This is a genomic window from Ramlibacter ginsenosidimutans (assembly GCF_016654015.1).
Classification (GTDB): domain Bacteria; phylum Pseudomonadota; class Gammaproteobacteria; order Burkholderiales; family Burkholderiaceae_C; genus Ramlibacter; species Ramlibacter ginsenosidimutans.
In genome coordinates, this window is record NZ_JAEPWM010000003.1 from 335,252 (window position 1) to 392,922 (window position 57,671).

General features: G+C 68.8%; 25 protein-coding genes and 1 tRNA gene (2 of these 26 running past the window's edge). 11 read left to right on the top strand and 15 right to left on the bottom strand.

Going from position 1 to position 57,671, the window contains the following annotated elements; all coding sequences use genetic code 11:
- The 12 genes from JJB11_RS11060 to JJB11_RS11115 form a co-directional block, all read right to left on the bottom strand.
- On the bottom strand, nt 1–1,334 hold the 5' end (the start) of the coding sequence (locus tag JJB11_RS11060; protein ID WP_201170450.1) for a malto-oligosyltrehalose synthase. 3,739 nt of this gene lie to the left of the window's left edge; only the first 1,334 of its 5,073 coding nucleotides appear in the window; the start codon lies at nt 1,332–1,334; its stop codon lies beyond the left edge, outside the window.
- Between the two features lie 40 nt (nt 1,335–1,374).
- Complete coding sequence (gene treZ / locus JJB11_RS11065; RefSeq protein ID WP_201170452.1) at nt 1,375–3,198, bottom strand: malto-oligosyltrehalose trehalohydrolase; 1,824 nt, start codon at nt 3,196–3,198, stop codon at nt 1,375–1,377.
- 5 nt (nt 3,199–3,203) lie between these two features.
- Complete coding sequence (gene glgX / locus JJB11_RS11070) at nt 3,204–5,387, bottom strand: glycogen debranching protein GlgX (protein ID WP_201170456.1); 2,184 nt, start codon at nt 5,385–5,387, stop codon at nt 3,204–3,206.
- Complete coding sequence (gene glgC, locus JJB11_RS11075) at nt 5,384–6,685, bottom strand: glucose-1-phosphate adenylyltransferase (protein WP_201170457.1); 1,302 nt, start codon at nt 6,683–6,685, stop codon at nt 5,384–5,386. The genes glgX and glgC overlap by 4 nt, the downstream gene beginning before the upstream one ends.
- Nucleotides 6,672–8,609 carry a 1,4-alpha-glucan branching protein GlgB gene (gene glgB / locus JJB11_RS11080; protein WP_201170460.1) on the bottom strand — a complete coding sequence of 646 codons (1,938 nt, stop codon included), beginning with the start codon at nt 8,607–8,609 and terminating at the stop codon, nt 6,672–6,674. The genes glgC and glgB overlap by 14 nt, the downstream gene beginning before the upstream one ends.
- Nucleotides 8,610–8,919: 310 nt before the next feature.
- Nucleotides 8,920–9,633 (bottom strand): ABC transporter ATP-binding protein, encoded by a 714-nt coding sequence (locus JJB11_RS11085; RefSeq protein ID WP_201170463.1) that lies wholly within the window; start codon nt 9,631–9,633, stop codon nt 8,920–8,922.
- The gene (locus JJB11_RS11090) at nt 9,626–10,381 is read right to left on the bottom strand and encodes an ATP-binding cassette domain-containing protein (RefSeq protein ID WP_201170467.1); all 756 of its coding nucleotides are present in this window, start codon (nt 10,379–10,381) and stop codon (nt 9,626–9,628) included. The genes JJB11_RS11085 and JJB11_RS11090 overlap by 8 nt, the downstream gene beginning before the upstream one ends.
- A complete protein-coding gene (locus JJB11_RS11095) occupies nt 10,374–11,372 on the bottom strand; it encodes a branched-chain amino acid ABC transporter permease (RefSeq protein ID WP_201170469.1) in 999 nt (332 codons plus the stop codon). Before JJB11_RS11095 ends, JJB11_RS11090 begins: the two co-directional genes overlap by 8 nt.
- Nucleotides 11,369–12,232, bottom strand: coding sequence for a branched-chain amino acid ABC transporter permease (locus JJB11_RS11100; RefSeq protein WP_201170471.1), 864 nt, complete (start codon nt 12,230–12,232; stop codon nt 11,369–11,371). The genes JJB11_RS11095 and JJB11_RS11100 overlap by 4 nt, the downstream gene beginning before the upstream one ends.
- A gap of 132 nt (nt 12,233–12,364) precedes the next feature.
- The gene (locus JJB11_RS11105; protein WP_201170472.1) at nt 12,365–13,552 is read right to left on the bottom strand and encodes an ABC transporter substrate-binding protein; all 1,188 of its coding nucleotides are present in this window, start codon (nt 13,550–13,552) and stop codon (nt 12,365–12,367) included.
- A gap of 77 nt (nt 13,553–13,629) precedes the next feature.
- Entirely contained in the window at nt 13,630–15,201 is a 1,572-nt protein-coding gene (locus tag JJB11_RS11110) for a benzoate-CoA ligase family protein (protein WP_201170482.1), read from the bottom strand.
- A gap of 124 nt (nt 15,202–15,325) precedes the next feature.
- Complete coding sequence (locus JJB11_RS11115) at nt 15,326–15,811, bottom strand: flavodoxin domain-containing protein (RefSeq protein WP_201170484.1); 486 nt, start codon at nt 15,809–15,811, stop codon at nt 15,326–15,328.
- A 110-nt stretch (nt 15,812–15,921) separates the two neighbouring features.
- Here JJB11_RS11115 and JJB11_RS11120 point away from each other — a divergent pair, with 110 nt between their 5' ends.
- The 3 genes from JJB11_RS11120 (at nt 15,922) to boxB (ending at nt 20,089) form a co-directional block, all read left to right on the top strand.
- Nucleotides 15,922–16,845, top strand: coding sequence for a helix-turn-helix transcriptional regulator (locus tag JJB11_RS11120; RefSeq protein WP_201170486.1), 924 nt, complete (start codon nt 15,922–15,924; stop codon nt 16,843–16,845).
- 5 nt (nt 16,846–16,850) lie between these two features.
- Nucleotides 16,851–18,545, top strand: coding sequence for a 2,3-epoxybenzoyl-CoA dihydrolase (gene boxC, locus JJB11_RS11125; protein ID WP_201964763.1), 1,695 nt, complete (start codon nt 16,851–16,853; stop codon nt 18,543–18,545).
- A 119-nt stretch (nt 18,546–18,664) separates the two neighbouring features.
- Nucleotides 18,665–20,089, top strand: a complete 1,425-nt coding sequence (gene boxB / locus JJB11_RS11130) for a benzoyl-CoA 2,3-epoxidase subunit BoxB (RefSeq protein ID WP_201170491.1) — start codon at nt 18,665–18,667, stop codon at nt 20,087–20,089.
- On the opposite strand, the gene JJB11_RS11135 is transcribed toward boxB, so the two are convergent.
- Together JJB11_RS11135 and JJB11_RS11140 are read right to left on the bottom strand one after the other, a co-directional pair.
- Nucleotides 20,090–21,565, bottom strand: a complete 1,476-nt coding sequence (locus JJB11_RS11135) for a TRAP transporter large permease subunit (protein ID WP_201170494.1) — start codon at nt 21,563–21,565, stop codon at nt 20,090–20,092.
- A complete protein-coding gene (locus tag JJB11_RS11140; RefSeq protein WP_201170496.1) occupies nt 21,558–21,998 on the bottom strand; it encodes a C4-dicarboxylate ABC transporter substrate-binding protein in 441 nt (146 codons plus the stop codon). Before JJB11_RS11140 ends, JJB11_RS11135 begins: the two co-directional genes overlap by 8 nt.
- Before the next feature lie 105 nt (nt 21,999–22,103).
- Here JJB11_RS11140 and JJB11_RS11145 point away from each other — a divergent pair.
- Nucleotides 22,104–22,180: transfer RNA gene (locus JJB11_RS11145), tRNA-Pro, on the top strand.
- 16 nt (nt 22,181–22,196) lie between these two features.
- Here the strand turns inward: JJB11_RS11145 and JJB11_RS11150 are convergent.
- The gene (locus JJB11_RS11150; RefSeq protein WP_201170498.1) at nt 22,197–22,946 is read right to left on the bottom strand and encodes a hypothetical protein; all 750 of its coding nucleotides are present in this window, start codon (nt 22,944–22,946) and stop codon (nt 22,197–22,199) included.
- 286 nt (nt 22,947–23,232) lie between these two features.
- On the opposite strand from JJB11_RS11150, the gene JJB11_RS11155 reads away from it, so the two are divergent.
- From JJB11_RS11155 to JJB11_RS11185, 7 genes are all read left to right on the top strand, one after another.
- Complete coding sequence (locus JJB11_RS11155; protein ID WP_201170509.1) at nt 23,233–49,554, top strand: LEPR-XLL domain-containing protein; 26,322 nt, start codon at nt 23,233–23,235, stop codon at nt 49,552–49,554.
- Nucleotides 49,555–49,580: 26 nt separating this feature from the next.
- Entirely contained in the window at nt 49,581–50,348 is a 768-nt protein-coding gene (locus JJB11_RS11160; RefSeq protein ID WP_201170511.1) for a SapC family protein, read from the top strand.
- Between the two features lie 69 nt (nt 50,349–50,417).
- Complete coding sequence (locus JJB11_RS11165; protein WP_201170513.1) at nt 50,418–52,277, top strand: GAF domain-containing protein; 1,860 nt, start codon at nt 50,418–50,420, stop codon at nt 52,275–52,277.
- Nucleotides 52,278–52,281: 4 nt separating this feature from the next.
- Nucleotides 52,282–54,432, top strand: a complete 2,151-nt coding sequence (locus JJB11_RS11170) for a hypothetical protein (RefSeq protein WP_201170514.1) — start codon at nt 52,282–52,284, stop codon at nt 54,430–54,432.
- Nucleotides 54,425–56,437, top strand: coding sequence for a preprotein translocase subunit SecA (locus tag JJB11_RS11175; RefSeq protein ID WP_201170516.1), 2,013 nt, complete (start codon nt 54,425–54,427; stop codon nt 56,435–56,437). The genes JJB11_RS11170 and JJB11_RS11175 overlap by 8 nt, the downstream gene beginning before the upstream one ends.
- Complete coding sequence (locus JJB11_RS11180; RefSeq protein ID WP_201170518.1) at nt 56,434–57,303, top strand: efflux RND transporter periplasmic adaptor subunit; 870 nt, start codon at nt 56,434–56,436, stop codon at nt 57,301–57,303. Before JJB11_RS11175 ends, JJB11_RS11180 begins: the two co-directional genes overlap by 4 nt.
- Nucleotides 57,300–57,671: the beginning of a methyltransferase domain-containing protein gene (locus tag JJB11_RS11185; protein WP_201170530.1), read on the top strand. The gene runs 525 nt beyond the window's last position; 372 of the gene's 897 nt are visible here — the first part of the coding sequence; the start codon lies at nt 57,300–57,302; its stop codon lies beyond the right edge, outside the window. Before JJB11_RS11180 ends, JJB11_RS11185 begins: the two co-directional genes overlap by 4 nt.

Here is a 57,671-nt window from a genome sequence, read left to right on the forward strand (position 1 = left end):
CGCGCCTGCTTCAGGCGGTGCGGACTCCAGGGCGGCAGGCCCCAGTCCTGGCCGGCGGGTGCCAGCGGGTCGGGCGGCGCGCCGGCGTGCATCCCCAGCGCGTACAGCTCGTGCTCGACCCAGGTCTCCGCGCCGCCACCGTTCACGCCGACCGCGAGGTCGCAGTACAGGCCGATGCCCATGCCGCGCGTGCGCGCATAGCGATGGCACGACTCCAGCTGCACTTCGCAGAGCCACTGCAGCCAGAACCGGTAGCGCACGTCCGATGCGTGCTCCTGGCGGAACCTGCGCACGGCCGCACTGTCGGGGTCGCGATAGGCCTCCGGCCAGGCAGGCCAGCCCCACACCCCAGGGTCCTGCGCGAACAGGTATTCCTGCAAGGCCTCGAACAGCGCGTGCTGGCCGATCGTGTGCTCGCGCTCGCGCATGTACGCGAGGAAGTGCGCGCCGCGCGAGCGGTCCTTGTCGAGTTCGTGGCGTTCGAAATGGCGCCAGAGGATGCGCAGCACTTCGTCCTTCGCCGCAGCGACGCCCGGATACTCCACCAGCTCCGTTTCGCGCAGCGCCAACAGGCGCTCCTGGAAGCGTTCGGACTGCACCTTCTGCTGCGCTTCCTCGCAGCCGCTCAGGTCCACCAGCGTCTGCACGTCGAGGTAGATGGGGTTGAGCGCCTTGCGGCTCGACGGGCTGTAGGGACTCGCCGCCGCGGGGTTGTGCGGGAAGAGGGCGTGCAGCGGGCTCAGGCCGATGAAGGACGCGCCCTGGTGGGCGGCCGCGTCGCACAGCCGGCGCAGGTCGCCGAAGTCGCCGATGCCCCAGTTGCGCGACGAGCGCAGGGCGTACAGCTGGATCGTGCAGCCCCACCAGCGTTCGCCCTGCTGCAGGCCCGGGGCCACGTGGCAGTGGTGCGGCGCGATGATCACGCGGCAATAGTCGTGCGGGGGCGCCCCCTCCAGCGTCAGCCGGTAGTAGCCGGGCCGCAGCCTGGAAGACAGGGTGATGGAGGCCTGCTGGAAGCTGCGCTGCAGGTCCCCGGTTGCCACCGGCAGGCCGTCCTGTTCCTGCGCGAGCTGCCAGCGCGCCGCCGCGCTGTCGTGGCTGGTCCAGCGCAGTTCCAGGCGTTCGTCCTCGCGCGCGACGTGCACGCGAGGCAAGCCCAGGTGCTGCGCCGGCGGATCGCCGCCCTGGCCCGTGAGCGCCGCAATAGCGCGTTCGAGGACGGCCTCGGGGACGGCTTCTTCCTTGCCCCAGAAGCCGTGGTAGCGGTCCGCGATGCCAAGCCGCCGCGCCTGCTCCGCCAGCGACACCGGCGCGTGGTCTGCCGGCGCGTTCATCGCAATCGCCCCACGATGCGGGTCCGCCGGAGTGCGGCGCTCATAAGGTGATCTCCTCGCCCAGGGTCCACCGCGCACTGTAGGCCGGCCAGGTGCCGCGCGGTGTGTGCTCGGGCCGGCGGTGGCTGAACACGACCTGCGCCTCCACCGGGCCCAGGTGCTGCGGCTCGACCTGCAACGGGGACTCGCCCAGGTTCAACTCGAGGCACAACATCATGCCGTCCTCGTACCGCCACTGCACCGCCAGCCCGCGCTCGCCGATGCGTTGTGCGGAATGCTTGCCCGTGAGCAGGAGAGCCGCGCGCGGCGTGATCCACCGGCGCCGCGCTGCGAGTGCAGCGCGCGCCTCGTTCAGCCAGGCCTGCCCGGCGGGTGCCTGCGCGCGTGCGGGGTCGGGACGGCTCGCGGCCAGGGTGCGCTCGCTGCAAGGGTCGGGCAGGTCGTGCGCATCCACGTGGCCGAACTCGCGCTTGCGCCCGGCGCGCACCGCTTCGCGCAGCTCGCCCTCCCAGTCGGCGAAGTAGAGGAAGGGTTCGGTCGCGCCCCACTCCTCGCCGAAGAACAGCATGGGGATCGCCGGTGTGAGGAGCGCCAGCAGGGTGGGCAGTTGCCGCGCTTCGGGCGCAACGAGCTCACTCAGGCGTTCGCCGCGCGCGCGATTGCCGACCTGGTCGTGGTTGTGCGCGAAGTTCACGAGCGCGGTGAGCGGCTGCGCCGGCGCGGCCTGCACCACCTCGCGCGCGCCGCCTTCCCGGCGCTTTGCGCCCTCGAAGACCATCCCGTGCGTGAAGCAGCGCTCCAGCAGGTCCATGGTGCGCTCGCCGTAGTCGTGGTAGTAGCGCCGCGTCTCGCCCGTGAGCGCGACGTGCAGGACGTGGTGGAAGTCGTCGTTCCACTGCGCGTCGTAGCAGCCCGGCACCGGCGTGGGCGCCAGATAACGGTAGTCGTTGTCCTCGTTCTCCAGCACCAGGTGCACGTGCCGGCCGTGCGTTGCGGCGCGAACGCGTTCGGACAGGTCCTGCAGCACGTGCCGGTCGCTGTCGTCGCGGATCGCGTGCACGGCGTCCAGGCGCAGCCCGTCGAAGCGGTACTCCTGCACCCAGAAGAGCGCGTTGTGGATGAAGAACTCGCGCACCACCTCCCTGCCGGGCGCGTCGAAGTTGATCGCGGGCCCCCACGGGCTGCCCTTGCTGGGCGAGAAGAAGGCGGGGGCGTAGGAGTGCAGGTAGTTGCCCTGCGGGCCGAAGTGGTTGTAGACCACGTCCAGGAACACCATCAGGCCCAGGCTGTGCGCCTGCTGCACGAAGCGCTTGAGGTCTTCCGGCGTGCCGTAGGCAGGGTGCGGCGCGTAGGGCAGCACGCCGTCGTAGCCCCAACCGAAGCGTCCCGCGAAGTCGGCGACCGGCATCAGCTCCACGGCCGTGATGCCGAGCTCTGCAAGCTGCGGCAAGCGCGCAGCGGCGGCAGCGAAGGTGCCCTCGCGCGTGAACGTCCCCACATGCAGTTCGTACAGGACCGTTTCGTGCCAGGGTCGGCCCGTCCAGCCGCCCTCCCACTCGAACGCCTTGGGGTCGACGATGCGACTGGGACCGTGCGGGCCTTCGGGGTTCTGCCGCGAGGCCGGGTCGGGCACGAGCTGCCGGCCGTCGATGCGCCAGCGATAGAGCGTTCCCGCCGTCGCGTGCGCAACGGTGCACTCCCACCAGCCGTTCTCGCCGGCTTCGGCCGGGTGCAGTTCGGGGCTGGGGCCGCCGGTCTCGATGGCGACCTCGGCGCGCTGCGCCGCGGGGGCCCAGAGCCGGAAGGTGGCGCCGCCGCCCTCGTCCAGGCGGGCGCCGAATGGCATGTCGTGCTGCGAGCGCACTTGTCTTACTCCTCGGGTGCTTGCGTCAACAACGCCATGGAATGCGACAGTAGTTGCAGCTTCGCCGGCGCCGCGTAGGTGCGCGCCTCGCCTTCCTCGAAAAATCCTTCGGGCGTGTAGATGCGCAGCGCCCATTCGCCGGGATGCCCGGCGACCACCGGCAAGGTGAAGGTGGCGTCCTCGCGCGTGGCATTGAACACGAGCAGCACGGAACGGTTCACCCCCGGGCCGTCGTCGGCCGGCGCAAAGCGCGCGTCGAGCACGGCGGCGACGCAGCGCACGGCGGGGTTGGTCCATTCCTCGGAGGTCATCTCCAGGCCCCACACGCTGTACCACACGATGTCGCGCCGGCTGTCCTCGTCGGGCATGCCGGTGAGCCACGCATTGTGGCGCAGCACCGGCAATTCGCGGCGCAGGCGGATCAAGGCGCTGGTGAAGGCGATCAGCGGGTCGTTGCGGCGCGCGTCGGACCAGTCGAACCAGCTGACCGGGTTGTCCTGGCAGTAGGCGTTGTTGTTGCCGCCCTGCGTGCGGCTCATCTCGTCGCCGCCCAGCAGCAGCGGCACGCCACGCGACGAGAGCAGCGTGGTGAGCAGGTTGCGCTTCTGGCGTTCGCGGAAGGCCAGGATCTTCGGGTCGTCGGTGGGGCCCTCGACACCGCAGTTCCAGCTGCGGTTGTGGCTCTCGCCGTCGCGGTTGTCCTCGGCGTTGGCTTCGTTGTGCTTGTCGTTGTAGCTGACCAGGTCCTGCAGCGTGAAGCCGTCGTGCACCGTCACCAGGTTCACGCTCGCGCGCGGGCCCCGGCGCGAGTGGCCGTAGATGTCCGCGGAGCCGCACAGGGCCGCGGCGAAATCGCCGAGGCTGCCCTCCACGCCGCGCCAGTAGTCGCGCACGCGGTCGCGGTACTGGCCGTTCCACTCGCTCCAGCCCTGCGGAAAGCCGCCGACCTGGTAGCCGTGGTCGCCGAGGTCCCAGGGCTCCGCGACCAGCTTGACCCGCTTGAGCACCGGGTCCTGCGCCACCGCGGAAAGAAAGGGACCGCGGTGGTCGAAGGCGCCGTGCGCATTGCGTGCGATCGCGGGCGCCAGGTCGAAGCGGAAGCCGTCGACGTGCATCTCCTCCACCCAGTAGCGCAGGCTGTCCATCACCAGCCGCAGCATGGCCGGATGGCTCGCGTTGAGTGTGTTGCCCGTCCCGGTGAAGTCCAGGTAGTGCCGATGGTCGTCGGTCAGCCGGTAGTAGCTGCGGTTGTCGATGCCCTTGAAGCACAGCGTCGGGCCCAGGTGGTTGCCTTCGCAGCTGTGGTTGTAGACCACGTCGAGGATCACCTCCAGGCCATTCGCGTGCAGCGTCTTCACCATCTGCCGGAACTCGTTGATGTCACCGCCGGACATGTAGCGCGGGTCCGGCGCGAAGAACGCGATCGTGTTGTAGCCCCAGTAGTTGGCCAGGCCGAGGTCGATCAGGCGGCGCTCGTCGTTGAAGGCCTGCACCGGCAGCAGTTCGACCGCGGTGACCCCCAGCTTCTTGAGGTGGGCGATCGCGGGTTCGCTGGCCAGGCCGGCGAAGGTCCCGCGCAGCGCCTCGGGCACGTCCGCCATCTGTTCGGTGAAGCCGCGCACGTGCACCTCGTAGAACACCGTCTCTTCCATCGGCGTGCCCGGATGCGTGTCGTCGCCCCAGTCGAACTGCGGATCGACGACGATGCACTTGGCCGCGAGCTCGCCGTTGTCCTGCGTGTCCATCTGCAGGTCGCGCCGCTCCTGCCCGAGCGGGTAGGCGTACTGCCAGGCCGCTCCGCGCAGGGGGCGGTCGAGCGCGCGCGCGTAGGGATCCAGCAGCAGCTTGTGCGGGTTGCAGCGCCACCCGTGCTGCGGGTCGTAAGGGCCATGCACACGCAGGCCGTAGCGCTGCCCCGCCCGCAGGCCGGGCACGAAGCCGTGCCACACGTCGTCCGTGCGCGCGGGCAGGGCGATGCGGCGCTGCTCCTGCTCGCCGGTCGCAGCGTAGAGGCAGACTTCCACGCGTTCCGCGTTGCTGGCGTAGACGGCGAAGTTCACGCCGTCGGGGCAGAGGGTGGCGCCCAGGGGCCACGGGCTGCCGGGAGGGCAGGCCGGCTCGGTCCCGGCGGGCGCCGGATGCGGACTGACGCGGAAAGCGCGGGACTGCGAGACGGCTCCCGCCGTCATGCAAGCGCCTCCATGGGTGGCGCCGTCTCGGCCCTGTGGGTGTCGACGTCGACACCGTAGCGGTCGGTGGCCGCGGCGCTGTTGCGGGCCGGGAAGGCACCGGCCGGAACGACCACGATTCCCGAAGGCGTGACGTGGAAGCGCTTGCTGTCCTGCTCGAGGTCCCAGCCGATGCGCACGTCCGGCGGGATGTCGTTGTCCTGGTCGATGATGCAGCGGCGCACCTGGGCGCCCCGGCCGATGCGCGAACGCTCCATCACGATGCAGTGCTCCAGGCGCGCGCCGCGCTCCACCGTCACGGAACGCCGCAACATCGCATGGTCCAGGATCGCGCCGTCCACGATGCTGCCGGAGCCGACGACCGAGCGGTTGATCACGCCGTTCTCGATCTGGGCGGACTCCGCCTGGTCCGGGCTGGCGTAGATGGGCCAGTGCTTGTTGGTCATGCGAAAGCGCGGCTGCGCCCCGAGCGTGTCGAAGTGGGCCTGGTAGTACGCGTCGATGGTGCCGACGTCGCGCCAGTATGCGTGCTCCTCGTAGGGCGCGGTACCCTGGATCACATTGGTGGCGAAATCATAGGCCAGCAGCTTGTGGCTCTTCACCATCGAAGGCAGGATGTGCTTGCCGAAGTCGGTCTCGCCGCTTTCGTGCATGCGCTTCAACTGCTTGAGCAGCACGTCTGCGTTGAAGATGTAATTGCCCATGGATGCCAGCGCATGCGTGCGGCTGCCGGGCATGGGACGCACCGAGCGCGGCTTCTCGCGGAACTCGATGATGCGGTGGTCGTCGTCGACTTCCACCATGCCGAACTGGTCGCACTCGCCCAGTGCCACCGGCAGGGTGGCGACGGTCGCCTGCGCGTTGCCCCGGATGTGGGCGTCGATCATCTGGCGCACGTCCATGCGGTAGATGTGGTCCGCGCCGAACACGGCCACGATGTCCGGCTGCATGCTCTCGATGAGGTGGATGTTCTGGTACACCGCGTCCGCGGTCCCCTGGAACCACGCCGGGCCGTGGCGCATCTGCGGCGGCACCACCGTGATGAAGTGCTGGGGAATGAAGCGGGCCATGGTCCAGGACTGTCGCACGTGTTCGATCAGCGATTGCGATTTGTACTGCACCAGCAGGTAGATCGAATAGATCTCCGAGTTCACCAGGTTCGACAGGACGAAGTCCACGATCCGGTGCTTGCCGTTGAAGGGAACCGCGGGCTTGCAGCGGTTGGCGGTCAGCGGATGCAGGCGCGAGCCTTCTCCTCCGGCCATGACAAAGGCCAGTACGTTCTTATTGGCGGGCATGCGGGTCTCCCTGGGTCGGTGCGTTCGTTGGAATGGGGCGGTTCGAAAGGATGACGGTGCCCAGGGGCGGCACGGTCACCAGGGCGCTGGCTGGCCAGCCACCCACGCCGTGGGTGCTGGCCTCGACGGCGCCGAGGTTGCCGACGCCGCTTCCGCCGTAATAGGCAGCGTCGCTGTTGAGGAGTTCATGCCAGGTCCCCGCCTCGGGCAGCGCGACGCGCAGCGCCTTGCGGGGTTCGGGCGTCAGGTTGACGATCGCGACCACGTAGGCGTCGCCGGGCGCTCCGCGACGCAGCGACGCCAGGATCGTGGCCTCGTGGCGCTCGCACGGCAGCGCCGCGTAGCCCTCGCTGTCGAAGTCGTGGACGTGCAGCGCCGGCACCCGGCGATACAGCGCGTTGAGGTCCGCGACCCAGCGGGCGAGGCCGGCGTGGTACGGGCGTGCCCAGAGGTGCCAGTCGAGCGTGCGCTCGTGGTGCCATTCCTCGGCCTGCCCGAACTCGCCGCCCATGAAGAGCAGCTTCTTGCCCGGGTGCGTCCACATGTAGCCGTAGAGGTTGCGCAGGCCGGCGAACCGCTGCCAGTCGTCGCCGGGCTGGCGCGCGAGCAGGCTGCCCTTGCCGTACACCACCTCGTCGTGCGAAAGCGGCAGGATGAAGTTCTCGTCGAAGGCATAGACCATCGAGAAGCGGACGTCGTCGCCGTGCCAGTGCCGGAAGAAGTGCGGGCGCGAGAAGTAGCGCAGCGTGTCGTTCATCCAGCCCATGTTCCACTTCATGCCGAAGCCGAGGCCGCCCCATTCCACCGGGCGCGACACCGCGGGCCACGCGGTCGACTCCTCCGCGATCATGTGCACGTCGGGGAAGGCGGCGTAGACGGAGGTGTTCAGGTCGCGCAGGAAGCCCACCGCCTCGTGGTTCTCGTTGCCGCCATGCGCGTTCGGAATCCACTCGCCGTGCCGGCGTGCGTAGTCGAGGTACAGCAGCGACGCGACCGCGTCGACGCGCAGGCCGTCGAAGTGGTACTTCTCCAGCCAGAAGATCGCGTTGCTGATCAGGAAGTCGCGGACTTCGTAGCGGCCGTAGTTGAAGATCAGGCTGTTCCACTCCGGGTGGAAGCCGCGCCTCGGATCGTCGTGCTCGTACAGCGCGGTGCCGTCGAAGCGCGCCAGCGCGTGCGGGTCGGCTGGAAAGTGCGAAGGCACCCAGTCGAGGAACACGCCGATGCCTTGCTGGTGCAGCGTGTCGACGAAGACCATCAGGTCCTGCGGCGTGCCGTAGCGCGAGGTCGGCGCGTAGTAGCCGGTGATCTGGTAGCCCCAGGACCCGTAGAACGGGTGCTCGGCGATCGGCATCAGCTCCACGTGCGTGAAGCCCATGTTGTGGCAGTGCGTCGCCAGGCGCAGCGCGAGGTCGCGGTAATTGAGGAAGCGCCCGTCCTCCTCGCGTTGCCACGAGCCCAGGTGCACTTCATAGATGGAGATCGGCTGCTTGTGCGCCTGGCGCTGCCAGCGCGTGCGCATCCAGTCGGCGTCGCCCCATTCGTGCGAGAGGTCCCAGATCTGCGAAGCCGTCCCCGGGGGATGCTCCATGCGGAACGCATAGGGATCGGCCTTGTCCATCCAGTGCCCGGCGACGTCCTGGATGCGGTACTTGTAGCACTGGCCGGCGCGCGCGCCCTCGACGAAGCCGGCCCAGCGGCCGCTGCCGTCGTCGAGACGGTAGAGCGGCTCGCAGTGCCATTGGTTGAACGAGCCGATGACGCCCACGGCGCGCGCGTTCGGCGCCCACACCGTGAACCAGGTGCCGCGTTCGGTAGGATGCGCACCCATCACCTCGAACTGGCGATGGTGGTGGCTGGGTCGGCGCTCTGTCCGCACCTCCGGCCGAGCTGCAGCCGGAGTGCCTTTCTCCTCTTGGGGCATTTGGGGCTTCATAGGCCTTCGTCTTCTGATCGGGCCATTCTGTTGGCTGCGCCCGGCGAGCGTTGAAGGATGCGCAGATCAAGCGATGTAGGCTTGAACCTACAGGCGCGCAGGGCAGAGGCGGGCAAGCGACCGTCCGGTACTTGCTGACGTTGCGATGGACTTCGCCTGACGATGAGTTTGCCCATGCCGGCCACGCATATGGATGAGCCAGCAAGCGTGGTCCCCTGCGGACCAGCAGACCTTGCGCAGGATCAAATGGCGCGTTGCGAGTGCTGCGCGCGTGGTCGCAGCGACCGCCGGGCGCGTGTCAGACGCCGAGGTACTGAGCCAGCAGTTCCGGCCGGGCTCGCAGCTCGGCCGAGCTGCCTTCGTACACGACCTCGCCCTTGACGAGGATGACGTTGCGGTCCGTCACCTGCGTCATGGCGCGCCACGCCTTGTCGACGATCACGCTGGAGATGCCGCTCTCTCGGATCAGGCCGCAGATGCGCCAGATCTCGCGGGCCACCAGCGGCGCGAGCCCCTCCGTGGCCTCGTCGAGGATGAGGACGTCGGGATTCGTCATGAGCGCACGGCCGATGGTGAGCATCTGCTGCTCGCCGCCCGACAGCTGCTGGCCGCCGTGCCGCAGGCGCTCCTGCAGGCGCGGGAAGGTCTCCAGTACGCGTTCGTAGGTCCACTCGCGCTGGCCGCTGCTGCCGGCCCGCGCGGCCATGAGCAGGTTTTCCTTGACGCTCAGGTTGCCGAAGATGCCGCGGCCTTCCGGCACGTAGGCGATGCCTTGCTGCGCGACCTCGTACGCCGGCCGGCCCAGCATGTCACGCCCTTTCACCTGCACCGTGCCCGCGCGCGGCCGCACGATGCCCATCAGGCTTTTCAGCAGCGTGCTCTTGCCCATGCCGTTGCGGCCCATGAGCCCGATGGTCTCGCCGCGGTCGACGTGGAAGTCCACGCCGCGCAGCACGTGGCTGGCGCCGTAATACGTCTGCACGCCGCGTGCGTCGACCAGGCGTTCAGGCATGGTCCTCGGCGCCGAGATAGGCCGACTGCACGTCGGGGTTCGCGCGTACGTCCGCCGGTGCGCCGCTCGCGATGACCTGGCCGTTCACCATCACCGTGAGGTGGTCCGCCAGCGTGAAGACAGCGTCCATGTCGTGCTCCACCAGCATCATTGCGTGGTCCTTCTTCAGCGACAGCAGCAGGTCGACCATGCGCTGCGCTTCGGCCGTGCCCATGCCTGCGAGCGGTTCGTCCAGCAGCAGCACCTGGGGATCGGTCGCCAGCGTCATCGCGATCTCCAGCTGGCGCTGCTCGCCGTGGCTGGACGCGCCGGCGACGCTGCTTCGCCGCGCCTGCAGGCCGGCGAGTTCCAGCGCGCGCTCGGCGCGCTCGTTCGCCTGTGCCACGCGGGAGGCCGATTGCAGCCAGCGCGCCGCGTGCGGCGTGCGGGATTGCGCGGCGAGCCGGATGTTCTCCCACACGGTGAAGGGCGGGAAGATATTGGTCTTCTGGTAGCTGCGGCCCAGGCCCTCGCGCGAGATGCGCTCCGGGCTCCATCCGGTGATGTCGCGGCCGGCGAGGCTCACGCTGCCTGCCGTCGGGGCGAGATCGCCCGAGAGCAGGTTGGTCAGCGTCGACTTGCCCGCGCCGTTGGGACCGATCACCGCGTGGATGCGACCGCGCCAGAGGTCCAGCGTGACGTCGTTGACCGCCGCCAGCCCGCCGAAGCGCTTCGTGAGGCCGCGCGCGGAAAGGCGTACCTCACTCACCGGTCGCTTTCCTCCGGCGCAGCGCGCGTTCCACCAGCCCGAGCAGGCCGCGTGGCGCGAACGTCACGAGCAGCACGATGAACAGTCCCATCCACAACTGCCAGTGCTTGCCGCCGTCGAAGCCGGCTATGGTGGGGACGTCCTTGAAGACGTGCAGCAGGTACTCGAAGGCAAAGGCGCCGACGATCGCCCCGGCGAAGTTGCCGGTGCCGCCGAGGATCACCATCATGATGGCGTGCGCACTGGCCTGGAAGCCCATGAGCTCCGGGTTCACGAAGCCGGTCTGCGCGCCCCACAGGTACCCGGCGAGCCCGGCCAGCGCGCCGGCGAGGGTGAACGCGGCCAGCTTGTAGCCGAAGGTGCCGAAACCCATGGCACGCATGCGGTGCTCATTGACCCGGATGCCGGCCAGCGCGCGCCCGAACGGGCTGAACAGCAGCCGACGCAGGAACGCGTAGACCAGCAGCAGCACCGCGAGGATGAAGTAGTAGAAGACGCGCTTGTCCTCGAGGTCGAACAGTCCGGCCGCGGGCTTGAAGTTGATGTAGATGCCGTCCGAGCCGCCCAGGACCTTGTTGTCGAAGAACAGGTAGAACACCATCTGCGCGAACGCCATGGTGACCATGATGAAGTAGATGCCGTGCGTGCGGACCACGAAGAAGCCGATCACCAGCGCCGCCAGCGCGGAGGCGGCCACGCCGGCGGGCAGCGACCACCACAGGCTCACCGGCACGTCCTGCGGCGCCACGAAGGCGAGCACGTAACCGGCAAGGCCGAAGTAGGCCGCATGCCCCAGCGACACGAGCCCGGTCACGCCTTGCAGCAGGTCCAGGCTCATGGCGAAGATCGCGAGGATCATCATCCGCGCGACCATCTGCGTGTAGAACTCGGTGCCGACGAAGGGGAAGGCCAGCAGCGCGGCCAGTCCCGCCAGCAGCGCGAACTTCAGCCCGCGCGGCAGCACCTCCAGGTGGACGCCGATCGCGCTCATTGCCGGAACAGCCCTTCGGGTTTCCAGAGCAGCACGGCGGCCATGAGCATGTAGACCAGCATGCCGGCGACCTGCGGCAGCAGGACCTTGCCGAAGGTGTCGACCAGGCCGACGAGCAGGGCGGCGATGAGCGCGCCGCGCACCGAACCGATGCCGCCGATCACCACGACCACGAAGCACATGATCAGCACCTGCGAACCCATGTTCGGGTACACGCTCGAGACGGGCGCGGCGATCATGCCGGCGATGCTTGCGAGACCCACGCCCAGCGCGAACACCACGGCGTGGATCAGTTTCACGTTCACGCCGAGCGCTTCGGTCATCTCGTGGTTGAAGGCGCCCGCGCGGATCTTCATGCCCAGCCGGGTCTTCGAGATCAGCAGGTAGAGGCCCAGCGCCAGCAGCACGCACAGCCCCGACATGAACAGCCGGTACACCGGGTACGACAGGTTGTCGGTGAGCGGGATCGATGCCGAGAGCACCTGCGGGACGGGCACGCCGTGCACGTCGTCGCCCCAGGCGATGGAGCGCAACTCCTCGAAGATGTAGATCAGCCCGAAGGTGAGGAGCACCTGGTCCAGGTGGCCGCGCCGGTAGAACTGCCGGAACAGCACGCGCTCCAGCACGAGGCCGAACAGCACGGACAGCACGGTCCCGAGCACGATCGCGAGCACGAGGCTGCCGGTCTTGGCCGCGAGCGACCAGGCGAGGTAAGCCCCGAGCATGTAGAAGCTGCCATGGGCGAGATTCACCACGCCCATGATCCCGAAGATCAGCGTCAGGCCCGCGGCCAGCATGAACAGCAGCAGCCCGTACTGCACGCTGTTCAGCAGCTGGATCAGGAAATTGGGGAAGTCCATGGGGGGCTAGAGGCTAGGCGCCGGGGACTAGGGAGATGCAGCGCGCTTCGCGCGCACGGATGGGGCCAGGGCTGTTTCCCTAGCCTCTAGCCCCCGAGAACCTGGCCCCTGCGCAGCGCGAGCGCTGCGCGCTCAGGCGAGCTTGCATCCCGCTCCCGAATCCGACAGCGCCTTGGCGGCGATGCCGATCACCTTGTTCTCGCCCTTCTCGACGCGGCGCAGGTACATGTCCTGGATGGGGTTGTGGGCCTTGCTCATCGTCCACTTGCCGCGGGGGCTGTCGATCACGGCCGTTTCGAGCGTCTTGTACAGCGCCTGCTTGTTGCGGACGTCGCCCTTGGCCGCCAGGAGGCCCTGCACCAGCAGCTGGCCGCTGTCGTAACCCTGGACCGCGTAGACGTCTGGCTGCAGCTTGAACGTCTTGGCGTAGTTCAGCCGGAACTCGCGGTTGCGCGGTGTGTCCAGCGAATCGCTGTAGTGCATGGTCGTCATGACGCCCTCTGCGGCGGGACCCGCCGCATCGAGCACACCTTCAGTGAGGAAGCCGGAACCCCACAACGGAATCTTGTCCTTCAGCCCGGCCGCCGCGTAGTCCTTCATGAACTTCACCGCGGGCGCCCCGGCGAAGAAGCAGACCACGGCGTCGGGCCGCAGCGAAGCGATCTCGGTGAGCAAGGCCTGGAATTCAACCTGGGGGAAGGGCAGCCCGAGCTCCTTGATGATCGTCCCCCCCGCCTTCGTGAAGCTGTCTCGAAATCCCTCGAACGCCTGGTCGCCGGCCGCGTACTTGTGCGTGATCCAGACGGCGCGCCTGATGCCCCGATCGAACATCGGCTTGCCCAGGGCGAGCGTCGGCTGCGAATTGGTGAACGAGGTGCGGAAGACGTTGGGCGCGCAGAGCGCGCGGGTGGCCTCGTGGACCCCTGCGTTCGGGATGATGTTCAGGACGCCCGACTCGCGCGCGACCTTGTGGATCCCCATCTGGACGCCGGAGTGCACGGTGCCGATCAGCACGTCGACCTTGTCCCGCTGCACCAGGCGGTTCGCGTTCTCCACGCCCTTGGAGGGTTCGGATTCGTCGTCCACCTTGAACCACTCGATCTCGCGGCCACCGAGCTTGCCGCCTTTCTCGTTGATGGCCATGCGCACGCCGTTCTCGATGGCCACGCCGAGCGCGGCGTAGGCGCCCGTGTAGGGCAGCATGAAGCCGACGCGGATCTTGTTGGACTGCGCGCGCACGATCTCCGGCAGCAGCAGGCCCGTGGAAGCCGCGCCGACGAGGGCGGCGCCGCGGGAGAGGACGAGACGGCGGGTGGACATGGACGCTCCTTCGTTGTGTTCTGACAGCCGCAGCGATTGTGCGTGCGCGTGCGCGCGCCGCACACCATCGCTTTCCCTCAGGACGCAGCGGCGCGCAGCTTGAAGCGCTGGATCTTGCCAGTAGCCGTCTTCGGCAGTTCGGGCACGAAGGCGATCCAGCGCGGGTACTTGTACGGCGCCAGCCGCGACTTGACGTGCGCTTGCAGGTCCTCGGCGCTGGCCTGCTGTCCCGACTTCAACACCACGTAGGCCTTCGGCTTGGTCAGGCCGTCGTGGTCGGCGACGCCGATCACCGCGGCCTCGAGCACCGAGGCGTGCGTCATCAGGCAGGCCTCGACCTCGAAGGGCGAGACGTAGATGCCGCCCACCTTCAGCATGTCGTCGCTGCGGCCGCCGTAGGTGTAGTAGCCGTCGGCGTCGCGCGTGTACTTGTCGCCGCTGCGGGTCCACTCGCCGGCGAAAGTCGCCTTGGTCTTGCTGCGGTTGTTCCAGTACATGAGGGCCGCGCTCGGCCCTGAGATCTGCAGCTCGCCGATCTCGCCGTCGTCGCATTCGTGGCCGTCGTCGCCGACGATGCGCAGTTCGTAGCCGGGCACGGGCTGGCCCGTCGTTCCGTAGCGCACCTGGCCCGGACGGTTGGACAGGAAGATGTGGAGCATCTCGGTCGAGCCGATGCCGTCCAGGATCTCGCAGCCGTACTCGCGGGTCCAGCGCTCACCGATCTCGGCAGGCAGCGCTTCGCCGGCACTCGCGCAGACACGCAGGGCGATTTCGCTTTTCTTCGGCCGGCTCGCATCCGCCAGCAGCGCGGCGTACAGCGTCGGCACGCCGTAGAAGATCGTGGGCCGATGCTCCTTCAGGATCCGGAACACGTCCGCGGGCGTGGGACGCGAGGGCAGCAGGACGGTCGTGGCGCCGACGCTGAGGGGGAAGGTGAGGGCGTTGCCCAGCCCGTAGGCGAAGAACAGTTTGGCGGCCGAATAGACGACGTCGTTCTCGCGGATGCCGAGGATTGCGCGGCCATAGAGCTCCGCAGTCTGGATCAGGTGGCTGTGCAGGTGCACCGTGCCCTTGGGCGTGCCGGTGGAGCCGCTGGAATAAAGCCAGAAACACGCGTCGTCGCTGCACGTTCCGGCCAGTTCGCTCGTGGCGCGTCCCGAGGCGACCAGTTGCGCGACCGAGCGTTCGCCGCTGTCGCCGGCAATGAACACGTGCTTGAGCGTCGAGACCTGGCCCATCAGCGTCTCGAACGTGGGCAGCAGCGGCCTGGACACGAACAAGGCCTGCGCGCGCGAGTCGCGCAGCATGAAGTCGAAGTCCCTGGTGGTGAGGAGCGTGTTCGCCGCGATCGGCACCACGCCGGCGAGGATGCATCCCAGGAACACGACCGGCCACTCGAGCGTGTCGAGCATCGCCAGCATCACGCGCGTTTCGGGCGCGAAGCCGCGTGCGCGCAGTGCGTCGGCGAACCGGTGCGCCTGTTCGTCGAGTTGCGCATACGTGAGCGTCTCGCCACTGGATGCATCGACGTAGGCGACCTTGTCGGACCGCGCGGCATTGCGGCGAAGCAGGTCGTGCGCCGCGTTGTAGTCGCGCGGGATCTCGACGCGCGGCGGGCTGGTGCTGTGGTCGGCGTGGCTCAGGTGCATTCGTTGTCTCCTTTGACCGGGACCTCGCAGGGCCCTCGTAACCCTCGCAGGCTGGGGTAAGCGAAGGCGAACCCCAGCGCTCGCGCACGCTGGGGTTCGCTCTCGCTCACCACCAGCCTACGACTCACGCGGCCGTCTGTTCCTTGTTCTTCAGCGCCGGGATCGCTTCGTTCTGCAGCCACTCGCGGCACCACGCGGTGCCGACTTCCTCGGGCATGGTGCCTGCACTGGCGTCGTGGCACCAGACCTCGCCGATGCGCTGCGCGCCCAGGCCCTGCAGGCGCTCGTCGAACTTCTTGCCGCCGAAGCAGAAGGTCTGCGCGTAGGTGCGGTCGCCCAGGGCGATCACGCCATAGCGCACGTGGCCGAGGAATCTGGGCTGCGTGTCCAGCGAGTCGTACAGGGCGCGCGCGTTGTCGGGGACATCGCCCGAGCCGTAGGTGGACGAGCAGATGAGATATAGCGCATCTTCATCGAAGACGGAGATGTCGCGGCCGTCCATCATCACGACTTCGATGTCATCCACGAGGTCCGCGCAATCCATCTGGATGGCCTGGGCGACGTAGTCGGCCGTGCTGGTCATGGTGCCGACGAGGATCTTGAGCTTCATGTGGTTCCGATCACATGCAGTAAACTGCTTGACAACTGATTTGCAGGAAGTATAGTGCAATCTTGATTTAGCGCAAGGTTTTCGTTTCCCGCGTGCTCCTCCATCCGTCCATGCAACTCCGGTCCGACACCGACAACCAACGCGCCACGCTCGCGGAGCTGGGCGGCCGCGTGCGTGCCTGGCGCGCACGGCGCGGCATGACGCGCAAGCAGCTCGCCGTGGACTCGGGCCTGTCCGAGCGCTTCCTGCACGACGTGGAGAGCGGCAAGGGCAACGTGTCGATCAACTCGCTCGAAGCCGCCGCGCGCGCGCTGAACATCACCATTCTCGACCTGCTGCAGGATGCGCCTCGGCCCGCCCTGGCGCGTGTGCAAGGCCTGGTGGCGCGCCTCGACGATGCGCAGCTGGACCAGGCCTATGCCCTGCTCGGCACGAGCTTCGGCCTGGCGGATGCGCAAGGCCGCGAGCAGCGCATTGCGCTGGTCGGCCTGCGCGGTGCGGGCAAGACCACGCTGGGTGCGCAGCTGGCCGCCCACCGTGGCGTTCCCTTCATCGAACTCGACCGCGAGATCGAGCGCGAGGCGGGCACCAGCATGAACGAGATCCTGCTGCTGCACGGGCAGGCCGGCTTCCGCCGCTATGAAAGGCGTGCACTCCTGCGCATTGCGGAGGAACATGCGCAAGGCGTGGTGATGACCACCGGCGGCAGCATCGTCAGCGAGCGCGAGACCTTCGACCTGCTGCAAAGCCATTTCTACTGCGTCTGGGTGAAGGCCAGCCCGGAAGAGCACATGAGCCGCGTCGTCGCCCAGGGCGACATGCGGCCCTTCAACGCGGGCGACGGCGCGGAGCTGCCGCGCGGCGCGGTGAACGAGGCGCTGGAGGACATCCGCCGCATCCTGTCCAGCCGCGAAGCCCTGTATGCGCGCGCCGATGCCGTGGTGGACACCGCGGCGCGCACTGTCAAGCAGTCCCTGAAAGACCTGGAGCGGGCCGTGCCCGCGCCGCAAGCAACGACCCTGGAGACCCGATGAACGCCATGACCGAACCCCTGCTGTTCAAGCAGGTGCTGGCCGGCGAGGAACGCGAGCTGGTGAGCTTCGCCACGCATCCTTCCCGCTACCGCCACTGGACGCTGAACGTGGAAGGCGACGTCGCGCGCCTGAAGCTGGACATCGACGAGGACGGCGGCATCAAGCCCGGCTACAAGCTGAAGCTCAATTCGTACGACCTGGGCGTCGACATCGAGCTGCACGACGCGCTGAACCGCATCCGCTTCGAACACCCCGGCGTCAAGGTGGTCGTGTTCGAGAGCGCGAAGGAACGCATCTGGTGCTCCGGCGCCAACATCTACATGCTGGGACTGTCCACGCATGCCTGGAAGGTGAACTTCTGCAAGTTCACCAACGAGACGCGCAACGGCCTGGAAGACTCCTCCCGGCACGAAGGGCTGAAGTCCCTCGCCGCCGTGACGGGCGCCTGCGCGGGCGGCGGCTACGAGCTGGCGCTGGCGTGCGACCGCATCGCGATGGTGGACGATCGCTCGTCCACGGTGAGCCTGCCCGAAGTGCCGCTGCTCGGCGTGCTGCCCGGGACCGGCGGCCTCACCCGCGTGACCGACAAGCGCAAGGTGCGCCGCGACCTCGCCGACATCTTCTGCACGACCAGCGAAGGCGTCCGGGCCGACCGCGCCAGGGACTGGAAGCTGATCGACGAACACGCGAAGCCGCAGCAATTCGGCGCGCTGGTGGACAAGGAAGTCGCGGCGCTGCGCGCGCAGTCCACCCGCCAGGGTCCGGAGCAGGGCGTCGAGCTCACGCCCCTGCAGGCGACGATCGACGAGCAGGGCTACCACTATGGGCTGGTGGACGTGCAGGTCGATCGCGCGACCCGCGTCGCCACGATCACGGTGAAGGCGCCCGCTGCCGCGATCGCGTCCACGCCGGAGGCGATCGTCGCGGCCGGCGTGAGCTGGTGGCCGCTGCAGATGGCCCGCGAACTGGACGACGCGATCCTGAACCTGCGCACGAACGAACTCGAGATCGGCACGTGGGTGCTCAAGACGCGCGGCGACGCCAACCTGGTGATGCTCGCCGACGCCACCCTGGAAAAGCACAAGGACCACTGGCTCGTGCGCGAGACCGTGGGGCTGCTGCGCCGCACGCTGGCGCGGCTGGACGTCACCAGCCGCTCGCTGATTGCGCTGGTCGACGAGGGTTCCGCCTTCGCCGGCACGCTGTACGAACTGGCGCTGGCCTGCGACCGCATCTACATGCTGGACCTGCCCGATGCGCCCGACGCTGCGCCGGCGCTGCGCCTGAACGTGGCGAACTTCGGCCGCTACCCCGAAGTGAACGGTCTCACCCGGCTGCAGACGCGCTTCAACGAGGACGCGCAGACGATCGCGCAGCTGCAAGGCCTGCAGGACAGCCCGCTGCGCGCCGACCAGGCGCTGGGACTGGGTTTGGTCACGCTGACGCCCGACGACATCGACTGGGACGACGAGATCCGCCTGATGCTGGAAGAGCGCGCCTCGCTCTCGCCCGATGCGCTGACCGGCATGGAAGCCTCGCTGCGCTTCCCCGGCAAGGAGACGATGGAGACGCGCGTGTTCGGGCGCCTGTCGGCCTGGCAGAACTGGATCTTCATCCGCCCGAACGCCGTCGGCGAGGAGGGCGCGCTGAAGTTGTTCGGCAGCGGGAAGAAGGCGAAGTTTGATTGGAAGCGCGTCTGACGACGCATCGCTGGGGTTCGCTTTCGCTCACCGCCAGCCTACAAGAACCGACATCGAATTGCATACGTAGGCTGGCGGTGAGCGCAGCGAACCCCAGCAAGCACCCCGAGGAACACCCCATGAGCACCATTGACCTGCAAGCCAAGATCCCCAACAACGTGAACCTGGCGGACAACCGCCAGCTGCAGCGCGCGCTCGAACACTGGCAGCCGGCCTTCCTGCGCTGGTGGGACGAGATGGGTCCGAGCGGCTTCCGCGCCAAGGACGTCTACCTGCGCACCGCCGTCGGCGTCGACGCTTCCGGCTGGGCGCAATACGGCTACACGCCCATGCCCGACTACCGCTGGGGCATCTTCCTGGCCGACCAGCAGAAGGACCGCAAGATCGGCTTCGGCGATTTCATGGGCCAGGACGCGTGGCAGGAAGTGCCGGGCGAATTCCGCTCCACCTTCCGCCGCCTGATCGTCACGCAGGGCGACACCGAGCCTGCGTCCGTCGAACAGCAGCGCCTGCTGGGCCACACGGCGCCTTCGCTCTACGACCTGCGCAACCTGTTCCAGGTGAACGTCGAAGAAGGCCGGCACCTGTGGGCGATGGTGTACCTGCTGCACGCCTACTTCGGCCGCGACGGCCGCGAGGAGGCCGAGGAACTGCTGGAGCGCCATTCGGGCGACCCGGACAAGCCGCGCATCCTGGGCACGTTCAACGAGCCCATGGACAACTGGCTGTCCTTCTTCATGTTCACCTACTTCACGGACCGCGACGGGAAGTTCCAGCTGAAGTCCTTTGCCGAGAGCGCGTTCGATCCGCTCGCGCGCACCTGCCAGTTCATGCTGACCGAGGAAGCGCACCACATGTTCGTGGGCGAGACCGGCGTCGGCCGCGTCATCAAGCGCACGCTGGAAGTGATGAAGGAACTGGACACGGACGACTGGAAGAAGGTGCGCGAAGCAGGCGCCATCGACCTGCCGACCATCCAGAAGTTCATGAACTTCTGGTTCACCAGCTCGCTGGACCTGTTCGGCTCCGAAGCTTCGTCCAACGCCGCCAACTACTTCAGCAACGGCCTCAAGGGCCGGCCGGACGAGGCGAAGTTCGCCGACCACGTCGAGGCGGACACCACCATGACCATCCAGGTGCCGGACGGCCAGGGCGGTGTGCGGGACGAGAGCATCTCCGTGCGCAACGGCATCAACGAAATCACGCGCCTGGAGTACGCCAAGGACTGCAACGTGGGCGTGACCCGCTGGAACATGCTGGTAAAGCGTTCGGGCGTGCCCTTCGAGTTCAAGCTGCCGTCCACGCGCTTCCGCCGCAGCGTGGGCGCCTGGGCCGGCCTGCACACCGACCCGCAAGGCCAGCCGATCACGGCGGCCGAGTTCGAGGCGAAGCGCAACGACTGGCTGCCGACGCCGGAAGACACCGCCTTCGTCAAGAGCCTGCAGCAGCGCGTGACCGAGCCGGGCAAGATGGCCGGGTGGATCGCGCCGCCGGATCGCGGCATCAATGCCCAGCCGGTCGAGTACGAATACGTGAAGCTCTGATCAGCGCGCGGGCTGCGCGCCCGCCGGGTCCGCCGCGGGCCCGTCTTCCGGTGAGGGAGACGGGCCCATCTCACGCATGCGCCGCACCAGGTCTTCGTCCGTCTCGGTCCCCGTCGGCTCGATAGCCTGCGCGCCTGCGGTGTCGAGCGTGTGCACGGTCGCCGGGAACAGGTACACGGCGGCCCCGACCAGCAGCTGCGCCGCGACGTAGGGCGCGACCGCGCGCAGCAGCGCGCGCGTGGAGACCGCAGGCAGCCGCGCATGCGAGCGCGTCATGAGGATGGCGTAGCCCAGGGGCGGCAGCAGGAAGCCGGCCTGCAGCACGAGCAGCAGCAGCACGGCCACCTGCTGCGCATCGGCCAGTTGCACCACGAGCAGCGGCGCGACGATGGGCACGATCACGAAGATCAGTTCGAAGGCATCGAGGATCCACGCGCACGCGGCTACTGCGAGCAGCAAGAGCAGCGAGGAACCGGGCACGCCGGCCGTGACCTGCGCGAGCCACCCGCCGGTGCCGAACAGGCCGAAGACCAGGCTGAACGTGGTCGCCCCCACGAGCAGAGCGAACAAGGCGCCGACTAGCGCCAGCGTGTCCAGCAGGACTTCGCTCCAGGCGCGCGCATCGAGCGAGCGCGTGACAACGGCGAGCACGGCGAGCGCACAGCCTCCGGTCGCGGCGCCTTCGACGGCGAGCATGCGCCCGGTGAACACGCCGGCCAGCAGGAGCAGCACGCCTGCGATCGCGCCGGTGCCCAGCAGCATCTCTCGTCGGGAGAGGGGACGCTCGGCGCGGTCGGTGACCGCCGTGCGCGCTTGCCGGCCCTGCCGCCACGCGACCAGGGCCCACAGCAGCAGCACCGCCAGGGCCGGCAGCAGCGCGGCGTGGAGCACGTCCTGCGTGTTGACGATGCGCTGCCCGTCGAAGGTGGCGCCGGCGAGATGGGCGGCCTCGGTGTGGGCGCGCATCATGGCGTCGCCCAGCAGCAGCAGCACCAGCGACGGGGGCACGACCACGCCGATGGTGGCGGCCGCTGCGACGAGGGCCAACGCGCGTGCGGGCGGCAAGCCCGCGAGCCGCGGCGCGACCAGGCGGGAGAGCAGGGCCGAACTCGCGGCGACCGAGCCGTTCATGGGCGCGAGCAGCGCGCCGCTCGCCAACGCCGACAGCGCCGCACCGGCGCCGGTGCCGCGCAGCAGCCGGGAGAAGCAGCGGACCAGCGCATCGGCCACGGGCAGCCGCTGCAGCAGGAAGCCGAGGAACACGTAGAGCGGCATGGCCTGGAGCAGGTCGTGTTCCAGCAGGTTCACCAGCCGTGGGTAGGCCGCGCCCAGCACGCCCGCGTCGAGCACACCCATTGCAATGCCCAGCGCGGCCCCGAGGCTGGCCACCCCCAGCAGCAGCGCCCAGACGGGCAAGCCGGTGCCGGCGACGAGCGCTGCGAGGAGCGCCAGCATGCCGAGGCCGGCGCTAGGCATCCGGAGCTTCCACGCGCCAGGCCGCGGCCAGCGACTGCAGCAGGGCCAGCAGCACCAGGATCCAGGCGGCCGCCTTGATCAGGAAGTAGCCCGGATTCAGCGTGTCCGGAAACTTCTCCAGCGTGCGCAGCGATTCCCACACGGGCGCGGAGAGCGTCCACAACATGAAGAGCGACCAGGGCAGCACGCAGGCAAGCGTCGCGACCGCGGCGACTCGGCGCGAACGCAGCGGCGGACCGGCGACCAGGTGCGTGCCGGTGCGCCCCGCAAAGCCGACGCCGAAGGCCATCGCCAGTGCGAACAGGACTTGCGCCGCGTCGTTCGCCTGGCGCGACCCGGCCTGCACCAGCTCGCGCAGCGGCCACTGCGCGAACAGCAGCACCGCCAGGGGCAGCACGAGCAAGGAGGCAGCGAGGTACACGCGGCGAAGCATGGGCCGAGTGTAGGCAGGCCGGGCTGACTGGACGGAGGCGCCCCGCGGCGGCCGCGCGACGGCGGCTGGGTGCCGCCAGGGGTCACGCGTAGAATGCGAGCCAGTCGGAGCGTAGCGCAGTCTGGTAGCGCATCTGGTTTGGGACCAGAGGGTCGTAGGTTCGAATCCTATCGCTCCGACCAATCTTCCCCGGCGCCCTCAAGGCAGCGGCGCCACCTCCGCATACACGCTGAAGAATTCGCCGCCGCGCCGGTCGCAACCGGCAGCGATGTGTCCCAGCGGCATCTGCTGCATCCCGGCGAGCACGGCCTCGAAGCGTTCCCCCGCGACCGCGAAATGGGCGGCGGCGGCGCGCAGCTGCGATGCGGCGTCCGCCACCGCGAGCCCGCTCTTGTACAGGTTCACGTCGAACGACCGACGCGGGTTGCCCGTTTCGCTCACCTCGAGATAAAGGAAGGGCGCTTGCGGGCGAACGCGTGCGGCGAGCCGCACGATGTCCTGGGCGATGTCCACGGCCGCGGCCGGGGCGGCCTCCGGGACGACGGCGCGCATGCGTTGCAGCACGTCGCGCGTGTTCAGGAGCGGCACGCAGATGTAGTGCGCTTCCTCGAAGTGTCCGGGCCGGGCGCTGTCCCATTTGACGCCCAGGTGCAGCAGCTGCGGCGACGCGTCGCCGGCGCGCACGCGCCTGCGCACGGCATCCCAGAACTCCAGGTACAGCTTGAACACGCGATGAACACCGCTCTCCTCGGTCGCGAAGAAGACTGCGTTGGCCTCGCCGAAACGCTGCGTAACGATTTGTTGTGCAGCTGTGGGCATGCCGAGCGCTGCACCCACCGCGACCGTGGCGTCCAGCGAGAAGGTCGATGTCGGAACGCCGATGAGCATACGGTCGGCCAGCAACGCGCCCGGCACGAGCTTGAAGGATTGCTCGCGTCCATATGGCACGCCCGCACCTTCGATCCGCGCGAGCACTTGGCGCCACGCAGGAGCGGAGTCAAGTGCATGCGTTGGTTCTTTGGTGCCCATGTCCAAGACAGTTCGATCACAGTCTGTTTGTATTTGAAACCGGCGTAGGCGCGCTCCCTAAGCTGACTTATAACCTGCGGGGTCGACGGAAGAAATTGTCGACGAAACGCGAATAACCGGTACCCCAAAAGTACTCGAGACCGGGGGAGATTCGACCCGTTCACTTGTGACGTGGCAGGCCCGTGGGCCGTGCCCGGGGGCTACCATGCAGCCGATTCTCTCCCTGCGCGAGGCGTTCGCGCGTTCCTGGGTCGCCAACCAGATCCGTGGTGTCTTCGGTTCCGTCCAGCCGGACCTGACGTCCCGCTCCCGCCGCTTGCGCCGCCACCGCCCGGAGTTCGGCCTCGAAGCGATCGAGCCGAGGCTGCTGCTCTCTGCGGACCTGCATTACGACCATGCGAGCCCGAACGGGATGACGCTCACGGCGATCTCCTCCACGCAGCTGAAGCTCACGGAGACGGGCAACAGCAGCAACGTGATCAGCACGGCGACGCTGTCCGGCGACACGATCAACATCAGCTTCGACAGTTCCGACCTCCTGGGCGATCCCGGCCTGCGCGCGGACACTGTCACGATCGACATGGCCAGCCTGCAGGCGCTCACGCCTTCCGGCAGCGGCCTCACGATCAACTTCGATGGCGCCGGCCAGGACATCTTCAAGGACAAGGTGGTGCTGTCCGGAACGGGCAGCTATGGCTTCGACCTCACCGTCAATGCCGCGGCCGACATCCAGGTCGCCTCGGGCGCGTCGGTCACGCTGACCGGCGGCCACGACCTCGCCCTGAATTCCACGCAGAGCAGCACCGGCTTCGCGAACAACCTCACCTCCGGCCAGCTGAGCACCATGTTCACCGGCGTGGTCGGTGATACCGGCTACGACTTCGATTTCCTCGCCGACGTCGATGCCGACATCGACGTGTTCGGTGCGCTGAGCGCGCACGACATCCAGCTGAAGTCCTCCTCGAAGATCGCCATCGACAACGGCGGCCTGGGCCTCGGCGGATTGCAACTCGCCTTCCTGTACGCCAACTCCGCGGCGAACGTGAACATCGATACGGGCGCCGACATCACGGCCACGGGCGCCCTGAGCGTCTCCTCGAAGTCGGACGTGTCCGCCATCGCATCGCTCAAGGGTGTGGCGAGCGAAAACACCGGCAGTGCCGATGCGGCGGTCTCCGTGCTGATCCTGTTCAGCGACGCGCACTCCGCGGTCGCCCACAACGCGGATGTCGACGCGACCGGCAACTTCGACCTGCTGTCGGACAACGTGGTCACCGCGTCGTCGCTGGCCGATGGCTCGCTCGCGGGCGCGGGCGCCTCGCTGGCGGTGGGCTGGTTGGACAGCAGCACCAGTTCCACCATCGGCGGCGATGCGACCGTCGATGCGGCCGGCGTCAACCTGAAGGCCACGTCGCAGAACACCATGACCGTGCTGGCGAAGGCGACTTCGGGCGGCGCCACCAATGGGGGCAGCAGCACCGCATCGAAGGACGCCCTCACGAAGAACAATGCCAAGACCTCCGAAGGCAGCGTCGACTTCGCCGGCGCCGTCGCCGTGGGCACGGTGCTCGGGACCACCGAAGCCTCCGTCGACACGACGCAGCACGTCATCGCCACCGGAGCCCTGAACGTCGTCGCCACCAGCGCCAACAGCGCGAACACCACGGCCGACGGCAGCACCACCAGCAGCGGAGCTACCGGTGTCGGGGTGGCGGTCGGCATCGGCGTGGGCGTGTTGGACAACCACGCATTCCTGGACGGCACCGGCATCAGCGCCGGCTCCGTGAACGTGTCCGCGCTCACCGGTACGCGCAGCTTCGACCTCGTGCCCGCCGACGTGAGCGGCGGCGCGATCAACCTCGCCGGCGGCGCGCACGGCCTGCAGACCGGCGACGAGATCGTGTACCAGCACGACGGCTCTGCCAGCGGCGAGCTGGACAACCTCGACAACAACGGGCACTACTTCGTCAACGTGCAGTCGGACGGCAAGATCAAGCTGTACGACAACGCCACGGACGCCAAGGGCGGAACCGCGACGGGTCTCATCAACGTCGGGACCTCGACCGCGAGCGCCACGGGCCACAGCTTCGTCACCGCCGACAAGCTCAATCGCTTCGGCCTGTCCGCCGTCGCCGGAGCGAGCGGCGGCAGCACCGGCGTGGCCGGTGCGCTGGCCATCGGCGTGGTGGTGAGCGACACGTCCGCACTGGTCAAGAACGGCACGGTCGTGACCGTCACCGGCGGCGGCAACGTGACGCTGACGGCCGAGAACTTCATCGCGAGCACGGTCAGCGCCAGCGGCAAGCAGACCGGCGGCAGCAACGTCGGCGTCGGCGGCAGCCTCGCGTTGAACATCTCCGAGACCGACACCACGGCGGCGCTGGAAAACGACGCCAGCATCGCCGGTGCGGGCGACCTCACGCTCGACACTTCGTCGAAGAACGCAGTCGACACGCACGCCGTGGGCGGCGCCAGCAACAGCGGCACCGCCGTCACGCCGGTGATCGCGATCAGCGTTTCCGACAACGACACGAGCGCGACGCTCGGCACCCTCACGACCGGCAACACCACGCTGGGCGATGCCCTGAACGTGCATGCGACGCACGATGGCTCCGTGAAGACCTTGGCGGAAGGCGACACCGGGTCCGGCAAGACCGGCGTCGGCATCTCGCTGGCCCTGAGCATCGGCACCGACGCCGCCGTGGTCACGACCCTGCGCGACCTCAGCGCGGGTGGGTTGATCAACCTGGGTGCGCGCACCACGTCGTCCAACAGCGGCAAGGCCAAGGCCAGTGTCGCCGGAGGCAACGAGGCGGACAAGCCCGCCGGCGGCTCGGCGGACGAGACCGAGGGTGGCGTGAACAAGAAGGCCAAGGACAACCGCCAGCTCGCTGCGGATCAGGGGACCCAGAAGAGCGGCGGCAAGACCAAGTCCACGCCGAGCACCGACGGCGCCTCGGCCGAAACCCAGAGCGGCAAGGTGCAGGTCGCCGGCGCCGTGGCGGTCACCGTCACCAGCGCCACGGCCAGCGCCACCGTTCCCAACGCGTTGACGATCCATGCCGGCACCTCCTCGGGTACCGGCGTGCTGACCATCCAGTCCGAGAACAACACCGACTCCGAGGCCGTGGCCGACGCGAGCACGGTGATGGCGCGCACCGTCCACTTCGACCCGACGGCCAGCGGCATCGTCGACGCCAGTAACGACACCATCGATCTCGGCGCCAGCAACGGCTTCAGCACCGGCGACAAGGTGATCTATCGCGTGCCGTCCGGAGGCACCGCAGTGCAGGGGCTGGCCGACGGTCACACCTACTACGTCCGCATGGACGTCACCAAGGCCAAGTTCTTCGACACCGAGGCGCACGCCAAGGCCTCGGGCAGCGATGGCGTGGTGGACATCGGCAGCACGCCCGCCACCGGCACCGTGCACGGCTTCGAAGCCGGCGGCGGCCCGACCGGCACGGGCGTCGGCATCGCCGTCGCGGTGAACGTCGCGACGCTCACGAACGAGGCGCTCCTGGGCAACGGCAACGTCGAGGCCGACGGTCTCGTGGTGCAGGCGCTGGTGCCCTCGGCCGGCGGCAACCAGGTCGACGCCTTCGACGCGAAGGCGACCTCCGGCTCCAGCGGCGCCGACACCGGAGTGGCCGGGGCGCTGGCGATCAACATCGGCATCAGCCGCACCACCGCCAGCATCGCCGACGGCGCGCACGTCACGCTGCACGACGGCGCCGACGTGACGCTGGGCGCGACCAACAAGGTCTCCAATGCCGCCGCGGCCACCGGCAAGCAGGAAGGCGGCGGCAGCATCGGCGTGGGCGCCTCGATCGCGCTGAACATCGGCGAGACCGACACGGTCGCGCAGATCGGCGATGCGGTGACCTTCACCACGGTCGACAACGTCACCCTCTCCGCGACCTCGCAGAACAAGGCAGCGACCAGCGCGGTCGGCGGATCCGCCGGCAAGACCGCGGTCACCCCGGTGATCGCGATCAGCTACATGAACAACGACACGCGCGCCGAGCTGGTCGACACCGGCACGCACGACAGCGCGATCACGTTCGGCGGCTCGCTTTCGGCGAACGCCAGCCACGACGGCGAGACCCTCACGGATGCCAAGGGCGACACCGAGTCCGGCGACACGGGCGTGGGCATCTCGATCGCGCTCACCATCGCCAACGATTCCGCAGTGGCAACGACCGCGCGTGACATCGTCGCTGGCGGCGGCGTCCAGTTCGTGGCGCGCACGGTGTCCGTCAATCGCGCCACGGCGCACGCCAGCGTCGCCGGCGGCAAGGACGACAGCTCCGACAGCTCCAAGAGCCCCGACAAGCAGGTCGGCAACCAGGAAGGCTTCGCGCAGAACCGCTCCAGCGCCAACGGCGGCAAGAGCTCCAGCACCAAGCAGACCGACGGCGCGAAGTCCGATACCTCCAGCGGCTCGGTGAGCGTCGCCGGTGCCGTGGCCGTGACGGTCGGCAACTCCACTTCGCGCGCTTCGCTGCCCGAAGGCAGCCACGTCACCGCCGGCAATGCCGGCACTGGCGCGCTCGTGCTGAGGGGGCAGAACCTCACCGACTCGGTCGCGACCGCCGACGGCAGCGCCGTCACGAGCAGCGGCGGTACGGGCATCGGGGTCGCCGTGTCGGTGAACGTCGGCACGGTGCACAACCTGGCCACCATCGGCGCAGGCTCCACCGTCAGCGCGGATGGCGTCACGCTGGAAGCCACCCAGGCCGACCGCGAAGTGGACCTGACCACCACGCAGGTGGACCTGGTCGACACGAGCGCCAACACGATCTTCATCGGCCTGGGTCACACCATCAAGACCGGCGACAAGGTCACTTACCACAAGGGCACCGGCAACGTGATCGGCGGCCTGACCGACGGGCACGACTACTACGCGCGCATCCTCGACGGCGGCAAGATCCAGCTGTACGACGGTGCTAGCGCCGACGAGGGCGAGGCGCGGGCCAAGGCCGGCGGCGACACAGGCCTCATGCACCTCACCGACCAGGGCACCGGCACCGGCCACAAGCTCGAATACGGCGGCCTCTTCGGCTTCTTCCAGGACAACGTCACGTTCGACTCGGCGCAGACGCGCGTGATCGATCTCGCCGACGACAACAACCTGCGCACCGGCGACGCGGTCCGCTACGACAACGGCGGCGGCGCCACCATGGGCGGCCTGGCCGACGAGCAGACCTACTACGTCATCATCCTCGACGGCAACCGCGCCGAACTGGCGGCCAGCCGCGAGGATGCGCTGGCGGGCAAGGCGATCAAGCTCACGAGCGCGGGCAGCAGCTCGCAGAAGCTGTTCGACGCCACGGATTCCATGCGGGCGGAGGCGAAGTCGGGCGCGAGCGGCGGCGACATCGGCGTCGCGGGCTCGGTGGCGATCAGCGTCGCCCACGTCGATGCACGGGCCGAAATCGGCTACGACGAGGGCACCGTCAACTCCACGCCGGTGACGCTCACGCTGACCGGCGGCGACGTGGACATCCACGCCCGCAGCGCCGCGGAAGGCTTCGTCAAGGCCGAACCCTCCGGCGTCACCGGCGGCGCGCAAGGCAAGAGCGTCGGCGTCGGCGCGTCCTTCGCGCTGAACATCCTGCTGGCCGACACCATCGCTTCGCTGGACGATGGCGAGCAGATGTCCGGCAACACCGGGCATTTCCTGGTCTCCGCGGACGCGGACAGCGCCGCCTTCACCACGGCGGAGAACGGCGCCAGCGGCGGCGGCACCAGCGTCGGTGCGTCCATCGGTATCGCGGTGGTCGAGAACACGACCCAGGCCCACATCGGCACCGACGCCGGCGCGCCCGACACGATCACCCTCACGGGCGACCTCGGCGCGACGGCCAGCCTGGACAGCACGGTCGTCACCACGGGCAGCGGTACGGCGGCCGGCAAGAGTGCCGCGGTCGGCGTGGGCCTGGCCCTGAACATCGTCTTCAACGACACAGAAGCCAGCGTGGCGCGCAATTTCACAGGCGCGGCCGACGTGAACGTCACGGCCACTTCGACGGCCGTCGCCCGGGCCGAAGGCAGGGCTGGCGCCTCCGGTGCTTCCAGCAAGGAGAAGGACGGCACAACGGATTCGAAGAACTCGCAGCAGGAAACGAACGCGCAGTCGGACAGCGCGACCCAGCGGGCCGGCACCACCAAGAAGCCGGCCAGCGACGCGCAGAGCAGCAGCACGGACTCGGCCAACCAGAAGTCCACCAGCCAGTCCAGCCAGCAGGCGAGCGACGGCCCGTCGGTGGCCGCCTCCATCGGCGTCAACTATCTCGAGGCGGACACCCACGCCAGCATCGCGAAGGACGTGGTGATCCACGCCAGCGGCGACCTGACGGTGCGCTCCAGCGCCGCGGCGGACACGATCGCGCAAGGCCTGTCGACGGCGGTCAACACCAAGGCCGACACCGGCGTGGCCGCCGGCGTCAGCCTCAACATCGCGCTGATCTCGAACACGGCGAGCGTCGGCGAAGACGCCGACATCACGGCCGGCAGCATCGCCGTCGGCGCGGGCATGGTGGGCAGCGAGAAGAACACCTTCCAGAGCCGCGCCCTGGCCGGCGCCGCCTCCAAGCAGACCGCCATCGGCGGCTCGGTGTCCATCAACTACGTCGACGTCGAGACCCACGCCTCGGTCGGCGACCGGACTTCGCTGCATGCGACGGCAGGCGACATCAGCGTCTCCGCGACCAGCCACAACGAGATCCAGAACGTCGCGGGCGGCGCGGCACTCAGCACGGAAAGCGGCGGCACCGGCATCGGCATCGCCGTGGCGCTGAACATCGTCAACAAGTTGGACACGAGCGCCGCCATCGGCGCCGACACCACGGTGCACGCCAGCGGCTCCGTCGACGTGACGGCGAATGCGACGCTGGAACCGAAGAGCGAGAACCTCCCGGTGCTCGGGACCGTGGCCATCAGCAGCTTCGCCGCCGGTGTCGCGGGTGCGGCGGGCGGCACCGCCGTCGGCGGTTCCTCCAGCATCAACATCTACCTGGTCGATACGGAGGCGAGCATCGCCGGCGGTGCCGACGTCACCGCGGACACCGGCAACATCGACGTCTCGGCCACCGATGCGATCACGCTGTTCAGCGCGGCCGGCGGGATCGGCGCGTCCAGCGGCAACGCAGGCGTCGGCATCGGCCTGGACGTGGGCGTGATCGTGCGCAGCACGACCGCCTCGGTCGGCACCGGCGCCACGCTGCAAGCCACCGCCGGCGACATCAGCGTCGAAGCCTCCTCGCACGACGACATCACTTCCATCGCCGCCACCTTCGGCCTGAGCACCAGTGGCACCGGCGTGGCCGCGTCGATCGCGGTCCAGGTCCTGACGACCGACACGGAGGCGACCGTCGCCGACGGCGCCGGCACGACGCTCACCGCAGGCGGCGACGTGAAGGTCGAGGCGAATGCCGACTTCAAGGCCTTGATGATCGGCGGCGCCGTGGGCGTGGGCAGCAGCGCCGGCGTGGGCGTCGCCAACGCCACGCTGGTCCACCTCGACACGGTGACAGCGCGCATCGGCTCGGCGAACCAGGTCACGTCGCACGGCACCGGCGGCGTCGACGTGAAGGCAACCTCCACCGAGGACATCATTTCGCTCACCGTCGCCGGCGGCGTCGCCAGTTCGGCCGGCATCGCCGTGGCGCCGACGATCAACATCCTCACCGAGGACACCACGGCCTCGATCGGCGCGGGCGCGACGGTGAACGCGCAGCACGCGGGCTTCACGGGCGGGGGCGTCACCGTGCTCGCGAGCGACGACACCAGCATCGTCTCGGTCGCCGGCTCGGTCGGCGTGGGCGGCTCCGCCGGTGTCGCGGCAGGCGTGGACGTGCTCTCGTTCATCAAGCACACCAACGCCTACATCGACTCGGGCGTGACTTCGCATGTCGACAAGGACGTCGACGTCAGCGCGAAGAACAGCGAAACCATCACCTCGGTGGCCGCCGGCATCGCGGCCGGCGGCAGCGCGGGCGTCGGCGTCAACGCCAGCGTGCACGTGCTGGACGTCACCACGCGCGCCTTCATCGGCGACGACCCCGATTCCCTGACGCCGAGCCTCGCCGGTCCCGGCGACGTGCACGCTCGGGGGAGCGTGCGCATCGCGGCCGACGACAGCACCACGCTGGACAAGGTGGTCGCCACGGTCGCGGCGGGCGGCGGCGCCGGCGTCGGTGCGGCCGCCACCATCACGGTGGACACCAAGAAGACACAGGCGTTCATCGGCAACGGCGCCTCCGTCACGGGCGACGGCCAGACCACGGGCCTCGGCGTCACCACCGGCTTCGGCGTGAGCTTCGGCGCGCCGCAGAACTACAAGTCGGTCACGTTCAACGCCGCGAGCGCCAGCGTGGTCAGCGCCGCCAACGACGACATCGACCTCGGCCCATCCAGCGGCCTGGCTACCGGCGACTACGTGATCTACCACCGCGGCCAGGATGACGCCAACGCCGAAGTGGGCGGCCTGGTCGACGGCCGCGGCTACTTCGTGCGCAACACCGGCGGCAACCGGTTCTCGCTCTACGACACCAAGGCGCACGCGCTGGCCGGCGGCGCCACCGGCCTGGTCGACATCACCGGCACCGGCACGGTGAACGTCGATTCCGACCACAACCCGCTGCATTCCTTCGAGACCGCCACGCCGGTGATCGACTCCAAGGATTCGTCGCACGTCTCCAGCAGCGACCTGCACAGCGCTGGCAAGGTGCACGCGCCCAACGTGAAGTCGGTGGACGCGAAGCAGGACGGCAGCAACGCGGTCGACCCGGCCTCCACGGGCGACCGCATCCTCACCGCGAACAGCAGCACGGTGAAGGGCGTGGCGATCTCGGCGAGCAACCGCGACGAGGTCAACACCATTTCGGCGGCCGTGGCCGGCGGCGGCGGCGCGGGCGTCGCGGTCGCGGCGGCGGTGAACGTGGTGAACACCGACACGAAGGCCTACATCGGCAGCGGCGCCTCGGTGAACAGCAACCAGGCGGGCGCGGCCAGTGACCAGGCCGTGGTCGTCTCGGCCAACAACGACTTCCACCATCTCGCCGTGGCCGCGGGCCTGGCCATCGGTGGCGGCGCCGGCGTAGCCCCGGGCGTGGATGTCTCCGTGATCCACAACGACACCGAGGCCACGCTCGCCGGCACCGTGAAGGCCAAGGGCAGCATCCTGGTCGGAGCCCATGCGAAGGAAGACTTCCTGATGGTCGGCCTCGGGGTCGGCGGCGGGACGGTGGGCGTGGGCGGCGGCATCAGCGTGCTGAGCCTGAGCAACACCACGTATGCCTCGATCCTCGGCCACGCGACGGCAGGCGGCGACGCCGCGGTGCTGTCCTCCGACGACACCTCGGTCGTCATCGTCAGCGGCGGGCTGGGCGCCGGCTTCGTCGGCGTGGGCGCGTCCGTGGGCGTGCTCGTGATCGGCAAGGACACGCAGGCCTTCGTGGCCGACGGCGCGTCCGTCGATGCGAAGGGCGCCAGCGGCGGTACGGCCGGCGTCTACGACGGCACGCTCACCGGCGGCAACAGCGCCACCGGCTTCACCACCGCCACGCGGCATGGCCTGATCGTGCAGGCGGCGTCGAGCGAGAACATCACCCACGTCGCAGTCGCGGCCGGCGGCGGCTTCGTCGGCGTCTCGGGCGCGGTCGACGTCAGCGTGATCGGCTCGGACACGTCGGCCTACATCGGCAATGCCAACATCAACCAGGCTGGCGGCAACGCGGGCGCCAACCCCAGCCAGGGCGTCTACGTCGGCGCGGCCAACCGGGCCGACATCCTCACGTTCTCGGGCGCGGTGGCCGGCGGCTTCGTCGGCGCGGCCGGCGCGGTCAACGTCGGCGTGCTGAAGAACAACGTCAACGCGAGCATCCATGGCGGCGCGACCGTCACGGCAGTCGGCGACGTGCAGGTCAATGCGCTGGGCATCAAGAAGATCGACTCGTACACGCTCAGCGGAGCCGGCGGCTTCGTCGGCGCGGCCGGCGCGGTCTCCGTGTGGTCCATCGGTGATGCGCTCTCCAGCGGCTACAAGGGCAACGACGGCACCAACGACGACGCCTCGTCGACCAACGCACTGCAGCGCGACAAGCAGGGTGGTGGCAAGGACACGGCGGACCACGACGCGGCCACCCAGGGTGAAACTTCCTCGGACCTTGTGGCGGGCAACCAGGGCGTCGGCCAGTTCGGCAGCAAGGTGAACATGTCGGGGCCCAACCAGAGCAGCGACAAGCGCCTGGCCGGCGTCACGAACACCGGCTCGTCGCAGCTGAGCGCGCACAAGCCGACGGCCGTGCAGGTGACCTCCAAGCTGGCCGCGGCGAACAGCCCGATCCATGGCACTTCAGCCACGATAGGCGCAGGCGCGCACATCACCACGGGCGCGAGCGGCGGCATCCAGGTCGCCGCCAACGAGAATCTGCACTTCAACATGCCGATGGGCGCCGTCGGCGTCGGCGCCGTGGGCATCGGCGCTTCCATCGGCATCGTCACGATCCAGAACAACGTCAATGCCGAGGTCGGCCGGATCGAGTACAACGGCGAGACGGCCGGCGGCTCGCTGAGCGCGGGCGGCGCGGTGAACGTCAAGTCCACCCTGTACGAAAAGGTCGACCTGCTGTCGGTCGCGGGCGGCGGCGGCGCCGTCGGCCTGGGCGCGTCGGTGGTTGTTCTCAACGACCACAGCACCAACCAGGCGAAGATCGACGACTGGGTGCACGTGGACGGCGCCAGCGCGGTCAACGTGCTCGCCACCAGCACGCAGGCATTCACCGGCAAGACCATCGGCGCCGCCCTCGGCGCGGCGGCCATCGGAGCCTCGTTCATCCGGATCAACGACGACGGGTACACGCATGCCCAGATCGGCGATCACGCGCTGATCGGCAATGCGGCGCAGGTCGGCAGCGTGGACGTCGAGGCCTCGTCCCAGGTCGACGTGGACTCGCAGGCCTACGGCATGGCCGGCGGCGGCGTGGGCGTGACGGTCAACTTCAGCTTCGTGGACGTCACCCCCGGAGTGGTGGCGAGCATCGGAAGTTCGTCGACGGTGAAGGCCGCGGGCGACGTGACCGTGGCTGCCGCCAGCGACATGGATGCCAGCTCGAAGGTGCTGGGCGTCGCACTGAGCATCGGCGGCTCGGTGGCGGGCTCGTTCTCGCGCTCCGAAGTGTCGCCCATCGACCACGCCTACGTGGGTGCCAACAGCAACGTCACCACCACCGGCGGCAACGTCACGGTCCGGGCCGGACACAACACCGGCAAGGCGAATCGCGGCGCCAAGTCCTCGGCCTTCGCCGGTTCCGGCGGCGCGCTGCTCGGTGCAGCGGGCGCGATCGCCTGGTCCAACAGCGGCGCCAGCGTCGAGGCGGACACCGGTGCGGGTTCGACCATCAATGCCGACCAGACCGTGGCGGTGTCTGCCGACGCCACCCAGACGGCCACGGCGAAGGGCGCGGGCCTGGGCGGCGGCTTCGTCGGCATCGGCCTGAGCGGCGCCGAAGCGAACATCGGCGGCTCGGCGCAGGCGCATGTCGACGGCTCCGTGGGCGCCGACAACCTGAACATCACGGCCAGCAACCACAACAACGCCGACTCCTCGTCGGCGGCGCTGGCCGGCGGCCTGATCGCGGTGGCGGTCAACTACTCGCACGCCGACATCGCGAGCAACGCATCGGCTCGCATCGGCGGCGGCGCGCACATCACCACCACGTACGACGTGAACGTGCTCGCCAGCGCGCAGAACGTCGCCCACGCCGCGGGCCTGGGCGTCACCGTCGGCGGCATCGCCATCGGCGGCATGGAAACATCCGCGACCGTAGGGCAGGGTGAGGATGTCGACGAAGTCGTGGCCTCGCTGGACGGCGGCGCGCACATCGACAGCGCCCGCTACGTCACGCTCAAGGCCGTGAACAGCAATACGCTGACCGTGGAAGGCCAATCGGCCGGTGGCGGGGCGCTCATCGTGACCGGCTCCGACGCGAGCACGACCAGCGACCAGTCCGCGGCCGTCCACATCGGCACCAACGTGGTTGTCAACGCGAGCTCGTTCACCCTCCAGGCGATCAACACCCAGTCGCAGGATTCGAGCTCCGACTCCGTCTCGGTCGGCCTCGCGTCCGGCGGCGGCGCGCTCGCGCACAACACCGCCACCGGCGACGCCCGCGTGAGCATCGGCGACGGCAGCGTGATCACCGCGCGCACGATCGTGATCTCCGCGGCGAACAACTTCGACAAGAGCCACTACGGCACCAACCTGGACACCGCGACCGTGGCGGTCGGCAGCATCTCGGTGCTGGTGAGCGAAACCCACGCCGGCACCAACGCCCACACGATGGACGCCAGCGTCGACATCGGCGCCGCGACGCTGCGCTCGAACGGCAGCAACGCCGATCCCGGCACCATCAAGATCGATGCGGACACCAGCGTCAATGCCATCGACAACGTCAAGACGCAGGCCTACGGCATCGTCGGCGTGACCCTCGGCTGGTCCCAGATCGAGAGCGACACCCGCTCGAGCATCAACCTGAACGGCTCCACGCTGAAGGCGGATGCTGGCGACGTGAACCTCTCCACCAAGTCCGACGCGTACGGGCGCGCGATCACGGACACGACCATCGCCGTCGCGCTGACCGGCGCGGGCGGCTCCACGGCCACCGTGGACATCGACGCGCGCGACAACGTGAACGTGAACAACGCGACCGTCAAGGGCCGCAACGTGAACCTGTACGCCGGCCGCGACGCTGGCGGCCAGATCAGCATCATCGACGCCGATACCGACGCCACGGTGCAGGCGTACTCGCTGCTGCCTTCGATCGGCGTGCCGGTGTCGAACGTGACCATCAACGAGGTCAACGGCATCGCCGTCAACGGCAACTCGAAGGTGCAGTCGCTGGAGAACGTCACCCTGAGCGCCATCGAGGGCATCGGCGGCAACCAGCGCGGCCACGAGAAGGGCGACGTGCTGTCGCTGTCGCTCGTGCCGTACGGCGTGTCCGTTCCGGACAGCGCCTCGGTGAGCAGCAACGACACGGTGACGGTGGCGCCAACCTCCACCGTCGAAGCCGGCATCAACAACCAGACGCTCTTCTACGTCGAGCCGTTCACGCAGTCCGGCAACACCTACCACCTGCCCGGCCCGCTGGCCGGAGCGGATCCGACGGCGTCGCAGCGCACCGACCTGCTGAATCCCTCGGTCGGCCGGACCGCGCTGACCGTGGCGCAGAAGGCCGCACTGGGCCTGGATGCGGACATCTCGTACGAGTACGCGACGATCAACCTGGCCAGCATCCCGTTCAACATCAACACCGGCACGATCGTCCGGGTGGCCTCGGGGGCGAACAGCGGTGGCGTCGTCGGCGACTACTACCAGTTCCGTCCGGTCTCCGACAGCTCCACGCCGATCACGCTGGAAAACGAGAACTTCGCCGACGGTTCGCGCTGGTTCCACATAGGCAGCACGCTGAGCGGCAACGACGTCAACAACTTCCCGATCAAGCCCGACGTCACGACATACGACAGCAACGTCACGCAGCTGCTGCTGAACCAGCTGAACGGCAAGTTCTACGTGATCAAGCCCGTCGAGATCGAGATCCCGACGCTGGTCTACAAGAACCTGGGCAACATCCTGCTGGACCAGCGCGAGAAGGTGCTGTCCTGGATCGCGAGCCATGGCTCCAACGCGGACGCAGTGGCGCGCTACCAGGTGCAACTGGAACTGATCGACCAGGCGCTCGAGGACCTCGGGCTCACCACCGATGGCGGCCAGTCGGTCCGCCGCGACCTGGACATCATCTTCATCAACCTGCCGGGCGTCTATGCGGCGCCGGGTTCGGTGTTCATCGAAGCCAACTCGCCGTTCTGGGGCTTCGGCACGCCGCCGTCGAACATCCGCGCCCACGCAGGAGCGAAGATCGACATCCTGAACAACTCGCCGTTCACGATGACCGTGAACGACGCGGTGATCCGCGATACCAAGACGGTGACCAACGTCAACGGCGTGTACACGGTGCTCGACCCGGGCAACGTCTACTTCAACAACGTCAAGAAGACCTCGACGCCGGCAAACGGCTCCGACAAGACGATCTCGATCGTGCAGGTCAAGGCCTTCAGCGCCACCTCGTACGACGTCCCGCTGCCGCCCTCGGCCAGCTTCGACCAGGACATGTACATCGCGGGCGACGTGGTGAACGAGACCGGCAAGGTCACGATCAAGAACTTCGAGGGCAGCATCACGGTCTCCGGCGAGATCCGCGGCAACCCGATCGAGATCTACTCCGCCAAGGACTTCACCCTCAACAGCGACGACTGGTTCCACACCGGCAAGGACCCGCGCCAGCTGGTGGACTTCGACGCGCTGCGCCGCACCGTGTACACCAACGACGGCACCTACAAGCAGCAGGCATATGCCAATGCCTCCAGCGTGATCGGCCTGGCGGCCGATGGCGTCACGCCGGTCAACGTCGGCCTCGACACTGCGATCGCCTCCCAGGGCGCGCGCATCCTCGCCCAGGGCACGATCGCCATCACGGCGCGCTTCCTCGACATCAACGGGCTGATCCAGAGCGGCGCGCAGAACGTCACGCTGCACGTCGACAACACCTTCGTCGCTCCGGCGAACGGCCAGCTGATCGACACGGCCGGCCACACGGTGCAGGGCGTGAGCTTCGGCAGCGAGGCGGTTCCGGTCAAGGCGCACTTCGACGCGGCGCTCGGCGCCATCGTCGTCGACGACCTCGCGCCCACCGGCGGCAACATCATCCTGGCCGGCCAGATCCTCAGCACGGGCGGCGGGCAGATCGTCGCCGCGGCGGGCTACGCCAACGTCGACATCAACAACACGAGCGACTACCGCCTGATCGTCAACCGGGTCGACACCACGAAGAACCGCGTCGGCAAGATCACCATCATCGACACCGCCCGCATCGACACGGGCGCGACCGATGCCAAGACGGTGTACACCGTCGACGCCTCCGGCGTGAAGCGCGAGACCTTCAGCGGCCACCTGGTCACGGGCCAGCCCACCAGCGACGGCGACCAGATCAGCTCGATCAACTACACGTCCACCGGCGTCGCGACGGGCCTGACGAACGTCACCTGGGCACCGCGCACCGGCCTGCACTACGTCTGGACCGAAGGCCAGTCGCTGACGCAGACGACGATCACGCGCTACGAGAAGAACGTCTTCAATCTGTTCGGCGGCAGCACCGGCCTGGAAGACTGGCTGTCCGGCGACAACTCGTACGTCTGGCAGAAGATCATCCCGACCGATCCGCGCCCGCTGCTCGAGTCCGAGGCGCTGGCGATCGAGAGCGGCAGCGGCCCGACCGACAATCCAGCCTTCACCGATGGCGACGCCTACGGCCTGTCGTACATCCGCGAGCGCGACAAGGCAGTGCAGCTGTTCCCGGGCGCCACGACCGTGTGGGACGCGAGCCAGGGCGATGGCCACGTGGGCGGCTGGCGCTATGTCGGCCCGACCGACATCGGACAGGCGTACGCCAAGATCACGCTGACGTCCACGGACTACAACAACGCCACCCTCTGGCAGGCGGACGCGACGCTCACCAAGCCGGCCACGGGCGGCAACCCGGCCACCTATGCCAGCAACTTCGAGAACGAGACCGTCACGCCGGACCAGTGGACCGAAGGCGGCGGGTGGCTGCGGACCAAGACCTACATCACGGTGATCACGGAGGTCACCGGGCAGAAGGACTACTTCACCCACTCGCTGAAGGCGGATTACCCGGTCACGATCGGCTTCCGCAGCAACGACACCTCCACGGTCAACATCAGCAGCAGGAAGGACTTGCTGCTCCAGGGCAACATCATCACGCCGGACAACAAGGGCACGATCACTCTGACCTCCACCCAGGGCTCGGTCATCGGCAGCGACAGCGCAGCGGTCTTCAACGACGCACCGGACGTGTCGGCGCTCCTCGGCTCCGTGAAGCTGCTCGTGGAAGGCGGCAGTGCGCCCGGAACGCTGAACGTGCATGCCGCAGGCAACATCACCGTCACCGGCATCGCCGACACCGACAACAGCCGGCTCAACCTAGGCCAGATCATCAGCACCGGCGGTGACGTGACGCTGGCTGCCGACAACGGCCTCTGGGCCGCGACCGGCAGCTCGCTGGTGCAGGGCAACAAGATCCAGCTGATGGCCACCGGCAGCGGCGCCGACATCGGCTCCTCCAACGGCGCGACCCCGCTGCGCATCGACTCCGCCATCCTGAACAACGGCAAGGGCGGCCTCACGGCAATCGCGGCGGACGCGATCAACCTGGAGGAAACCACGGGCGACCTGACGCTGATCCGCGGCACGGGCGCCGCGCTGCTGCTGCCTGCCGTGCAGGCCGGCGGCAACGTCACGCTGACGGTGGACAGCGGCTCGATCTACGACGGCATCAAGGAGCTCCCGCAGCTGGCCACGAGCGATCCGCTGACGCCGCAGCAGCAGCTCCTGAAGGACCAGCTCAATGGCCTGGCGCCCATCAGCTACACCAACGTCGTGGGTTCCGCGCTGGCGGCCACGACTACCACCGTGGGCTCCGACCTGGTGCTGGACCTCGGTAGCAGCGGCGCTTCGTTGAAGACCCAGGACAAGGTGCGCTACGACTTCAGCGTCTCGGGCACGCACCAGAACCCGCTGGGCGGCCTGGCGGGCGGCAACACCTACTATGTGATCGCCCTCGGGGGCGGCAAGGTCAAGCTCGCAGCGAGCGCCTCCGACGCGCAGCATGGCAACGCCATCACGCTCACGCAGGACAGCCAGACCGGCGTCAACCACCAGATCAAGCTGCTGGCGACGGCCAACTTCGACAGCGATCCCGCCAACGACATCAGCGACGACGCGTTCCAGCTGCCGGTGTCGCCGGGCCTGTTCAGCTATCTGTACCCGCAGGCCAACTTCATCGGCCTGACGCCCGTCCAGAACTCGACCGAGGCCCTGAACGTGGTCGGCCAGCACGTCACGCTGACGGCGCATGGCGGCTCGATCGGCCGCAGCCAGGCGCCGGCGGTGGTCGACCTGAGCGGCGGCTTCTCCGGGCTGAGCAATGCCAACAAGGTGCTGCTCGCCACCGCGAACGCCAGTGATGTCTACGGCAAGCAATACGCAGCCTACATCTACAACGGCGCGAACCAGACGAACGTCGACCTGCACGGCCAGACGTTCAGCGGCGGGTCGTGGACGCACATCACCTACACGGCCACGGGAGCGAGCAACGCCTCGGCGATCAACCGCTCCGTGAGCAACGGCAGCTACGTGCTGGTGGAGTTCAACAACGGCAGCTACGGCCTCTACCAGTACAGCGGCGCGGGCGGCACGCTCAACCTGGCGACCCAGAACTACGCCGACACGAACCACTGGACCAAGGTCGTCGCTTCGCGGTCCACCGACGACACCGGCGGGAATCTCAACACCGGCATGGTGGTGCTGGACAAGACGAAGGTCGAGCGCGTCGCCTTCCAGCTGATCGACGACGTCAACGTGACGGTGGGCCCGAACAGCCTGGTCGCGACGGCCAGCGGCAACATCGCGATCGGTTCGCCCACTGACCTGAGCATCGAGAAGCTGCGCGCCGGCGGCGACGTGCTGATCAAGGCCCAGGGCAGCGTGACCGACAACTATGTCGATCCGTTCGCCGCGATCGTGGCCTTCGGCGACCTGTCGATCTCCGCCGATGGCGCCATTCATGGCGGCATCGGCCACAACGCCGATCCCCTGCGCATGGGCGTTTCCACGACGGGCCGGCTGTACGTCGATGCGACGGGCAACGTCAACCTGCGGCAGGTCAGCGGCTCCTTCACCATCGAAGGAACGACGCAGTCGATCTCCTCGCTGTACGTCGCCAAGGTCAGCACCCCGGGCGAGGCCGATATCCAGGTCACGCTGGGCGACATGATCGTCGAGCGGGTGGACGCGGGCGGTTCGCGCCTCGTCGCGCAAGGCTCCATCCTCGACGCGTTCGACGATGCGGCGGGTCCGATCGTCAACGTCAACGCGGGCAATGCCACGGCCAGCGGCGACCTCTACCTGCAGGCCGGCAACACCATCGGAACCGCCGCGAACTTCTTCGACGTCGACGTGAAGGGCGATTTCTCCGGCCAGTCCGGCGGCAGCGCCTGGATCAACACGCCGCATTCGCTGCACATCACCACGTTCGCCTCGACCGGCGGGGACGTGACCATCACCGTGGCGGCGGCAGCGGGTGCTGGCAGCAACATCACCGACATCGGCCTGATCAGCGCCCACAACGGTACCGTGACGATCGTGTCGCAGTCGGACATCGTCGACCGCTACAACGACGCGGCCGCGGACATCGAAGCCAACAGCGTGGACCTGACCTCGCTGTACGGCGCCATCGGCAGCTTCGACAACTTCCTCGACGTCGACACCTCGTACACCAGCGACGGGACGGTGAACGCGCTGGCGGTCTCCAGCGTCTTCATGATCGAGACGCTCGGCATGATGCGGGTCGACAAGGTCCGCAGCCAGACCGGCAACGCCTGGCTGAAGACGCTCGCCGGCTCCATGGTCGATGCAAACGGGGCGCAGAACAACGTCACCGGCATCAACGTCAACCTGCGCGCCATCGGCGGCAGCATCGGCACCCCCGCCGACGCGATCGAGATCGACTCGTCGAACCCGAGCCAGGGCGTGCTCAATGCCGAAGCCGACAACAGCATCAACGTCACCGAGACGAGCGGCACGCTGTACATCGGCACGGCGGCCCCGGGAGCGGGCTGGACGGGCGGCGTGTACGCGCACACCGGCAACATCATCCTGTCCGTGCATGACAACGCCGGCGCCAGCGACGACTTCGTGATGGCAGCTGGTGCCTCGGTCACGGCGCCGACGACGACCGCGGGCGGCGGCGACATCCTGATCCAGGCGGGCGACAACGTGTCGCAGGCGGTCGGCGCGACCATCAGCTCCGGCCGGCACATCCAGATCCACAGCGGCTACGGCGACACGGGCAACGTGGATCACGTGGGCACCACCATCACGCTGAGCGGCTCGATCTCGTCGAACGAGGTCGAGATCGCCGGCCAGCGCGAGAATGACACGATCACGCTGCAGCCGACGGCGCTCCTGGGGCACGTGCGCGTGCTCGGCGACACCGACGGCTTGGCGGGTGGCGACGACACGATCATCGTCAACCAGCTTCCGAGCATGACCGCGCTGCGCGACCGCCTCGACGACGGCACCTCCGCGCTCGTGCGCGATGCCGTGGACCTGGACGGCCGCGGCGGCACCGACAGCTACTTCGTCAACACGTGGGGCAGCAACGCCATCGGCACGCACGACTACCTGGTCAACGTGCTCGACTCCGGCGGCAAGGCCGACGGCCTGGACACTCTGCAGATCGACGGCACCGACGCGTCGAACGACATCTTCCTGCTGCGCCGGGTCACGGCGCTGGTGGAAGGCATGTCCACGCCGGATGCGGCCAACACGCCGGCGTTCGTCGCGCTGCTGCACGGCTCGCTCGCGCAGGTGCAGGATGCGACGCCGGCCAACCGGCGCCAGGACGTCGAGCGCATCAACTACGACGAGAACATCAACTCGCGCCTGATCGTGCGCGGCCTCGGCGGGGACGACTACTTCGCGGTCGACGACAACGCGGCGATCACGACGCTCGACGGCGGTGCCGGCAGCGACACCTTCCAGATCGGGCAGATCTACGGTTCGCCGCGCATTTCGACGCCGTCGGGCAGCGACAGTGCGACGGTGGCCGCGGGCGACGACTTCGAGACCATCAACACCACGCGCGGCAAGATCAGCCGGGGCGCGACCTTCTCGCTGACCGCTTACGGCGGAACCGGCGACGACAAGTTCACCGTCTACAGCAACAAGGCGGAACTGCGCCTGGAAGGCAACGACGGCAACGACGACTTCGAGGTGCGCGCCTTTGCCCTCGCCGACGGCAGCGGCAATGTCTCGACCGAGAAGCGCACGGACCTGCTGGGCGGCCTGGGCGACGACATCATCCGGTACAACATCAATGCCCCGGTGGGCATCGACGGCGGCACCGGCTTCGACCGCCTGGTGGTGATCGGCACCGAGTTCGCCGACAGCATGGTGATCACGAAAGATGGCGTCTACGGCGCCGGCCTGAACGTGCGGTACGACAACGTCGAATCGCTGGAGGTGGACGGCGCCGAGGGCGACGACCACATCTTCGTCCAGAGCACGCGCGATGGCGTCGTCACCACGGTGGACGGCGGCAACGGCAACGACACGATCGACGTCTCGGGCGACGTCACGAACGCGATCGTCAGCAAGAGCCTGGATGGCTATAGCGGCATCATCAACCACCAGGTCACTTCCGTCGACCTCAACTACAACGGACTGCTGGCGCCAGGCATCGACACCACGATCGCCGACCCCACCTCGGCAGGACAGATCATCATCGCGCAATCCGACGATTCGACGAAGGTCGACGAGCAGGGCGCGACGGTGGACAGCTACACGGTGCAGCTGGCCGGCACGCCGACGGCGGCGGTCTACGTCAACGTCTCGGCCGGCCGGACGACGCAGGAAGAGGAGGCGCAGGGCGGCGACTCGATGCTGGTCTCGACCGACGGCGTGCACTGGAGTCGGTATCTCGTACTCACGATGACGGACACCACCGCGCAAACCGTGTACGTGAAGGCCGTGGACGACGCGCTGCCCGAAGGCGAACGCGTGTACGCGATCAGCCACAGCTCGCAGAGCACCGACGCGAACTACAACCACGTGCCGGTGAAGAACGTGCTCGTCACGGTCTTCGACAACGACAAGCCGGAAGTCATCGTGAAGGGGACCGGCTACAACAACCTGGTCATGGAAGGCAATGCCACGACCGGCATCACGGACACCTACACCGTGAAGCTCGGCGCGCCGGTGGTTTCGGGTGTCGTCACGGTGACGATCGCGGTGCCGGACGGGCAGGTCAGCGTGGCGGCGACCAACCCGGCGCTGCTCGGCTCGCGCTGGAACGCGGCCACCCACCAGCTCACGTTCGACAGCAGCAACTGGCACGACGAGGTGTCATTCACCGTCACCGCCGTGGACGACTCGGTGGTCGAGAACCGGATGCTCTCGCACATCGTGCACACCGCGACCGGTGGGTATGCCGGCGCGACGATGGCGTTCGACGTGGTCGACAACGACAGCGCCGGCGTCTTCATCGACCAGAGCAACGGATCCACGCTGGTCACGCGCGACAATCCGAGCACACCGGCCAACGAGACGACGACCGACTCCTATACCGTGCGCCTGACGAAGGCACCCACGGCGGACGTGACGGTCACCATGCTGCCCGACCCGCAGATGGTCACGCACCAGACGACCACGTCGCCGCTGACACTCACGTTCACGACGGCGAACTGGTGGATCCCGCAGACGGTGACGGTGTCGCCCAATCCGTTGTTCACGCCTGATCCCAACCTGCAGCCGCTGAAGTTCTTCCCGCAAGGGCCGCATACCCTGAACACCATGCAGGGTCCGCTGTACATCAACGGCAATCTCGGCAGCACCGATCACAGCATCGTGAAGGCGGTCATGCTGCCGAAGGAAACGGACAAGCCGCTGCCGCCGGTGCCGACGCAGATCGACGAGACCACCGCGATCGACCGGGTGAACATCCGCAACGACGGCAGCGTGTCGAACGACGTCGGGCAGATGGATGCCACCATGGACATCGACCCGCAGAGCGGGCTGCTGGTCCGCACGACCAATGTCAGCGGCCTGGGACTGGCGGGCAACCTGGACTTCCTGGGTGCGGGCCCGAAGGACGGCAACGGCAACCCGACCGACCTGCACTTCCGCGCCGGCATCACCTTCAAGGACGTGGAAGTCGCCAAGGTGCTGCTCGGGCAGGGTGACGACACCTTCACCGTCAACGACACGATGGCTCCGCCGGATGGCAGCGCCGGTGCGCTGACCATCATCGAAGGTGGCGGCAACACCTCGCCGACCGGGGGCGACCACATCGTCGTCAATGGCGGCGGCGGCGCGCAATCGCCGCTGCTGGTGTACGGCGACACCTCGCAGGACGGCCTGGATTACGCAGGCACCTCGGGCATGCCGTCGATCCATGGCATCGGCTTCAAGTTCTCGGGCAACGACTTCATCGACGCGCGCAATGCCACCAGGAGCGTGACGATCTACGGCGGCGCCGGTGACGACACGATCTACGGCAGCCAGGCCGGCGACCATCTCGTCGGCGGCTCGGGCAACGACACCATCGACGGGCAGGGCGGCGACGACCACATCTACGGTGACAACGGCGTCAACATCAACGAGGCGGCGGGCGCGAACTACCGCGTGCTGCAGATCACCGTCAATGACGCCCCGGTGTACGACCCCGACCCGCTGGTGCAGCACCTGATCTCGGCCAAGAACCGCGACGCCCTGCTGGCGCCGGGGAACGACCTGATCCACGGCGGCAGCGGCAACGACATCGTGATGGGTGACTTCGGCGTCATCGACCAGACACCGGGCACGCTGCGCATCCTCACGACCGGCAACGTGATCCGCGTCAGCACCGCGGCCCGCCCGGGCGACGGCGGCAGCGACCGGATCGACGGCGATGCCGGCGACGACGTGCTGATCGGCGGCGCCTTCGGCGACGCGGTCGACGGCGGCGCGGGCAGGGACCTGATCTTCGGCGACAACGTCACGCTCGACCGCACCATCGGCGACGGCTTGCTCGACCCGCGCTTCCGTACGCTCACGGGAACGCAGATCTACAGCACGACCCCCGGATCCGCAGGCACGGCGCTGGTCGGGACCGCTGCGAAGTTGAATCCCGGCGGCGCGCCGCTGTGGGACGACTTCGACGTCACCCTGCTGTTCCACGACGCAGCGAATGCCGCGGCGCCCAGCAGCAAGTTCGGCGACGACAACATCGCCGGCGGTGCGGGCGACGACATGGTCTTCGGGGAACTGGGCAACGACACCATCCAGGGCGACGGTTCGATCGACATCCCGAACGTCGGTGCGACCCGCAACGCCAGCAACGACCTCGTGCTGACCCCGTCGGCCGACGACTGGGCCGGCGCCGGCAGCGACGGCAACGACTACGTCGAAGGTGGCGGCGGCAACGACGTCATCTTCGGCAACCTCGGCCAGGACGACCTCATCGGCGGCAGTTCCGACCTGTTCAACCTCGTCACGCCGCAGCAGCGGCCCGACGGCAGCGACATGATCTTCGGCGGGTCGGGCACGCGCTCCGCCCGCAACGACGCCGGCGACGGCAGCGCCAACGGGCATGCCCACGACTCGGACGCGATCGTCGGCGACAACGGCGACATCTTCCGGCTGGTCGGCGTCAACGGCGTGGTCGGCGGCAGTGCCACCGGCATCGGCTACAGCAACGGCTACCTGAAGTTCAACTACGACGACTATGCGGGCGCGACCGAACGGATCGTCGTGCGCGCGGTCAAGCTGCTGGATTACACGCCGGGCGGCGCCGACTACAACGCAGCGCAGGCGGCCACCGACATCGGCGCGGCCGACGAAGTCCACGGCGAGGCCGGGGACGACTTCATCTACACCGGCAAGGGCAGCGACGTGGTCTTCGGCGATGGCCAGGACGACGACATCATCGGCGGGTACGGCAACGACTGGATCTCCGGCGGCACCGGCCAGGACGCCGTGCTCGGCGACGACGGGCGCATCTTCACCAGCCGCAACGGCAAGACCGAAGTGCTCAACGGGGTGACGGTCGCGACGGTGCAGAGCACGATCACCACGCCCGGCAACGTGCAGCAGGCCACGATCAACGTCACGGGCGACCTGACGAAGACGGTGGACGAGACGCCATTCAGCACGGACGTGAATTTCCTGGGCCAGCAGGACGACTTCGGCGGCACGTCGACGCACCGCACGGACGACATCATCTACGGCGGCCTGGGCAGCGACTGGCTGCACGGTGGCAGCGGCGACGACGCGATGTCCGGTGCGGAGGCGCTCCCCGAGTTCTTCGCGCGGCCGGTCAACGCCGGCAACGTGCTGAGCTACAACCCGGTGACCACCGAGTTTGCCCTGTATGACGAGTACGCGCCGCGCACGAAGATCCCGAACTTCCTCCTGAATTTCAATGCGACGGAAGGCGTGAACGTCACCAGCGCAACCTACGGCGTCGTGCAGTCCGACGGCGACGACAAGATCTTCGGCGACAACGGCAACGACTGGATCGTCGGCGGCACGGGCCGCGACGACCTGTACGGCGGCTGGGGCAACGACCTGCTCAATGCCGACGACAACCAGGACACGACGGGTGGCACCAACGACGCGCCCGACACGCATCCCAGCTACGAGGACCGTGCGTACGGCGGCGCCGGCCGCGACGTCCTGATCGGTAACACGGGCGGCGACCGGCTGATCGACTGGGTCGGCGAGTTCAACAGCTTCATCGTGCCGTTCGCGCCCTTCGGCCTCGGCACCGTGTCGCGCACCCTGCAGCCGCAGCTCGCGGAGTTCCTGTACGCACTGTCCGCTTCGGACGGCGTGGACATGACCCGTGCCGCGGACACGGGCGGCGACGCGACGCGCAACGGCGAGCCGCAGGGCGAGCTGGGCGTGGTGCGCCAGCAGGACCTCGCGTGGCAGGACCAGACCGGCGGCCCGCGTGATCCTCAGGCGGGCAATCTCCCCGGCGGCAAGCGCGACGTGCTGCGCTCGGCGTCCTTCGACGATCCGACGGTGCCGCTCTCCGGCTTCGCCGCGGACAGTGGCAACTGGTCGGTCGCCAATGGCCGGCTGCAGGTGAGCGCGACCTCGCCGCTGGGCAACGCCGTCAGCGTGTTCGAGATCGGCGACGCGCTGCCCGGGTACTACGAGTTCTCCGCCAGCGTCACCGTCGACAAGCCGATCGCGGGCTGGAAGGCGAACTCCTACCTGATCTTCGACTACGTCAGCAAGACGGACTTCAAGTTCGCCGGCATCGACGTGTCGAACAACAAGCTGGTGATCGGCCACGGCGACGGCACCAACTGGTTCGTCGATGCTTCGACCAATGTGCAGGCCAAGCCCGCCACCGCATACAACGTGATGCTGGCGGTCAACGGCCTCACGGCGACGGTGACCGTCGACAACGGCACCAGCCTGTCGCGCACTTACCTGCCGCGCGTGGTGGATGGCTATTCCTACGGGCTGAACTGGGGCCTGGTGGGCGTGGGCTCCGACAGCGCCAAGGGGTCGTTCGACAACGTGGTGGTGAACGTGCTGGCGCCGCAGGCGACCACGGTGAAGAGCGACGATCTCACCACCGGCCCGGGCCCGATCTTCGCCGGCCAGCCGGTGACCGGGACGTGGACCGCCGGCAATGGCCGGCTGGCGGGCACGGCCGCGGCGGGTGCGATGGCCTTCGAGGGCATGACGCTCGGCGTGGCGGCGATCCAGCCGCTCGCCTGGCTGGACCTGAACGCCAGCTTCAACACCAACGCGCAAGGCGGCTTCATCTTCGACCGCTACTCCGACACGGACTACAAGTTCGTGCTGGCCGACGCAGTGGCCCACCAGATCACGATCGGCCACCACACGGCCAAGGGCACGTTCATCGATGCGAGCGTGGCCAAGCCGATCAGCGCAGGGGTGGACTTCACGCTGGACGTGAGCCTCGTCGGCTCCACCGTCAGCGTGTCGCTCAACGGGCAGGCGGCCGTCGGCTTCGTCTACAACGCGGTGGTGGTCGATGGTCGCTTCGGGCTCGCGTCCAGCGGCGGCACGAGCAGCTTCGACAAGGTCACCCTCAAGACCAACGACGCGGCCGTGGCCGCGGCGCCGGCGGCCATGCTGGCGGCCACGGCGGCCGACGCGGGGACGACGGCGCAGGCGCTGCAGGCCGACCAGCTGCCGGCGCTGGTGCAGGAAGCGCTGCGCCGCTGGGCCGCGGCCCAGGGCACCGACCTGGTCGCGCCCCTGGCCAACGTGGACGTGAGCATCACGGACCTGCCGGGCCTCGAGCTCGGGCGCTATGTGGACGGGCACATCCTGGTGGACGTCGACGCAGCCGGCCACGGCTGGTTCGTCGACAGCACGCCGGGCGACGACCGCGAATTCACCGACGACGGCGTCGTGCTCGTGGCGACGGGAGCGCCGGCCGCAGGCCGCATGGACCTCCTGAGCGTGCTGGAACACGAGCTGGGCCACGCAGCCGGCCTCGAGCACAGCGCCACGGGCGTGATGGAAGAAGCGCTGGTTGCCGGCACGCGAACGGTGCTGGCCCCCGAGCTGGATGCCCCGGCGCCGACGGCTCCCACGCCGCCCAGGCCGGCCGCCGGCGAGGAGCTGGACTTCTCCGCGTTGCTGCCGCATGCGCCCGCGCCCGCGATCGCCTGGTCGGTGAGCTACGACGGCGTGCTGCTGCCGCCCACGCCGGCCGCCGGCTGGCAGCAGGACTTCGTGAGCCACCTGGCCCGCAGCGAAGCGCAGCGCAACCCGAATGCGGCCCTGAAGGTGCAGGTGGATCTGGCCCCGAAACTCGCCGCGACTTCGCGCGGCATCGAACCCTTGGTCTGAGTCTGTCAAAGAAGGAGAGCTTTTCCATGACGCAGTTGCTGATCTATGAAACCGCCGTTCCCGTCTCCAGCGGGCGCCACGGCAAGGCCTCGATTGAACTCCGCAAGGGCTACGGCTTTGCCCGCGGCATCAACTCCGTCCCGCTGATGGCGGTGGAGTTCCCGCAGGCCGCGCCGGAGTACGCGATCGTGTTCGCGCAGAACGGCGCCGAGGTCCTGCCCGTGGTGATCCTCGGTGCGCGCTCGGGGGAGAACCTGTACGTGAAGGAGGACGACAGCTGGAACGCCAGCTACCTGCCGGCGTTCATCCGCCGCTATCCCTTCGTCTTCTCCGCCAACGACGACGGCAAGACCTTCACGCTGTGCGTGGACGAAGCCTTCCAGGGCCTGAACTACCTCGGGCGCGGCGAGCCGCTGTTCGACGCGGAGGGCAAGCAGACGCCCTATGTCGACAACGTGCTGCAGTTCCTGCAGGAGTACCGCGCGCACTTCCTGCGCACCCAGGCGTTCTGCCGCAAGCTGGTGGAGCTGGACCTGCTGGAGCCGATGCGCGCGCAGTTCACGCTGGGCAGCGAGAAGATGTCGCTGGGCGGCTTCCAGGCCGTCGACCGTGCCAAGCTGAAGGCACTGTCCGGCGACACGCTGGCGCAGCTCGCCGCCACCGACGAACTCGAGCTGATCTACCTGCACCTGCAGTCCATGCGCAACTTCTCGGTCGTCAAGGACAAGCTGGTCCTGACGCGTTCGCAGCAGCCACGCGAGGAACAGGTGGAGGAGGCACCGGCAGCGGCTTGAGGCAGGGCCCGCGCGGGACTGCAGCCCGCGCGGTGGGCATGAACGGGCGCGACGGCGCACGGAGACGCGATGAGCGGAGCATCGATCTATTCACTGGCGGACAGCACGCACGCCAGGCAGGAATCCGCGCAGTGGGCGCGCTTCGCCGCCCCGGCCAGTACCGCGGAGTTCTGCAACAGCTGGCTGGCGCTGCTGTGCGCCCAGGTGGATCGGGCGCAGGGGGGCCTGGTCCTGCTCGGGCCGGGCGACGATGGCAGCTACAGCCCCGTCGCCACCTGGCCCGACGCGTCGCACAACCTCGTGCATCTCGGGCCCACGGCGCAGGCGGCGCTGCAGCAGCGTCGGGGCGTCGTGCAGGAGGGGACGGTGCCTGCCACCGCTGCGGCCGCCCTCATGATCGGCTATCCGATCGAGGTGGAAGGCGCGCTGCACGGCGCGGTGGTGCTGGAGCTGAAGCCCCGGCCCGAGTCGGAAGTGCAGCGCGTGCTGCGGCAGCTGCACTGGGGCAGCGCCTGGCTGGTCGACCAGTTCCGCCAGCGCAACGTGCTCACCGAGCGCCAGCGGGCGGAACGCCTCGCGCTCGCCACGCAGGCCGTCGCGACGGCGCTGCAGGAACAGGCGTTGCGCGCATCCGCGCTGGCGGTGGCCAACGAACTGGCGGCGCGGCTCGGTTGCGAGCGCGTCGCCATCGGCTTCTCGCGGCATGACAGCTGCGTGGTCGAGGCGATCTCGCACACGGCCAGCTTCGATCCGCGCAGCGACTTCGTGCGCCTGCTGGCCGAGGCGATGGACGAGGTGCTGGACCTGGACCAGGCGCAGGTGCACCCGCCGCTGCTGGCCGACGCCGTCGGCGGGCTGGCGCAGGCGGCGTTGTCTTCGGCGCGAGGCGAGGCCGCGGTGCTGTCCGTTCCGCTGCTGGACGACCGCGTGCCGGTGGGCGTGCTGGTGCTCGAACGCAAGCGCGAGCGGCCCTTCGATGCGCAGGAGTTCGCGCTGGCGGAGACGCTCGGGCAACTGCTCGGCCCGGTGTTCGCGCTCAAGCAGCGCGAACAGCGCAGCGCTTGGCAGCGCACGACGATCGCCGCCCGCGAGGCCACCCAGGCGCTCTTCGGGCCGCGGCATCCCGGCCTCAAGCTGGTGACCGCCCTCGTGCTGGTCGCTGCCGTGGTGCTGGGTTTCGCGACCTGGCCCTACCGTGTCAGTGCCAAGGTGGTGGTGGAAGGCGCCGTGCAGCGCGCGGTGGCCGCGCCCTTCCAGGGCTTCGTTGGCGAGAGCTTCGTGCGCGCCGGCGACACGGTGCGTGCGGGCCAGATGCTCGCCCGCCTCGACGACCGCGACCTCAAGCTCGAACGCGTGCGCTGGGCGTCGGAGGCCGAACAGATGCAGAGGCGTTATCGCCAGGCTGCGGCGGCGCAGGAGCGCTCGGCGATGACGGTCGCCGCGGCGCAGGAGCAGCAGGCGCTGGCGCAGCTCGGGCTGGTGGAGGAGCGCCTGGAGCGCGCCATCCTGCGCGCGCCATTCGAAGGCGTGGTCGTGACGGGCGACCTCAGCCAGCTGCTCGGCTCGCCGGTGGAGCAGGGCAAGGTGCTGTTCGAAGTCGCGCCGCTGGACGCGTACCGCGTGGTGCTGCACGTCGACGAGCGCGACGTCGCCGAACTGCAGCCGGGCCAGCGCGGCCAGATCGCGCTGGCCGGCATGCCGTTCGACCGCCTGGCTTTTACCGTGCGCCAGGTCACGCCCATTTCCACCGCGCAGGAAGGCCGCAACTTCTTCCGCGTCGAAGCGCAGCTGGACCAGGCGCCGCCGCGCCTGCGCCCCGGCATGGAGGGCATCGGCAAGGTGGAGGTCGGCAAGCGGAAGCTGCTGTGGATCTGGACCCATCCGCTGATCGAATGGCTGCAGCTCACGACCTGGCGCTGGATGGGATGAAGCCGTGAGCGAAGCCCTGGTCTCCAGCTCCTGGTACCGTGTCGCGCAGTTGCAGCCGCGCCTGCGCAGCCATGCGCGCCTGCACCGCATGCGCTACCGCGGCGCGCTCTGGTACCTGGTGCAGGATCCCGTGTCGCAGCGGGTGCATCGCTTCACGCCGGCGGCGCGCTTCTTCATCGCCGCCATGAACGGCGAACGCACCGTGCAGCAGCTGTGGGAGCTGACCAACCGGCAGCTCGGCGCCGATGCGCCGACGCAGGACGACGTGATCCGCCTGCTCGGCCAGCTGCACGCGGCGGACCTGCTGCAGAGCGACGTCAGCCCGGACGTCACGGAGCTGTTCGAACGCGGGCAGCAGCAGGAACGCTCGCAGCGCCAGCGCTCCTACTTCAACCCGATGGCGCTGCGCGTGCACCTCTGGGATCCGGACCGCTTCTTGCAGCGCGTGCGTCCCGCCATCGACCTGCTCTGGAGCCGCTGGGGTGGCTTGCTCTGGCTGCTGGTCGTGGCGCCCGCGCTCGTGCTGCTCCCCTTGCACTGGGACGACCTCACCGGCAACTTCTCGGACCGCGTGAAGGCCTCGGGCAACCTGCTGATGCTGTGGCTGGTGTTCCCGGTGATCAAGGCGCTGCACGAGTTCGGCCATGCGGCGGCGGTGAAACGCGGCGGCGGCGAAGTGCATGACGTCGGCGTCGTGATGCTCGTGCTGATCCCCGTGCCGTACGTGGAAGCGACGGCCGCGACGGTGTTCCGCTCCCGCTGGCATCGCGCCGTGGTCGCCGCCTCGGGCATGGCCGTCGAGGTGTTCCTGGCCGCCATTGCGTTCTACCTCTGGCTGTTGGCCGAGCCCTCGTTGGCGCGCGCCGTGCTGTTCAACGTGATGGTCGTGGCCGGCGTCTCGACGCTGGTCTTCAACGGCAACCCGCTGCTGCGCTACGACGCGTACTACATCCTGTCCGACCTGCTGGAGATGCCCAACCTCGCGCAGCGCGCGACCCGCTACATCGGCTACCTGGTGGAGCGCCACGCCTTCGGCGCCACCGACGTGGACACGCCGGAGGTGTCGCGGCGCGACAAGGCCTGGTTGCTGGCCTATGGCGTGCTCTCCGCCTGCTATCGCGTGCTGGTGACTGTCGCGATCGCGCTGTTCATCGCCAAGGAGTTCTTCTTCGTCGGCGTCCTGCTGGCGCTGTGGGCCGTGGGTGCGATGGCCGTGATTCCGCTCGTGCGCATGCTGCGGCAGCTGGGCAACCCGCGGCTGCGGCCGCATCGCCAGCGCGTGCGTGCGGTGATCGCGGGCTTCGTCGTGGCGGTGCTGGTGCTGCTGTTCGTGGTGCCGGCCCCGTTCCGCACGGTGCTGGAGGGCGTGGCCTGGCTGCCGCCGTCGGCGATGGTGCGGGCGGCGGAGGAGGGCTTCGTCGTGCGCCTGGTCGCCACGCCGGGCAGCCGCGTGGAGGCCGGGGACGTGCTGGTGCAACTCGCGAGTCCGACGCTGCAGTCGAAGCTGGAGGTCGCCGAAGGACGGGTCGCCGAATTGCAGGCGGTGTACCTGTCGCACCTGCGCGATGACCGCACCCAGGCGGCGATCGCGCTGGAACAGCTGAACGCGGCGCAGTCCGAACTGGCCACTGCGCGTGAGCATGCCGCCCGCCTGACCGTGCGCGCCGACACGGCGGGCGTGTTCATGGTGCAGCGGCCGCAGGACTTGCCCGGCCGTTTCCAGAAGCAAGGCGACCTGATCGGGTACGTGCTGGACCGCCCGCAACTGGTCGCGCGCGTGGTGGCGACCCAGGACGCCGCCGACGTCGTACGAGCCGAGACCACCCGCGTGCAAGTGCGTCTGGTGCACGAGCCGGACCGCGTGTTCGAAGGCCACCTGCAGCGCGAAGTGCCGGCCGGCGAGGAATACCTGCCCAGCCGCGTGCTGGCGCTGGAAGGCGGCGGCCAGCTCGCGACCGACGCGCGCGACAGCCGGGGCGAGCGCACGCTGGAGCGCACGTTCCAGTTCGACGTCGCGGTGCAGGGCGTGACCGGCGCCACGCCGCTGTTCTTCGGCCAGCGGGTGCACGCGCGCTTCGAGCATCCGCCCGAACCGATCGGCCAGCAGTGGCTGCGCAGCATGCGCCGCCTGTTCCTGTCGCAGTTCCATGTCTAGGCCCGGACCTCTCTTCGCCAACGTGGCGCTGGCCGGCGGGCGGCCCTATGCCGAGCGCGCCGAGGACGAGCCGCGCTGGCACGACCGCGTCGCCGTCGCGCTGCATGCCGGCGTCGTCGCGCCGGTGCAGCGCCGCCTGGCCGGCTTCAAGGGGGAATTGCGGCGCCTGGCCGATGCGGCCAATGCGCTGGAGGATTCGCTGCGTCTGCTGCCGGACGACGTGCTGCGCCAGCGCGCCATCGCCATGCGCGGGCGGCTGCGGCGCACGGGCTTCACGCTGGACAGCACCGCCGAGGCGTTCGCCCTGATCCGGGCGGCGGCCCAGCGCACGCTGGGACAACGGCACTTCGACACGCAGCTTATGGGCGGCTACGGCCTCCTGCGCGGCCGGCTGGTGGAAATGGCGACCGGCGAAGGCAAGACCTTCTGCGCCACCTTGCCCGCTTGCGCGATGGCGTTGGCGGGCTATCCCGTGCATGTGATCACGGTCAACGACTACCTCGCGCAGCGCGATGCCGAGAAGATGGGACCGCTGTATGCGTTCTTCGGCCTGGGCGTCGGCGTGGTCGTCCAGGGCATGGAGCGCGAGCAGCGCCGGCAGGCGTACGCGCAGGCCATCACCTACGCCACCAACAAGGAACTCGCGTTCGACTACCTGCGCGACCGCGTGGCGCTGCGCGGGCGCAGCAGCCGGCTGCACCAGGGCCTGCTGCGCATGGCCGGCCAGGCCGATGCCGGTGAGGGCACCGTGCTGCGCGGCCTCTACTTCGCGATCGTCGACGAGGCCGACAGCGTCTTCGTCGACGAAGCGCGCACGCCGCTGATCCTCTCTGCCAGTGGCGACCTGGACGGGGAGGCGGAGCAGAACGGCACCGCGCTGCAACTCGCGCGCGACTGCCGGGAAGGCGAGCACTTCCAGCTGGATCCGCTGGAGCGCGGCGTGATCCTCACCGATGCCGGGCACGCGGCGCTCGACGCTTTCGCGGAGGGCCTCGGTGGTGCCTGGACCTCGGTGCGCGGGCGCGAGGACCTGCTGCGGCAGGCCCTGAGCGCGCTGCACCTTTACCGGCGGGACCAGCAGTACGTCGTGATGGAAGACAAGGTGCAGATCGTCGACGAGTCCACCGGGCGCGTGATGCCGGACCGGTCCTGGGAACGCGGCCTGCACCAGATGATCGAGTTGAAGGAGGGCGTGGCGCTGACGCCGCGCCGCGAGACGCTCGCGCGGCTGACGTACCAGCGCCTGTTCCGCCGCTACGTGCACCTTGCCGGCATGACGGGAACGGCGGCCGAGGCCGCCGCCGAGATCCAGGCCGTGTATGGCCTGCCGCTGGCGCGCGTGCCGCTGCACCGGCCGTCGCGCCGCGTCACGCTGGGCACCACCGTGTGCAGCACGCTCGCCGGCAAATGGCAGCGGGTCGCCGAGCGCGCGCAGGCGCTGGCGCAGGCGGGCCGGCCGGTGCTGATCGGCACGCGTTCGGTCGAAGCCTCCGAGCAGGTGAGCGCCGTGCTGCAGGCACGCGGGCTGCCGTACGCGCTGCTCAACGCCAAGCAGGACGCGGAGGAGGCGCGCGTGGTCGCCGAAGCCGGACAGCCGGGCCGCATCACAGTCGCCACCAACATGGCCGGCCGCGGCACCGACATCCTGCTCGGCCCGGGCGTGGAGGCGAGCGGCGGACTGCACGTGATCCTCACGGAGTTCCACGATTCGCGCCGGGTGGATCGCCAGCTGGTTGGACGCTGCGCACGCCAGGGCGATGCAGGCAGCAGCGAGGCGATCGTCTCGCTGGAGGACGAACTTTTCGAGCTGTGCGCGCCGCGCGCGGCGGCGGCCTTGCGCCAGGCCTTGCAGCGTGGCGCGCGCGTGCCGCCCGTCGTGTTCGCTGCCTTGCGCCGCTGGTGCCAGGACGCGACCGAGCGGCGCCAGGCGGCCACGCGCCGCGCACAAGTCAGGCAGGACCGCCAGCTGCATCGCGCGCTGGCCTTCACCGGGAGAGGGGAATGAAGACCTGGAGCATGGGAACACTCGGGGCGCTGGCCTCGCTCGCCGCGCTGGCGCCGCACGCAGCGTCGGCCGGCCCGTTCGAGTGTTTGATCGAGCCGAACCAGACCGTCGAGATCCGCAGCGCCGTCGAAGGCGTGATCGAGAAGGTGACCGTGCAGCGGGGCGATCGCATCAAGGCGGGGCAGGTGCTGGTGCAACTGGAGTCGGGCGCGGAGATTTCCGCCGTGCAACTGGCCAAGGCGCATGCCGACGCCCAGGGCCGGCTCGCATCGGCGCAGAACCGGCTCGAGTACGCGCAGAAGAAGCTGGACCGCATGACGAACCTGCAGACGCAGAACTTCGTCTCCGCGCAGCAGCGCGACGAGGCCGAGGCCGAGAAGCGCATCCTCGACGCGGAACTGAAGCAGGCGCGAGAGGACAAGGAGCAGGCGGCCTTCGAGCAGCGCCACGCGCAGGATCTGCTGAACCGCCGCACCTTGCGCAGCCCCTTCAACGGCGTCGTGCTGGATCGCATGCTCAATCCCGGCGACCTCGCCGAAGCGGGCACGGGACGCAAGGCCATCCTGAAGGTGGTGCAGGTCGAGCCCTTGCGCGTGGAGGTGGTGCTGCCGCTCGCCGCCTGGGGCAAGCTGAAGTTGCACAGCACCGCTGACATCGTTCCGGAAGGACTGGGCGGGCGCTACACCGCCAAGGTCACCGTGATCGACTCGGTGTTCGATACCGCCAGCGGCACCTTCGGCGTGCGGCTGGAGCTGCCCAATGGCGAGGCCAAGGTGCCCGCCGGCATCCGATGCCGCGTCGATTTTCCCGAGCTGCGCAGCCTCGCCACGCCGGCCTCGTACACGCGGGGGTCCTTCGCCAAGTGACTGCGACGGCCGCACCGCATAGCGCCCGCGCGGTGGTCGCGGCCTTGCGCGAAGGCGCGCCCGCCAGCCCCGAGCTGGTCAACAGCTACTACGGGCTGTGCATCCCGTTCTATCGCGAGTTCCTCGGTGACCATTGGCACACGGGGTTCTACGAGAGCGACGGCGCCATCGGTCCGCGCGACCAGCTGCGCATGGAAGCGCTGGTGGCGCAGAGCGCCGGGATCACCGCCGACGATCGCGTCCTCGACGTGGGTTGCGGCGTCGGCGGTCCCGCGTGCCACGTGGCGCGCCTCACGGGCGCCCGGGTGCGCGGCCTGACGCCGAATCAGGCGCAGCTGGAGATCGCTCGCGCCGGCGCTGCGCACCGC

What these genes read in the sequence shown, in the direction of transcription:
- JJB11_RS11115 (WP_201170484.1), bottom strand. Translation starts at nt 15,811, where the DNA reads ATGAAGCTCAAGATCCTCGTCGGCACCATGACCAGCACGGCCGACTAC.
- JJB11_RS11140 (WP_201170496.1), bottom strand. Translation starts at nt 21,998, where the DNA reads ATGCTTCGCCGCGTGTACCTCGCTGCCTCCTTGCTCGTGCTGCCCCTG.
- JJB11_RS11155 (WP_201170509.1), top strand. Translation starts at nt 23,233, where the DNA reads ATGCAGCCGATTCTCTCCCTGCGCGAGGCGTTCGCGCGTTCCTGGGTC.
- JJB11_RS11110 (WP_201170482.1), bottom strand. Translation starts at nt 15,201, where the DNA reads ATGCACCTGAGCCACGCCGACCACAGCACCAGCCCGCCGCGCGTCGAG.
- JJB11_RS11100 (WP_201170471.1), bottom strand. Translation starts at nt 12,232, where the DNA reads ATGGACTTCCCCAATTTCCTGATCCAGCTGCTGAACAGCGTGCAGTAC.
- JJB11_RS11160 (WP_201170511.1), top strand. Translation starts at nt 49,581, where the DNA reads ATGACGCAGTTGCTGATCTATGAAACCGCCGTTCCCGTCTCCAGCGGG.
- glgB (WP_201170460.1), bottom strand. Translation starts at nt 8,609, where the DNA reads ATGCCCCAAGAGGAGAAAGGCACTCCGGCTGCAGCTCGGCCGGAGGTG.
- boxC (WP_201964763.1), top strand. Translation starts at nt 16,851, where the DNA reads ATGACCGAACCCCTGCTGTTCAAGCAGGTGCTGGCCGGCGAGGAACGC.
- JJB11_RS11105 (WP_201170472.1), bottom strand. Translation starts at nt 13,552, where the DNA reads ATGTCCACCCGCCGTCTCGTCCTCTCCCGCGGCGCCGCCCTCGTCGGC.
- JJB11_RS11175 (WP_201170516.1), top strand. Translation starts at nt 54,425, where the DNA reads ATGTCTAGGCCCGGACCTCTCTTCGCCAACGTGGCGCTGGCCGGCGGG.
- JJB11_RS11165 (WP_201170513.1), top strand. Translation starts at nt 50,418, where the DNA reads ATGAGCGGAGCATCGATCTATTCACTGGCGGACAGCACGCACGCCAGG.
- glgX (WP_201170456.1), bottom strand. Translation starts at nt 5,387, where the DNA reads ATGACGGCGGGAGCCGTCTCGCAGTCCCGCGCTTTCCGCGTCAGTCCG.
- JJB11_RS11095 (WP_201170469.1), bottom strand. Translation starts at nt 11,372, where the DNA reads ATGAGCGCGATCGGCGTCCACCTGGAGGTGCTGCCGCGCGGGCTGAAG.
- glgC (WP_201170457.1), bottom strand. Translation starts at nt 6,685, where the DNA reads ATGCCCGCCAATAAGAACGTACTGGCCTTTGTCATGGCCGGAGGAGAA.
- JJB11_RS11180 (WP_201170518.1), top strand. Translation starts at nt 56,434, where the DNA reads ATGAAGACCTGGAGCATGGGAACACTCGGGGCGCTGGCCTCGCTCGCC.
- JJB11_RS11085 (WP_201170463.1), bottom strand. Translation starts at nt 9,633, where the DNA reads ATGCCTGAACGCCTGGTCGACGCACGCGGCGTGCAGACGTATTACGGC.
- boxB (WP_201170491.1), top strand. Translation starts at nt 18,665, where the DNA reads ATGAGCACCATTGACCTGCAAGCCAAGATCCCCAACAACGTGAACCTG.
- JJB11_RS11135 (WP_201170494.1), bottom strand. Translation starts at nt 21,565, where the DNA reads ATGCCTAGCGCCGGCCTCGGCATGCTGGCGCTCCTCGCAGCGCTCGTC.
- JJB11_RS11120 (WP_201170486.1), top strand. Translation starts at nt 15,922, where the DNA reads ATGCAACTCCGGTCCGACACCGACAACCAACGCGCCACGCTCGCGGAG.